Origin of the sequence: Anaeromyxobacter sp. SG66, from assembly GCF_022690805.1 — a bacterium.
In the GTDB taxonomy this organism is placed as follows: domain Bacteria; phylum Myxococcota; class Myxococcia; order Myxococcales; family Anaeromyxobacteraceae; genus Anaeromyxobacter; species Anaeromyxobacter soli.
The window spans coordinates 1-57671 of sequence record NZ_JALCZC010000020.1 but is presented as its reverse complement, the minus strand read 5'-3'; the positions used below and the strand labels follow the sequence as shown (position 1 = coordinate 57671).

46 protein-coding genes and 1 pseudogene (1 of these 47 running past the window's edge) are annotated in these 57671 nt (G+C 74.7%); 21 read left to right on the top strand and 26 right to left on the bottom strand.

Translation table 11 applies throughout. The features are described from left to right. Nucleotides 1-8 carry the 3' end of a hypothetical protein gene (locus MNZ39_RS08600; RefSeq protein WP_242337390.1) on the top strand. The gene continues 1552 nt to the left of window position 1, outside the view, so the window shows 8 of its 1560 coding nt (coding positions 1553-1560); the start codon falls outside the window, past its left edge; the stop codon is at nt 6-8. 38 nt (nt 9-46) lie between these two features. Here the strand turns inward: MNZ39_RS08600 and MNZ39_RS08595 are convergent, their stop codons facing one another. Beyond that, a complete protein-coding gene (locus MNZ39_RS08595; protein WP_242337388.1) occupies nt 47-1834 on the bottom strand; it encodes a glycoside hydrolase family 15 protein in 1788 nt (595 codons plus the stop codon). Between the two features lie 121 nt (nt 1835-1955). Here MNZ39_RS08595 and MNZ39_RS08590 point away from each other — a divergent pair, with 121 nt between their 5' ends. Next, nucleotides 1956-2768, top strand: a complete 813-nt coding sequence (locus MNZ39_RS08590; protein ID WP_242337386.1) for a cation transporter — start codon at nt 1956-1958, stop codon at nt 2766-2768. 45 nt (nt 2769-2813) lie between these two features. Here the strand turns inward: MNZ39_RS08590 and MNZ39_RS08585 are convergent, their stop codons facing one another. Continuing rightward, nucleotides 2814-3443, bottom strand: a complete 630-nt coding sequence (locus tag MNZ39_RS08585) for a hypothetical protein (protein WP_242337385.1) — start codon at nt 3441-3443, stop codon at nt 2814-2816. A 316-nt stretch (nt 3444-3759) separates the two neighbouring features. Between MNZ39_RS08585 and MNZ39_RS08580 the strand changes: the two genes are divergently transcribed. The 6 genes from MNZ39_RS08580 to MNZ39_RS08555 all read left to right on the top strand — a co-directional run bounded on the left by MNZ39_RS08580 (nt 3760) and on the right by MNZ39_RS08555 (nt 9814). Then, entirely contained in the window at nt 3760-4209 is a 450-nt protein-coding gene (locus MNZ39_RS08580) for a hypothetical protein (RefSeq protein WP_242337383.1), read from the top strand. Further along, the gene (locus MNZ39_RS08575) at nt 4206-4802 is read left to right on the top strand and encodes a hypothetical protein (RefSeq protein WP_242337381.1); all 597 of its coding nucleotides are present in this window, start codon (nt 4206-4208) and stop codon (nt 4800-4802) included. Before MNZ39_RS08580 ends, MNZ39_RS08575 begins: the two co-directional genes overlap by 4 nt. Nucleotide 4803: 1 nt before the next feature. After that, a complete protein-coding gene (locus tag MNZ39_RS08570; protein WP_242337379.1) occupies nt 4804-6198 on the top strand; it encodes a hypothetical protein in 1395 nt (464 codons plus the stop codon). Continuing rightward, a complete protein-coding gene (locus tag MNZ39_RS24890; protein WP_242337376.1) occupies nt 6198-7439 on the top strand; it encodes a PAS domain-containing sensor histidine kinase in 1242 nt (413 codons plus the stop codon). The genes MNZ39_RS08570 and MNZ39_RS24890 overlap by 1 nt, the downstream gene beginning before the upstream one ends. Before the next feature lie 9 nt (nt 7440-7448). After that, complete coding sequence (locus MNZ39_RS08560) at nt 7449-8789, top strand: sigma-54 dependent transcriptional regulator (RefSeq protein ID WP_242337374.1); 1341 nt, start codon at nt 7449-7451, stop codon at nt 8787-8789. 71 nt (nt 8790-8860) lie between these two features. Then, nucleotides 8861-9814: a ketopantoate reductase family protein gene (locus MNZ39_RS08555; RefSeq protein ID WP_242337372.1), complete on the top strand. Its 954-nt coding sequence runs from the start codon at nt 8861-8863 to the stop codon at nt 9812-9814. A gap of 20 nt (nt 9815-9834) precedes the next feature. On the opposite strand, the gene MNZ39_RS08550 is transcribed toward MNZ39_RS08555, so the two are convergent. Then, complete coding sequence (locus tag MNZ39_RS08550) at nt 9835-10836, bottom strand: DUF3187 family protein (RefSeq protein WP_242337371.1); 1002 nt, start codon at nt 10834-10836, stop codon at nt 9835-9837. Nucleotides 10837-10999: 163 nt separating this feature from the next. Between MNZ39_RS08550 and MNZ39_RS08545 the strand changes: the two genes are divergently transcribed. Further along, on the top strand, nt 11000-12469 hold the full coding sequence (locus tag MNZ39_RS08545) for a carboxypeptidase-like regulatory domain-containing protein (protein ID WP_242337369.1): 1470 nt from the start codon (nt 11000-11002) through the stop codon (nt 12467-12469). A gap of 44 nt (nt 12470-12513) precedes the next feature. Here MNZ39_RS08545 and MNZ39_RS08540 read toward each other — a convergent pair whose 3' ends face one another. After that, nucleotides 12514-13917, bottom strand: coding sequence for a HAMP domain-containing sensor histidine kinase (locus tag MNZ39_RS08540; protein ID WP_242337367.1), 1404 nt, complete (start codon nt 13915-13917; stop codon nt 12514-12516). A gap of 184 nt (nt 13918-14101) precedes the next feature. Continuing rightward, nucleotides 14102-15433, bottom strand: a complete 1332-nt coding sequence (nhaA, locus tag MNZ39_RS08535) for a Na+/H+ antiporter NhaA (RefSeq protein ID WP_242337366.1) — start codon at nt 15431-15433, stop codon at nt 14102-14104. 210 nt (nt 15434-15643) lie between these two features. On the opposite strand from nhaA, the gene MNZ39_RS08530 reads away from it, so the two are divergent. Next, a complete protein-coding gene (locus MNZ39_RS08530; protein WP_242337364.1) occupies nt 15644-17590 on the top strand; it encodes a chloride channel protein in 1947 nt (648 codons plus the stop codon). Nucleotides 17591-17597: 7 nt separating this feature from the next. Here the strand turns inward: MNZ39_RS08530 and otsB are convergent, their stop codons facing one another. From otsB to MNZ39_RS08515, 3 genes are all read right to left on the bottom strand, one after another. Then, nucleotides 17598-18398 (bottom strand): trehalose-phosphatase, encoded by an 801-nt coding sequence (gene otsB / locus MNZ39_RS08525; RefSeq protein WP_242337362.1) that lies wholly within the window; start codon nt 18396-18398, stop codon nt 17598-17600. Next, nucleotides 18395-20665 (bottom strand): trehalose-6-phosphate synthase, encoded by a 2271-nt coding sequence (locus tag MNZ39_RS08520; RefSeq protein WP_242337360.1) that lies wholly within the window; start codon nt 20663-20665, stop codon nt 18395-18397. The genes otsB and MNZ39_RS08520 overlap by 4 nt, the downstream gene beginning before the upstream one ends. Before the next feature lie 141 nt (nt 20666-20806). Beyond that, nucleotides 20807-21229 carry a response regulator gene (locus MNZ39_RS08515; RefSeq protein WP_242337358.1) on the bottom strand — a complete coding sequence of 141 codons (423 nt, stop codon included), beginning with the start codon at nt 21227-21229 and terminating at the stop codon, nt 20807-20809. A 142-nt stretch (nt 21230-21371) separates the two neighbouring features. On the opposite strand from MNZ39_RS08515, the gene MNZ39_RS08510 reads away from it, so the two are divergent. The 3 genes from MNZ39_RS08510 (at nt 21372) to MNZ39_RS08500 (ending at nt 28306) form a co-directional block, all read left to right on the top strand. After that, nucleotides 21372-26024, top strand: coding sequence for a GNAT family N-acetyltransferase (locus tag MNZ39_RS08510; protein ID WP_242337356.1), 4653 nt, complete (start codon nt 21372-21374; stop codon nt 26022-26024). 10 nt (nt 26025-26034) lie between these two features. Continuing rightward, nucleotides 26035-27165: a homocitrate synthase gene (lysS, locus tag MNZ39_RS08505; protein ID WP_242337354.1), complete on the top strand. Its 1131-nt coding sequence runs from the start codon at nt 26035-26037 to the stop codon at nt 27163-27165. Between the two features lie 295 nt (nt 27166-27460). Further along, nucleotides 27461-28306 (top strand): DMT family transporter, encoded by an 846-nt coding sequence (locus MNZ39_RS08500; RefSeq protein WP_242337353.1) that lies wholly within the window; start codon nt 27461-27463, stop codon nt 28304-28306. 72 nt (nt 28307-28378) lie between these two features. Here the strand turns inward: MNZ39_RS08500 and MNZ39_RS08495 are convergent, their stop codons facing one another. The 3 genes from MNZ39_RS08495 to MNZ39_RS08485 all read right to left on the bottom strand — a co-directional run bounded on the left by MNZ39_RS08495 (nt 28379) and on the right by MNZ39_RS08485 (nt 31188). Continuing rightward, nucleotides 28379-29548: a patatin-like phospholipase family protein gene (locus MNZ39_RS08495; RefSeq protein WP_242337351.1), complete on the bottom strand. Its 1170-nt coding sequence runs from the start codon at nt 29546-29548 to the stop codon at nt 28379-28381. Nucleotides 29549-29647: 99 nt separating this feature from the next. After that, a complete protein-coding gene (locus MNZ39_RS08490) occupies nt 29648-30037 on the bottom strand; it encodes an amino acid-binding protein (RefSeq protein WP_242337349.1) in 390 nt (129 codons plus the stop codon). A gap of 125 nt (nt 30038-30162) precedes the next feature. Further along, on the bottom strand, nt 30163-31188 hold the full coding sequence (locus MNZ39_RS08485; protein WP_242337348.1) for a D-cysteine desulfhydrase family protein: 1026 nt from the start codon (nt 31186-31188) through the stop codon (nt 30163-30165). Between the two features lie 307 nt (nt 31189-31495). On the opposite strand from MNZ39_RS08485, the gene MNZ39_RS08480 reads away from it, so the two are divergent. Together MNZ39_RS08480 and MNZ39_RS08475 are read left to right on the top strand one after the other, a co-directional pair. Further along, complete coding sequence (locus MNZ39_RS08480) at nt 31496-33082, top strand: WD40 repeat domain-containing protein (protein WP_242337346.1); 1587 nt, start codon at nt 31496-31498, stop codon at nt 33080-33082. A 115-nt stretch (nt 33083-33197) separates the two neighbouring features. Then, a complete protein-coding gene (locus MNZ39_RS08475) occupies nt 33198-34376 on the top strand; it encodes a methyl-accepting chemotaxis protein (RefSeq protein ID WP_242337344.1) in 1179 nt (392 codons plus the stop codon). Between the two features lie 24 nt (nt 34377-34400). Here MNZ39_RS08475 and MNZ39_RS08470 read toward each other — a convergent pair. Next, nucleotides 34401-34985 (bottom strand): annotated as a pseudogene (locus tag MNZ39_RS08470) (DsbA family protein); the annotation flags it as partial. A gap of 150 nt (nt 34986-35135) precedes the next feature. On the opposite strand from MNZ39_RS08470, the gene MNZ39_RS08465 reads away from it, so the two are divergent. Genes MNZ39_RS08465 through MNZ39_RS08455 form a run of 3 tightly spaced genes read left to right on the top strand, consistent with a single transcriptional unit; the run spans nt 35136 to nt 38804 of the window. Beyond that, entirely contained in the window at nt 35136-35753 is a 618-nt protein-coding gene (locus MNZ39_RS08465; protein ID WP_242337339.1) for a DTW domain-containing protein, read from the top strand. A gap of 9 nt (nt 35754-35762) precedes the next feature. Then, entirely contained in the window at nt 35763-37793 is a 2031-nt protein-coding gene (gene tgt / locus MNZ39_RS08460; protein WP_242337337.1) for a tRNA guanosine(34) transglycosylase Tgt, read from the top strand. Nucleotides 37794-37811: 18 nt separating this feature from the next. Beyond that, the gene (locus tag MNZ39_RS08455) at nt 37812-38804 is read left to right on the top strand and encodes a YheT family hydrolase (RefSeq protein WP_242337335.1); all 993 of its coding nucleotides are present in this window, start codon (nt 37812-37814) and stop codon (nt 38802-38804) included. Nucleotides 38805-38811: 7 nt separating this feature from the next. Here the strand turns inward: MNZ39_RS08455 and MNZ39_RS08450 are convergent, their stop codons facing one another. The 6 genes from MNZ39_RS08450 to MNZ39_RS08425 form a co-directional block, all read right to left on the bottom strand. Continuing rightward, nucleotides 38812-40002 carry an acyltransferase gene (locus MNZ39_RS08450; RefSeq protein ID WP_243336948.1) on the bottom strand — a complete coding sequence of 397 codons (1191 nt, stop codon included), beginning with the start codon at nt 40000-40002 and terminating at the stop codon, nt 38812-38814. Nucleotides 40003-40140: 138 nt separating this feature from the next. Continuing rightward, complete coding sequence (locus MNZ39_RS08445; RefSeq protein WP_242337331.1) at nt 40141-40443, bottom strand: c-type cytochrome; 303 nt, start codon at nt 40441-40443, stop codon at nt 40141-40143. A 24-nt stretch (nt 40444-40467) separates the two neighbouring features. Next, complete coding sequence (gene dsrP / locus MNZ39_RS08440) at nt 40468-41721, bottom strand: sulfate reduction electron transfer complex DsrMKJOP subunit DsrP (protein WP_242337329.1); 1254 nt, start codon at nt 41719-41721, stop codon at nt 40468-40470. Nucleotides 41722-41732: 11 nt separating this feature from the next. Continuing rightward, a complete protein-coding gene (locus tag MNZ39_RS08435) occupies nt 41733-42656 on the bottom strand; it encodes a 4Fe-4S dicluster domain-containing protein (protein WP_242337327.1) in 924 nt (307 codons plus the stop codon). Between the two features lie 2 nt (nt 42657-42658). Next, nucleotides 42659-43375, bottom strand: a complete 717-nt coding sequence (locus tag MNZ39_RS08430) for a hypothetical protein (protein ID WP_242337325.1) — start codon at nt 43373-43375, stop codon at nt 42659-42661. Between the two features lie 108 nt (nt 43376-43483). Beyond that, complete coding sequence (locus MNZ39_RS08425) at nt 43484-44740, bottom strand: TIGR04013 family B12-binding domain/radical SAM domain-containing protein (protein ID WP_242337323.1); 1257 nt, start codon at nt 44738-44740, stop codon at nt 43484-43486. A gap of 234 nt (nt 44741-44974) precedes the next feature. Between MNZ39_RS08425 and MNZ39_RS08420 the strand changes: the two genes are divergently transcribed. Then, nucleotides 44975-45223 (top strand): hypothetical protein, encoded by a 249-nt coding sequence (locus tag MNZ39_RS08420; protein WP_242337321.1) that lies wholly within the window; start codon nt 44975-44977, stop codon nt 45221-45223. 60 nt (nt 45224-45283) lie between these two features. On the opposite strand, the gene MNZ39_RS08415 is transcribed toward MNZ39_RS08420, so the two are convergent. Further along, complete coding sequence (locus MNZ39_RS08415) at nt 45284-45838, bottom strand: TIGR02265 family protein (protein WP_242337319.1); 555 nt, start codon at nt 45836-45838, stop codon at nt 45284-45286. Nucleotides 45839-46055: 217 nt separating this feature from the next. Beyond that, complete coding sequence (locus tag MNZ39_RS08410; protein ID WP_242337317.1) at nt 46056-47795, bottom strand: chloride channel protein; 1740 nt, start codon at nt 47793-47795, stop codon at nt 46056-46058. 224 nt (nt 47796-48019) lie between these two features. On the opposite strand from MNZ39_RS08410, the gene MNZ39_RS08405 reads away from it, so the two are divergent. Together MNZ39_RS08405 and MNZ39_RS08400 are read left to right on the top strand one after the other, a co-directional pair. Beyond that, complete coding sequence (locus MNZ39_RS08405) at nt 48020-48985, top strand: hypothetical protein (RefSeq protein ID WP_242337315.1); 966 nt, start codon at nt 48020-48022, stop codon at nt 48983-48985. A gap of 1 nt (nt 48986) precedes the next feature. Continuing rightward, the gene (locus MNZ39_RS08400) at nt 48987-49313 is read left to right on the top strand and encodes a hypothetical protein (protein ID WP_242337313.1); all 327 of its coding nucleotides are present in this window, start codon (nt 48987-48989) and stop codon (nt 49311-49313) included. 14 nt (nt 49314-49327) lie between these two features. Here the strand turns inward: MNZ39_RS08400 and MNZ39_RS08395 are convergent, their stop codons facing one another. The 6 genes from MNZ39_RS08395 to MNZ39_RS08370 form a co-directional block, all read right to left on the bottom strand. Beyond that, nucleotides 49328-50626, bottom strand: a complete 1299-nt coding sequence (locus MNZ39_RS08395) for an MFS transporter (RefSeq protein WP_242337311.1) — start codon at nt 50624-50626, stop codon at nt 49328-49330. Between the two features lie 149 nt (nt 50627-50775). After that, nucleotides 50776-53334: a M1 family metallopeptidase gene (locus MNZ39_RS08390; protein WP_242337309.1), complete on the bottom strand. Its 2559-nt coding sequence runs from the start codon at nt 53332-53334 to the stop codon at nt 50776-50778. 420 nt (nt 53335-53754) lie between these two features. Beyond that, entirely contained in the window at nt 53755-54969 is a 1215-nt protein-coding gene (locus tag MNZ39_RS24885; RefSeq protein WP_242337307.1) for a hybrid sensor histidine kinase/response regulator, read from the bottom strand. Further along, nucleotides 54966-55547 carry a chemotaxis protein CheB gene (locus MNZ39_RS08380; RefSeq protein ID WP_242337305.1) on the bottom strand — a complete coding sequence of 194 codons (582 nt, stop codon included), beginning with the start codon at nt 55545-55547 and terminating at the stop codon, nt 54966-54968. The genes MNZ39_RS24885 and MNZ39_RS08380 overlap by 4 nt, the downstream gene beginning before the upstream one ends. A 2-nt stretch (nt 55548-55549) precedes the next feature. Further along, nucleotides 55550-56368, bottom strand: a complete 819-nt coding sequence (locus MNZ39_RS08375) for a protein-glutamate O-methyltransferase CheR (protein ID WP_242337303.1) — start codon at nt 56366-56368, stop codon at nt 55550-55552. A gap of 7 nt (nt 56369-56375) precedes the next feature. Then, nucleotides 56376-57671 (bottom strand): response regulator (locus tag MNZ39_RS08370; RefSeq protein WP_242337301.1); only part of this gene is annotated, 1296 nt, incomplete at its 5' end.

The following is a 57671-nucleotide window of genomic DNA, read 5'->3' as shown; positions in this document are numbered from 1 at the left end:
GACCGTAGCGCGCCTCACGCGGGACCGCGAGCCCGGCGCGCACCGCTCAGCGCGACCGCCGGCTCGCGGGCCCGCACCCGCGGGCCAGCACCTCGGCGCTGCCGACGAGCGCCATGTGGCTGAACGCCTGCGGGTAGTTCCCGACGAGCCGCCGCGCGCCCGGGTCGTACTGCTCGCTGAGCAGCCCCACGTCGTTCGCGAGGCTGCTCACGCGCTCGAACAGGCGCACCGCCTCGTCCCGCCGCCCGGCGAGCGCGAGCGCGTCCACCATCCAGAACGAGCAGGCGAGGAAGATCCCCTCCCCCGGCGGCAGCCCGTCGGGCGTGGTCGCGGTGTCGTAGCGGCGCACGAGGCCGTCGTCCACGAGCTCGCGCCCGATCGCGTCGATGGTCCCGAGCACGCGCGGGTCCCGCGGGGGCAGGAACCCGACCACCGGGATGACGAGCAGGCTCGCGTCGAGGTCCTTCGCGCCGTAGCGCTGCACGAACGCGCCACGCTCGACGTCGTAGCCGCGCCGGCAGACCTCCTCGTGGATCTGCTTGCGCAGCGCCCGCCAGCGCTCGACCGGGGCCTCGAGCCCGAACCGGCGCACCGCCCGGATGGCGCGGTCGAACGCGACCCACGCCATCACCTTCGAGTGCGTGAACATCTGGCGCCCGGCGCGCACCTCCCAGATCCCCTCGTCCGGCTCGTCCCAGCGCCCCTCGAGCGCCTCGAGCAGCGCCCGCTGCATGCGCCACCCCTCGGGCCGCGGCGAGAGGCCGGCCTCCTCCGCCTGGAACAGGCTGTCCATCACCTCGCCGTAGACGTCGAGCTGGAGCTGGCGGTGCGCGGCGTTGCCGACCCGCACCGGTCGCGAGCCCTCGTACCCCGCGAGCCACGGCACCTCCCGCTCGTCGAGCCGCCGCTCCCCGGCGAGGCCGTACATGATCTGCAGCTTCTCCGGATCGCCCGCGACGGCGCGGAGGAGCCAGTCCCGCCACGCCGCCGCCTCCTCGCGATAGCCCGCGTCGACGAGCGCGGTGAGCGCGAGGGTGGCGTCGCGGATCCAGCAGTAGCGGTAGTCCCAGTTGCGCACGCCGCCGAGCCGCTCGGGCAGCGAGGTCGTGGCCGCCGCCACGAGGCCTCCCGTGGGCGCGTACGTGAGCGCCTTGAGCGTGACCAGGGACCGGATGACCTCGTCGCGCCACGGGCCCTCGTGCGTGCAGCGCGCGACCCAGCCCGCCCAGAACCGCTCGGTGTTCTCCAGCTGGACGAGCGGGTCGATCGGGCGCGGCGGCGCGCGGTGCGAGGGGAACCAGGTGAGCGCGAAGGGCACCCGCTGCCCCGCCTCGACCTCGAAGGTGCGCCGCGCGCAAGCGTCCTCGAGCTCGCACGCGAGCGGCGAGCGGAGCAGCACCGCGTCCGGTCCCGCCAGCGCCTCGACCCCGCCGTCGAGCCGGCGCAGCCAGGGGCGGCGCGCGCCGTACTCCATCCTGAGCCGCAGCTCGAAGTCGATCGCGACGCGCCCCTCGACGCCCTCGACGACGCGCACGAGGTCGGGCACGTCCGCGCGCGGCGGCATGCAGTCGACGAGGCGGACACGCCCGCCGTCCACCTCGAAGTCCGTCTCGAGCACGAGCGTGCCGGGGTGGTAGCGCCGCGTCACGCGGCGCGGCGCGAGGCTCGGCGCGATGCGCCAGCGCCCGTCGTCCGGACCACCGAGCAGCGCGGCGAAGCACGCATCCGAGTCGAACCGCGGCCAGCACAGCCAGTCCACCGAACCGTCGCGGCCGACGAGGGCGGCGCTCTGCATGTCCCCGACGAGCGCGTAGTCCTCGATCCGAAGCGCCATGCCCGGGTGCTAATCCAGGCGCCTGGCGGTCGCCTCTCCCGTCGCGGCGGCGAGCGGGTTCCCCCGCGGGCTGGCGGTGCGAAGGTGGCCATCACGGCGCGGACGCGGTAACGAACGGCCGATGGGCTCCCCTCACCCCGTGACGCTGCGCCGCACCCTGTTCTCGGTCCCGAAGATGGACTGTCCGTCCGAGGAGCGGCTCATCCGGATGGCGCTCGACGGTGCCGAGATCGGAGGGCTCCGCTTCGACCTCGCCGCGCGGGAGGTCGCCGTCGTGCACGGGGGCGACGCCTCCGCGCTCCTCGCCCGCCTCGTGCCGCTCGGGCTCGGCGCAGTGGTCCTTCGGAGCGAGGCGGCGGCAGCGAGCGCCGGCGCGGTGGACACGGACGCTCGGGAGGCGGGGACGCTCCGCGCGGTCCTCGCGATCAACGCCGCGATGTTCGCGGTGGAGCTCGTGTCCGGCTGGCTCGCGCAGTCGATGGGGCTCGTCGCAGACTCGCTCGACATGCTCGCCGACGCGGCGGTGTACGCGCTGGCGCTCTACGCCGTCGGGAAGCCCGCGGCGCTCAAGGTCCGGGCCGCGCACGTCTCCGGCTGGCTGCAGGCCGCGCTCGCGCTGGGGGCGCTCGGGGACGTCGTGCGGCGGCTCGCGGCGGGCAGCGCGCCCGAGGCCCCCGCCATGATGGGGATCTCGCTCCTCGCGCTCGCCGCCAACGTCTCCTCGCTCCTCCTCGTGTCGCGCCACCGCGACGGGGGCGCGCACATGAAGGCGAGCGTCATCTTCTCGACGAACGACGTGCTCGCGAACCTGGGCGTCATCCTCGCGGGCGCCCTCGTCGCGATCACCGGCTCCCGGCTGCCCGACCTCGCGGTCGGCGCTGCGGTCGCCGCCATGGTGCTCGTGGGCGGGATCCGGATCCTGCGGCTACGTTGAGAGGACGCCGGCCGCGCGGGGCGGCCGGCGTCCTCCGCCCGTCGCTCAGGGTGCCGCGGCGGGCTGCACGCCGGCGGTGCCGTCGCACGCGTACGGACATGCGGTGCCGTCGGCGCAGGCGCCCATCGCGTACGTCCCGTCGGGGTTCGCCAGGCAGGCGCCCGGCCCCGTGCCCTCGCCCAGCATCGCCTGGCAGCGCACGCGCTGCTGCTCGAGCCAGCCGCTCATCTGACAGAGGTGCTGCTGCATCTCCGCGTGGTTCGCGAGGGCGTCCCCGGCGCACGCTACCGCCTGGTGGCGGGCGAGCTCCGTCGTCATCGCCGCGACGCCGCAGGAGAGATCGGCGCCGCCGCTCTGCATGCCCATCCCGCCGGTCATGCCCATTCCGCTCGTCCCACCCATGTGCTGGCCGTCGCCCGCGAGCGCGCCGCTCATCTGGCGCATGCGCTCCAGCGCCGGGCCGGCGGCCGCGCCGTACCGCGCCTGCGCCGCCTGGCAGGCGTCGGTGGTGCTCGCCGTGGACGCCTCGGACTGGTAGGTCTGGACCGCCGTCGCGAGGTCCCCCCGCGCCGCCTGGTACGCCTGGACCTGCGTGTCCACTCCGCCGCTCTCCGCGCCGCCGCACGCGCTCGCCAGCGCGGCGACGATCCCGAACATCCAGCTCTTCGTCCTCACGTCTCTACCTCTTGCGAGCGAGGTACTCCGCGGAGAGGCGCTCGCCTCCGGCTCCGGGCCGCGGCGTGCTCCGGCGCGCCGCGACCCCTCTCCATCGCAGTCGGCGTGCCACCGCTGCCGCAGCCCCGAAACGGCTGCATTTCAGGCGGATGTGAGCGCGGCCGGGGCACGCGGCACCGTACCATCCGGTACGCTCGACCGTACTGCACGGGACACCGGCGGGGCGAATCCCCGGCGTCCGCGCCGGGTTGCGAGCGGCACGAAGCGTGCTTTTCGCATCGTTGCCGCCGCGGGCGGCTCCCAGGAGAATGAGTCCATGCGCCAAGCCCCCCTCGCCGCCCTCGCCCTCGCCGCCGCGCTCGGCCCTCTCGCCGCCTCCGCCGACGACGAGACGATGCGCGCCGCCCACGAGGCGGTCCGGGAGGCCCTGCTCGAGCGCGCGTCGCTTCCGGAGCGCCCGCCCTCGCTCCCCGACGGCGACCTGATGGCACCGGGTGCCCGCGCCGAGCGGGAGCGCCGCGAGGAGGCCTCGCGGGCCGCCCACGACCGCGCCGCCCGTCACGGCGAGCAGCAGCGCGCGCGCCACGTCGGTCGCGACCGCGACCACGGGGCCGACGCGGGCCACCGGAGCGGGATGCACCCGGGGGACTCGGCGGGTGACTGCCGCGACGCGGCCGGGGCGGTGCGCACGCGCGAGATGCACGGCGGGATGGAAGGCGGTCACATGGGCGGTGGCATGGACGGCGGCCACATGGGCGGGAGATGAGCGGAGTCGTCGTGCTGCAGGCCGCCGCCCTCGCAGTCCTGGTCGCCGCGAACGCGCCGGCGGGCGGCGCCGAGTCGCATCTCCTCGCCGGAGCGGCGCACTTCCGGGCCGAGCGCTACGACGCGGCGCTCGTCGAGTTCCGCGTCGCCGAGAAGCTCGGGGAGCCGGAGGCAGCCGGGTACGCGGGCGCGGCGCTCGTGAAGCTCGACCGCTTCGAGGAGGCGGTCGAGACGTTCGAGACCGCCGGCGACGGCGGCCTTCCGCTCCACGATTACTACCGCGCCCTGGCCTGCTACGGCGCCCGGCTCTACACCTGCGCCGACCGGCTCCTCGCGGGCCTCGGCGACCGCTCCGGCCCGCGCATCGCCGAGCAGGCGCGCGCCATCCGCGCCGAGCTCGCCCCCGCCCTCGCGGCGGCCCCCTCGGAGACGACCCTCGCCTGGTACCGCGCCCGCTGCCAGGCCCGCCGCGCGGAAGGCCGCGCTGCGCTCGCCGCGGCCTACTGCCGGGAGGCGGACGCGCTCGCGACGCGAGCCGGCACGACGCGAGCCGCGGACCCGGACGGCGACGTCACGCCGCGGAACGGAGGCTGAGGTGCTCGCTCCCCTCCTCTCGCTCGCGCTCGCCGCCATGGATCCCTGCGCGCCGGTCGAGCCGCTCCCGCCCGATCCGGCCGCCGCGCAGGCTTACCGCGCCGTCGGCGACTCCGAGCTCGCCGCGGGGGCGCGGGACAGCGCCGCGGCGGCGTACCGCGAGGCGCTCGCGCGCGATCCCGTCGACGCGGCCTCGCGCGCCGCGCTCGCGCGGCTCTGCGCCGCCCGCGGCGAGGACCCGTTCCAGGAGGGCCTCCGCAAGCTCGACGCGGAGGATCTCGCGGGCGCGGCGCGCGCGTTCGAGGCGGCGTTCGCCGCGGATGGCAGCGCCCCGGCCGCGCTCCTCGGCGGCATCGCCCGCTACGAGCTGGGCGACGACGCATCCGCCGAGCGGCTCCTGCGCGCGGCCGAGCGGGAGCCCGCGCACCGCGAGGAGGCGCGCTTCTACCTGGGGCTCGTCGCGCTGCGCGCCGGCGACGGGACGCGGGCCGCGTCGCTCCTCGAGGGCGCGGCGGCGAACCCGGCGCTCGCGAGCCCCGCCCTGGATCTCGCCCGCCTCGCCCGGAGAGATGGCCGGCTCGTCCTGTCGTTCCTCGCCGAGTCCGGCTGGGACTCGAACGTCAACCTGGGCCCGGGCGGCCCCGAAGGCGTCGCGCCCAGGTCCGACGGCACGGCGTCGCTCTCCGCCTCGGCCCTGTGGCGCCCGCGAGGCGCCCGCGGTCCGTACCTGCGCGCCGGCGGGCTCTGGCACGAGCTCGCCCGGCTCGACGCGTACGATCTGGGCGGGGTCGAGGCGGCCGCCGGCTGGCAGCTCCGCGCCGGAAACCGTGGCGCGGCCGCGGAGTACGAGTACGCGCACCGGGCCCTCGGCGGAGAGGACTACCTGGGCGCCCATCGGCTCCTCGCCTCGGGCTGGCTGCGCCGCGGCCGGGCGGCCGTGACCGGAAGCTACGCCGTGCGCTTCGAGTCTTACGCCGGCAACTGGTCGCCGTTCTCCGGAGTCCTGCAGCGGGCCGAGGCGCGCGCCTCGCTCGACGCGACCTCGCGGCTCCGGCTCGGCGTCGCGTACGCCGGCGCGCGGGACGCCGCGGACGAGCCCGTCCTCTCCTTCTGGGAGCACGGCCCGCGCGCCGAGGCGCGCGTCCTCCTCGGGCGCGCCCGGCTGGGGGTCGATCTCGGGCTCACCTTCCGGTCCTACGACGCGTTCGACGCCGCGCTCGGCGCCCGGCGCCGCGACACCTACCTCGACGGCGCGACGTTCCTTGAGGTGGATCTCGCCGACCGCTGGATCGCGCGGGCGGGCGTCGTCGGCCGGCACGCGCTGTCCAACGTCGACGCCCTCTCCTACGACCAGGTCGCGCCCTCGGTGGCGATCGGTTACACGCTGGGACGGTAGTGTCCCTCGCGCGCATTCCCCTCGCCGCGGCCGCCGTCGGCCTCGCCGTCGCGCTCACCGCGACGCTGTCCCTGCATCGCTCCGCGACTGGCGCGCTCGATCGGGTCCTCGAGGAGCGGCTCCGCGGCGCGGGCACCGCCGCGGCCGAGCTCCTCGCCGACGTCCCCCCGACCTCCCAGCGCCTGCGCGCCATCATGACGGCGAACGCGCTCGAGGGAGCGTACGTGCTCTCGCCGGAGCTCGTCGTGCTCGCCGACGCGACCGGGCCCGCGGGTGCGCGGGCGGACCTCTTGCGCGTGGACGCGGGTCGCGTCGCGCGCGCGCTCCGCGGCGAGGCCTCGATCGCGTTCGGGTACGCCGTCGGCGACCTGCCCGTCGCGACCGGCTACTTCCCGATCCGGGGACCGGACGCCCCCCGCGCGGTGCTGGCCCTCGAGGCGGGCGAGTCGTTCGCGCAGGCGCGGGCGGGGGTCCGGCGTGCGCTCCTCGTGGCGGTCGTCGTCTCGGTGCTCGGGGCGCTGAGCCTGGCCGCGCTCGGGATCCACTGGGCGCGCGGCGAGGCGCAGCGCCGCGTCGGCGCAGAGCGGGCCGCGCGCGGCGACGCCCTCGCGCGGATGGGGGCCATGGTCGCCCACGAGATCCGCAACCCGCTCGGCGTGATCCGCGGTGCGGTCGAGCTCGTCCGCGAGCGGACCGCGGGCGCGCTCGGCCCGCGCGACCGGGAGGCGCTGGAGGACGTGCTCGGCGAGGTCGAGCGGCTCCGGCGGCTCACCGACGACTTCCTCGACCTCGCGCGCGAGCCGTCGATCTCGCCCGCGGAGCTGGACGCGGCCGCGGTGGCGGACGAGGCCGCCCGCGGGCTCGCGCGCTCCCACCCGCGGGTGGAGGTCCGGCTCGCGGTCCCGCCGCTCCCCGTGCGCGCCGATCCCGCGCGCCTGCGGCAGGTGCTCTCGAACCTCCTCCAGAACGCCGCCGAGGCCGGCGCCAGGCGAATCGAGATCCGGGGGTCGGCCGTGGACGGCGCGGTGGTCCTCGAGGTGCGGGACGACGGGCGCGGGATCGATCCCGCGCTGCGCGCGCGGCTGTTCGAGCCGTTCGCGACGGGGCGCAAGGACGGCGCGGGGCTGGGGCTCGCCATCGCGCGCAGGATCGTGGAGCGGCACGGCGGCGAGCTGCGGCTCGTCGCGGGGCCCGGGCCGGGCGCTGCGTTCGAGGTGCGCCTGCCCCGGAGCACTGGATAGGAGCCTCTCATGGCGCGGATCCTGGTCGTGGACGACGAGCCGAAGCTCGGGAAGCTCGTCGCCGAGATGCTGGAGCTCGACGGACACGAGCTCGAGCGCGCCACCTCCGGGCGCGACGCGCTCGTCCGGCTCGCGGCCTCGCGCTTCGACCTCGTGGTCACGGACCTGCGCATGCCAGACGTGGACGGGCTCGCCGTGCTGCGCGCCGCGCGGGCCCTCCCGCAGCCGCCCGACGTGATCGTCATGACCGCCTACGCCTCCGCCGAGTCGGCGGTCGAGGCGATGAAGGCGGGCGCCGTCGACTACGTGACGAAGCCGTTCTCCATGGACGAGCTCCGGCTCCGCGTCCGCCGCCTCGTCTCGCAGCGCGGCGCCGAGGCGCGGGAGGCCCGGCTCGTCGCCCGGCTCACGCCCGAGCTCGTCGCGGAGAGCCCCGCCATGCGCGCGGCGCTGCAGGCGGCCCGCCAGGTCGCGGCGACGGACGCGACCGTGCTGCTCCTCGGCGAGAGCGGCACGGGCAAGTCGCAGCTCGCGCGGTTCATCCACTACCAGGGGCGCCGGGCCGCCGGCCCGCTCGTCGAGGTGCACTGCGCGGCGCTGCCGGAGACGCTCCTCGAGGGCGAGCTCTTCGGCCACGAGAAGGGGGCCTTCACCGGCGCGACCCAGCGCAAGGCCGGCCACCTCGCCGCCGCGGACCGCGGCACCCTGTTCCTGGACGAGATCGGCGAGATCACCCAGCCCACGCAGGTGAAGCTCCTGCGCTTCCTGCAGGATCGCCGCTTCGTGCCGCTCGGCGCGACCGAGGAGCGGACGGTGGACGTGCGGGTCGTGTCCGCGACGAACCGCGACCTCGCGGGCGCCGTCGCGGAGGGCGCCTTCCGCGAGGACCTGTTCTACCGCCTGAACGTGTTCGCCATCGCGGTGCCGCCGCTGCGGGACCGGCGCGAGGACGTGCTCCCCCTCGCGGAGCGCTTCCTGGCCGCCCGCGGCCTGCCGCCCGAGAAGCTCGGCCCGAGCGCGCGCGAGCGGCTCGTCCAGCACCGCTGGCCGGGGAACGTGCGCGAGCTCGAGAACGTCCTCGAGCGGGCCCCCCACCGCGGGGGCGCGCACGCCCCCGGGGGGGCGCACGGCCCCCCGGGGCCCGCGCAGCGCGCGCGCCGCGTGGGCGACCTGCTCGTCGAGGGCTTCAGCCTCGACGCGCTCGAGCGCGAGCTCCTCCACGCCGCGCTCGAGCGCGCGGGCGGGAACAAGACGCACGCCGCCCGGATGCTGGGCGTCACCCGGCGCCGCCTCTACTCGCTCCTCGCGAGCCACGAGGGCGAGGGCGGCCCGGAGTCCGACGTGCCGTGAGCGGCTGCCGGTGTCGGCGCCCGCTGCACGGCGAACGTGCGGGCGTGCGGCGGCTTTGCTAAACAGCCCGGATGCGCATCGTGGTCGTCGGAGCAGGGGGCGTGGGCGGGCTGCTCGGGGGGCTGCTCGCCCGCTCGGGCGTCGAGGTCGCCGTCGTCGCGCGCGGCGCGCACCTCGAGGCGATCCGGCGGGACGGGCTCGCGGTCGATTCGTCGCTCGGCGCGTTCACCGTGCGCGTCGCCGCGGACGCAGCGCCCGGTGCGCTCGGACCGGCCGACGCGGTGCTGGTGGCGGTGAAGGCGTGGCAGATCACGGAGGTCGCCCCCTCCCTCGCGCCGCTCGTCGCGCAGGGCGGCGTCGCCGTCCCGCTGCAGAACGGCGTGGAGGCGGCCGACCGGCTTGCGGAGGCGCTCGGCCCCGAGCACGTCGCGGGCGGGACCATCAACGTCCTCTCCTGGATCGCCGGCGCGGGGCGCGTGCAGCACGTCGGGCCACCCCCGCGCCTCGCCATGGGCGAGCGAGGCGCCCTCGCCGCGGCGCCCTCCCCGCGCCTCGAGGCCGTCGCCGCGGTCCTGAGGGCCGCGGGCGCGGAGGCGGCGGTCACCCCGGAGATCGAGACCGCCATCTGGGAGAAGTTCCTCTTCGTCGAGCCGCTCGGGGCGATCGGCGCCGTGACGCGCGCCCCCGTGGGCGTCCTCCGCGCCGTCCCCGAGACCCGCGCCCTCCTCGCCGCGGCGCAGGAGGAGATCGCCGCGCTCGCCCGCGCGCGGGGCGTGGCCCTCCCGCCGGACGCCGCCGCCCGGGCGCTCAAGCGCGTGGACGGGGTCCAGCCCGACGGGACGATCTCCATGCAGCGCGACGTCGGCGCGGCCCGTCCGTCGGAGCTCGAAGATCAGCCCGGGGCGGTGGTGCGCCTCGCCCGCGCCGCGGGCGTACCGGCGCCGGTCCACGAGGCGCTGCTCGCGGCGCTGCTCCCGCAGGAGCTCGCGGCGCGCGGGCGGATCGAGCCGTTCACGCGGACCTGACGGCGACGCCGCGGCGGGCTTCACGGCCGCGACCGGAGCCCGACGAGGAGCGTGAGGTCGGCCCCACGGTACGGGCTGAAGACGTTCTCCGCGATCCCCGCCTGCAGCTCGACGCGGCGGGCGAGCGCGAACGTCGCTCCCCCGAGCACGTAAGCCGTCGCGCGGTCGACCTGGCCGAGGCCGGAGCCGGCGAGCGGCGAGAGATGGCCGCTCGCCTGGACCTGGAGCGCCACGCGTTCCCCGAGGCCCAGCGTCCAGCCCAGGTTCGCCGCGCCGTAGGGTCGCGTCGTCACGTTCACCTCCGGAAGGCGAGCGGTGGGAACCCCGAGGTCGAGCTGGAGTCGCACCGCGCTCGCGGTCCAGCGGAAGCCCGCGAGCACGCTGGCGCCGAGATCGAGCTCCTCGCTCCCGTAGGGCAGCCTTCCCGTGGGGAGCTTGAGCGCGCCGCGCACGGAGAGCGCTCCGCGTCCCAGGTTCGCGACGCTCACCTTGAGCCCGGCCCAGACGTCTCCCACGCCGGCGCCCGGGCCGTCCCGCGAGACCTCGCCGCCCCCACGGCGCGCGAGCTCGAAGCGGGCGACGTTCCGGGGACGGCCTCTTCGCTGCGGGTTCGACGCGTGGAACAGGCGCTCCGCGAGCTCGATGGCCCGGTCGAGAAAGCCGCCGGAGTCCACCACGAAGGGCACCGCGAGCTGCGCCTCGACCCCGCGCGCGATCCCTCGGCGCAGGAACAGCGTGGGCTGCGCCGCCTCGACGTGGACGTCGAGGGTGAACCGCTCGTTCTCCGCGACGAGGAGGCTGTTGGCGTATAGCAGGCGCAGCTCGAGCGCGAGCCGCCGGGCCGCGAGCGTCTCCGGCGCCTCGAAGGGGAGCTGGAGGAACAGCCGCGCCAGCGGCGCCGGCTCCTGCCACGCGAGGGGCGGCGGAGCCACGGCGGCTGCGCCCGCGGGGGCGTCCACCGCGCCGGCGCGGACGGCCCCGCAGATCGGCGCGAGCGCCATGATCGCGGCGAGCGCTCTCACACCGGTACGTCTTCCCTCCCGATCAGCGGAGCGCCAGCGCCGGCGAGCGTCGCGCCCGCGGGGATCGCTCGCGCACATGGCGGCACATCGCCGCTCATCGCCGCATGGCCGGCAGCCGGCCGTGCGCGCGACGGGCCGCCCGTGTCGTTGTAAGAAGGGACGCATGAAGCCCGAATCCTGGAGGAACTCCGTGCTCCGCAGACCTCAGCGCCTCACCCCGCTCGCCCTCGCCGCGGCGCTCGCCGCGACGCTCGCCTGCGGCGGCTCCGACAAGAAGTCCTCGTGTGACGTGGCCAAGCAGACCGGCTGCGCCTCCGGCCAGGTGTGCGAGGTGCTCGAGGGCGGGACGAGCCTCTGCACGCAGCCGCTCGTCATCCGCGGCAACGTGTTCGACCTCGGCACCGCCGCGGGCATCGAGAGCGCCCGCGTGGTCGCGCTCGACGCGAACCGCTCGCCCATCAGCACCGTCGCGATCACCGACGCCGCGGGCGACTTCAGCATCCAGGTCGCGAACGCCCGGTCGAAGGACGGCAAGCCGGTCGCGCGCGACGTCTTCCTCCGCGCCGACGCGGCGGGATACGCGACGTTCCCGTCGGGCATCCGCGAGGCGCTGCCCGTCAACACCGCCGCGGCCGCTCTCGTGGACGGGCGCTACGAGCTCGCCGACCCGCAGACCACCGACGTGGGCCTGCTCGAGCTCCCCTCCGCCGGCACCGGGACGATCTCCGGCACGGCCGCGGTCCCGGCGAACCAGCCGGGCGTGCTCGTGGTCGCGGAGCCCGCCGCGGGCGGACCCGGGTCGAGCGCGCTCGCCGACCGCAACGGCGACTACGCGATCTTCAACCTCGCCCCCGGCGACTACACGGTCCAGGCGTACGCGCGCGGCGCGGTCCACGCTCCCCGGACCGCGACGGTGGCCGCGGATGCGGTGACCGACGTGGATCTCTCCCTCGTCTCCGGGGCGGCGGGTGCGAAGGTCACCGGGCAGGTCAGCCTCGTGAACCGCGGCGCCGGCACGGGCACGTCCGTGGTCCTCGTCGTCGAGTCCACCTTCGACCCTGCCCTCCTCCGCGGCGAGACGCCCCCTGGCCTGCGCGCTCCCGGGCCGAGCACGGCGCCGAACCTCGACGGCGCCTTCGAGATCGCGGGCGTCCCGCCCGGCCGCTACGTCGCGCTCGCGGCGTTCGAGAACGACTTCCTCGTGCGCGACCCGGACGTCTGCCAGGGTGGGACCGAGCTCGTGCACTTCGACGTGACCGGCGCGCAGCCGGTGTCGCTCGAGACCTTCAAGATCACGGGCTCGCTCGACGTCATCTCTCCCGGCGCGGACGGCCCGGAGCTCCTCACCACGGCCAGCCCGATCATCTTCTCCTGGGTGGACGACAGCTCGGAGACGGCCTACGAGATCACCGTGGTGGACGCCTTCGGCAACGAGGTGCTCCCCCCCACGCGGATCCCCGGCGTGAGCGGAGGGACGCCGACGTTCACGTATCCCGGCACGCTCGCTCCCGGCTACTACCAGTTCAAGGTGAAGTCGGTGAAGGGCCTCTGCACCCCGCCCGGCGCCTCGAGCCCGGTCACCCAGTACATCTCGCAGACCGAGGACCTGAAGGGCGTCTTCATCGTGCCCTGACGGTCCTCCTCGGCGATCGATCCCCGGCCGCGTCCGCCGTCGCCTCAGGGCGCCGCGGGCGCGGCCGACTCGTTCTCGGAGGCGAGCCGCGGCGCGTCGTGCGCGAGGGGCAGCCGGACGGTGAAGATCGTGCCCGTCCCCTCCAGGCTCGCGACGGCGACGGAGCCGGCGTGCGCCTCGACGAGCCGCCGGACCACGTAGAGCCCGAGCCCCGTGCCCGCCACCGCCGACCGCAGGCTGCCGGTCCGCCGGAACGGCTCGAAGATCGTCGCCCGGTCGCGCTCCGAGATCCCGATCCCCTGGTCCGCCACCTGGATCACGGCCTCGCCGGACGCCACGCGCAGGGTGGCCCGCACCTCGCCCCCGGCGGGCGAGTACTTGATCGCGTTCGAGAGCAGGTTCGCGAGCACCTGCTCGATCCGGAGCGGATCGCAGTAGACGGGCACGGGGTGATCGGGGACCTCGGACACGAGCCGGTGGCCCGGCGAGGTGCCCTCGAAGAGCTCGAGCGCGGCGCGCACGAGCTCACGCAGGTCCACCCGCTCCACGCGCATCTCGACCTCGCCCGCCTCGATGCGCGCCGTGTCGAGGAGGTCGTTCAGCATCCGCTCGAGCTTCGTCGCCTGCCGGCGCACCACCTCGAACGCGCGCCGCATGCGCACCTCCGGCGGCAACGGACCGCCGGGCGGCACCGCCGCCGCGGTGAGCTTCAGGGCGGAGATGGGGTTGCGCAGGTCGTGCGCGACGCTCGCGAGGAACGCCGCCTGTCCCTGACGCTGCCGCGCGAGCGCGTCCGCCATCCGGTTGAAGTCGCGCGCCATCCGAGCGACCTCCTCCGGTCCCACCTCGCGCGCCCGCACCAGCGGGTCTCCCCCGCCGAAGCGCGCGAGCGCGTCGGAGAGCTCCAGCACCGGCCGGAGCGCCCGCGTCTTCAGCCACCACCCCAGCACCCCCGACGCGAGCACCAGGGTGAGCGCGAGGGAGATCCCGGCGACGTTCGCGATCCGCTGCCAGCGGGCGGCGCTCGCGCGCGCCGCCCGGGCGTGCGCGATGTTCACGTCGACGAGCGCCCCCACCGCGGCGTAGGCCCGCTCCAGCCGCTCCTCGATGCCAGGCGCGCCCATCCGGCTCGCGAGGAGGTACTCCCCGACCGCGTCGACCGCCTCGTGCGCCGCGGCGTGCTCCTCCTGGGTCGCGAGCAGCCGGTCGGCGTCGACGAGGTGCGAGGCGAGCCGCCGCTCGTGATCCATGCGCACGAGCGCATCGCGCGAGCGCGCGTGCACGAGCAGATCGATCGCCGCCTCCTCGGCCTCGCGCACGCTCTCGGCAGACGCGAGGATCGCGCCGTTCGCGCCCTGCAGCGCCGCCGTGATGACGCCGAAGGCGCCGGCCGCAAGGACCCCGAGGCTGGCGAAACCGGCCAGTACGGCGATGAGGCTCGCCTGCAAGCTCGTCTTCGTACGAAGGCTCCTCGTGCAGGGATAGGGATCGACCTTCCACAGCGTGAAGCGCGCTCGTCCGTTCTGGTGGGGGGTCGGACTCTCGGCCGCATCCGCGCGCGGGGCTCGGTGCAGGGCGGGGTCCCTCCTCCCGCTGCGGCGGTGGCGCGCGGCCCCACAGGACCGCCGCCCGTCACGCGGGCCTCACCTCCGCGGTGGCGCGGAGCACCAGCGCGCCGGCCACGCCGGAGGCGAGCGAGCCTGCGAGGACCCCGAGCTTCGCCTGGGCGAGCAGGGCCGGATCGGACGCGTAGGCGAGGTCCGCGATGAAGATCGAGACGGTGAAGCCGATGCCTGCGACGATCGCGACGCCGAGGAGCTTGGCGTAGGAGGCGCCGCCGGGCATCGGCGCGAGGCCGAGCCGCACCGCGCCCGCCGCGAAGGCGAAGATCCCGACCTGCTTGCCGACGAACAGCGCGGCGGCCGTCCCGACGGCGACGTCGCCGAGCGGCTCGATGCCTCCCCCGCCGCCGAGCGCCACGCCCGAGTTCGCGAGCGCGAAGAGCGGCATCACGCCGAACGCCACCCATGGGTGGAGCGCGTGCTCGAACCGCGCGAGGGGCGCCTCCAGGTCCTCGATCGAGTCCTCGATCCGCAGCAGCGCCTCGGAGTCGAGCTCCTCGTCGCCCGAGGTCCCGAGGAGCCCGCGGACGTGCTCCCCGAGCCCGGCGAGCACCTCGCGCGGACCGCGGCGAGGCCTCGCGGGGATGGCGAGACCCAGCACGACCCCCGCGATGGTCGCGTGGATCCCGGCGTGGTGGAGCGCCCACCAGAGGAGCACGCCTCCTGCCGCCCAGGGCGCCCAGCTCCGCACGAACGCGCGCGACATCGCCCACAGGCCGGCGGCCACCGCCGCAGCCAGGACGAGCCAGCGCGCGTCGAGCCCGTGCCCGTAGAACAGCGCGATGACGAGGATGCCCCCGATGTCGTCGAAGATCGCGAGCGCCGTCAGGAAGACGACGAGCCCGTGCGGCACCCGGCGGCCGAGGAGCGCCAGCACGCCGATGCTGAAGGCGATGTCCGTCGCCATCGGGATGCCCCAGCCGCGCGCGCCGGGCCCGCCCGCGTTGAACGCGAGGAACACGGCGGCGGGGACGAGCATCCCGCCCACGGCCGCGACGGCCGGGAGCGCCGCCTGGGCCGGCCGGCGCAGCTCGCCGACCGCGAGCTCGCGCTTGATCTCCATGCCCACCACGAAGAAGAAGACCGTCATGAGCCCGTCGTTCACGAGCTCCAGCAGCGTGAACCGCGCGACGGCGCCGCCCACGCCCAGCGCGAGCTCGGTCTCGAGCACGCCCTGGTAGAGCTCGGCGCCTCCGAAATTCACCCACGCGAGCGCGCCGAGGGCCGCGGCGAGGAGCACGATCCCGCTCGCGGCCTCCAGGCGGAAGAAGGCCAGGAACGGCCGCACGACCGCGCCGAAGAGCGGCGCGAGCGGGGTGCGCGCAGGGACTCGATCGTTCATCCAGGCTCCGGCTCCGCGCGGGCGGGGCGAGAGACGAGCATGCACGCCCGCCCGCTCCCCGTCGACGTGAATCGGCCTCGCGTCCGTTGCGGCACCAACGGTCGCGCCGCGGGGCGTCGGCGAGCCCGAACAAGATGATCATCGAGGCCGGCCGCGGCCCGGCCGGGATGCGGCTTTACGTGCGGGCATCGCGGAGTATCCTCTCGCGCCATGTCCGACCCCCCGTCGCGTCCCCCACCCTGGCGTGCGCTGGCGCGCGCGCTGTCCCGCTGGGTGGACGCCGCGGGCTCGACCGGGCGGGCGCTCCAGGGCGGCCTGTCGCTGCTCGTCCCGGAGGCGCCGCTCGAGCTGCGCATCGCGGGGCGCGTGCTCCTCCACGCCGCCGTGGTCGGCCTGCTCGCGGGGGTGGTCGGCGCCGCCTTCTTCGCCGCGCTCGAGCTCGGCCAGCGCGTCCTCCTGCACGGCCTCGCCGGCTTCGAGCCGGCGCGCGCTCGAGGGGAGGTGGTCGTCGCAGCCGCGAAGACCGCGGCGTTCCGGCCCTGGCTCCTCGCGCTCCTGCCCGCCGCGGGCGGCCTCGTGAGCGGGCTCCTCACGAGCGCGTTCGCCCCGGAGGCGGCCGGCGGCGGCGGCGACGCGACGATCGAGGGGTACCACCGCGGCGGCCTGTTCCGCTGGCGGGTCGTGCCGGTGAAGTTCGCCGCGGCCTTCGCCGCGCTGTCGTCCGGCGGGTCCGGCGGGCGCGAGGGCCCGACGATGCAGATCGGCGCGGCCATCGGCTCGGTCGCGGCGCGGCTCCTCCCCACCAGCCGCCGGGAGCGGCGCGTCCTCTTCGTGGCCGGCATCGCCGCGGGCATCGCGGCCGTGTTCCGCACCCCGCTCGGCGCCGCCCTGCTCGCGACGGAGATGCTGTACCGGGACGACTTCGAGGCCGACGCGCTGGTGCCGTCGATCCTCGCGAGCGTCATCTCCTACTCGGTCGTGATCGCCGCGTTCGGCGAGACGACCCTCCTCGGCCTGTCGCTGCGGTTTCCGTTCTCGCCACGCCAGCTTCCGCTCTTCGCGGTCCTCGCGGTCTTCGTCTCGCTCGCCGCGGTGGGCTTCGTGCGCATGCTCCGGGCGGTGCAGGCCCTCTCGCGCAGGACGCCCGGCCCCCGCTGGCTGCGCCCCGCCCTGGGCGGTCTCGGGGCCGGCGTGCTCGGCGCCGGGATCGCCGTCGCGCTGGGAGCCTGGCTCGGCCCGGAGGCCCGGGGATTCGGCGTGATGGGCGGCGGGTACGGGACCGCGCAGGTCGCGATGGACGGCGCGCCGTGGTTCCCCGCCGGGTGGCAGCTCGTGGCGCTCCTGCTCGCCATGGCGGCGGCCAAGGCGATCGCGTCCGCCCTCACCATCGGGTTCGGCGCGGCGGTCGGTGACTTCGCCCCCTCCCTCGTCGTGGGCGCGCTGGTCGGCGCCGCGTTCGGGTACGCCGCCCGGGCGGCGTTCGGCGATCCCGGGATCGAGCCGGCGGCGTTCGCGCTCGTCGGGATGGGCGCGTTCTACGGGGGCGTCGCGCACGTGCCGCTCTCCGCGCTCGTGCTCGTCGCGGAGCTCGCCGGGAGCTACGACCTGCTCGTCCCGATGATGCTGACGGTCGGGATCTCGTACGTGGCGCTCAGGCGCTGGTCGCTCTACCCCGCCCAGCCGCGGAGCCGCGCCACGGCGACCGGCGGCGCGAGCGACGTGCTGCGACAGGCGCTGGCGCGGCCCGCGGCCGAGCTGCTCGTGCTGCCCGACCTGCCGGACTTCCCCGAGGAGGCCCCGCTCTCCGCCGTGGCGGCGGCGAGCGCCGGCACGAGCCAGCGGGTCGCGCTCGTCCGCGGGGCCGACGGACGCCCGCGGGGCCTCGTCGATCTCGCCCTCCTCGGCGCGCTCGATCCCGCCGAGCTCGGCTGGACGCGCGCGGCCGACGCGATGGTGCCCTTCGCCGCGCTCTCGCCCTCGGCGTCGTGGCGCGACGCCATCGCGGCGCTGCACCGGCACGGCCTGCCGCAGCTCCCCATCGTCCAGGCGGGCGCCGTGCTCGGCTGGGTGGGGGAGCGCGAGCTCGCGCGCGCAGCCCTCGAGCTGGAGCTCGGAGCGACGCCCCCGCTCGCGCCCGCCTCGGGCGAGCCCGGCTAGGGCGGAGCTACCGCTCTGGCTGGACCGCGCGCGCGAGCGACTCCGCCCGCGACTCCCGCCCGTCGAGGCGGCTGCGCTCCTCCACGAGGAGGCGGAGGAGATCGTCGATCGCCTCCTGGCTGGCGAGCCGGTACGCCGCGGCGCTCGCCTCGCTCGCGCCGATCACCACGCCGACGACTCCGGGCGCCCGGAACGCGTCCTCGTCGGTGGCGTCGTCGCCGACGTACAGGGCGGTCCGGCAGCCGCTCCGCTCGAGGAGCTCCGCGATGGCGTCCCCCTTCGTCGGCGCGTCCGCCGGGACCGCGTTCACGACCGCGTGGCCGCCGAAGACGCGCGCCCCCGGGAGCGCGGCGGCCGCCTCGCGGATCGCGAGCTCGGCGGCGGCCGGCTCCGCCGCGCGCCGGTAGTGGATCGCGATCGAGAGCCCCTTGTCCTCGATCTCGACGCCCGGGAGGTCGCCGAGGCGCGCCGTGAGCGCCGCGCGCCAGCCGAGCACCGTCCCGCGCGGGGACCGGTCCACCGGCCCGAACCCCGCCTCCGCGCCGTGGTTCCCGACCCACGCCACGAGGGGCACGCCCTCGAGCCGGGGGGCGAGATCCGCGCGGGAGCGCCCCGAGACCACGACGCACGGGTAGAGCAGCGCCGCGACGCGCAGGAGCGCGCGCGTGTCGGGCCGCATCAGGGCGCGGCCGGGCTCGTCCACGATGGGGGCGAGCGTGCCGTCGAAGTCGAACGCGAGGAGCGCCCGGTCGTGCGCGATCGCGGCGATGGCCTGCCGCGAGGGCGCGGCGAGCAGGTCGGGGATCATGGCTTCACCTCGTGGACGCTGCGCAGGCCCAGGTTGAGCCGGGTGGAGAGGCGGTCCCGCTGGCGGAGGCGCGCCGCGTCCACGAGCATGCGCCCCGCCCATCGGTACACGTTGAAGTCGGCCACGAACGCGCGCATCGCGCGCATGCGGGCCGCCTGCTCGTCGGGAGGCATGGCGATGGCCGTCGCGAGCGCCGCGCTCGCCTCCTCGATGTCGTACGGGTTCACGAGGAGCGCCTCGGTGAGCTCGCGCGCCGCGCCGGTGAAGCGCGAGAGCACGAGCACGCCGCGCTCGTCGTCCCGGGCCGCCACGAACTCCTTGGCGACGAGGTTCATGCCGTCGTGCAGCGAGGAGACGTAGCAGACGTCGGCGGCGCGGAGGTACCGGAAGATGGTGGGCGGCTCGTGGTGCGCGCGCAGGAGCGCGATCGGCCGCCACGCACCCTCCGCGAAGCGGGCGTTCACGCGGCTGGCGATCGCGTCGACCCGCTCGGAGAGCTCGCGGTACTTGTCGATGAGCGTGCGGCTCGGCGCGGAGAGCTGGACGAACGTGAAGCGGCCGCGCAGGTGCGGGAAGCGCTCGAGGAGCCGCTCCACCGCGAGCAGCCGCTCCTCGATGCCCTTCGTGTAGTCGAGCCGATCCACCCCGACGCCGAGCTTCGCGTCGGGCGGGAGCCCCAGCTCCGCGAGCACCTGCCGCCGGCACTCCGAGGGCGGCGGCGCCTCCGCGGCCCAGCGGTTCGGCCAGTCGATCGAGATCGGGTAGGCGCGCACGAGCGACTCGCGGCCGCCGAGCACGACCGACTGCCGCTCGCGGTCGAGGCGCGCCTCGAGGAAGCGGTCCACCCCGTCGAAGAAGTTGTTGCAGTGGAGCTGGGTGTGGAAGCCGACGACGCTCGAGCCGAGCATGCCGTCGAGCAGCTCGTTCGCCCACGGGCAGATCCCGAAGCGCTCGGCGTTCGGCCAGGGGACGTGCCAGAAGCTGATGATGGTGGCGCGCGGCAGCCGCTCGCGGATCATCCGGGGCGCGAGGGCGAAGTGGTAGTCCTGCACGAGGACGATCGGGTCGGGCCCGTCCACCTCCTCGCAGACGGCCTCGGCGAAGCGGCGGTTCACGCGCTGGTACTCGCGCCAGTCCTGCGCGCGGAACACCGGTCGCGTATGCGCCACGTGGCAGAGCGGCCAGAGGCCCTCGTTCGCGAAGCCGTAATAGTAGCCGCGCTCCTCCTCCGGCGTGAGCCACACCCGGCGGATCGCGTAGGACTCCTCGCCCGGCGGGACGCGCACCCGGTCGTGGCCGTCCACCGCGGCGCGGTCGGCGGTGCCGCTCCCGTGCGCGACCCACACGCCCGAGCAGGCGCGCATCACCGGCTCGAGCGCGGTCACGAGGCCGCTCGCCGGGTGCAGCACGCGCATGCTCCCGTCCGCCGCGCGGTCGTGGATGTAGGGCTCGCGGTTCGCCAGCGTGACGATCCCCTCGCCGTGGAGCGTCTCCGTCAGCGTCCGGTGGAGCCGCTCGGCCGACCAGCGCCCGCCGGTGCCGTGGCCCTGCTCCGCGGCGAGGTCCGACACGAGCTGGCGGACGTCGGACAGCAGCGGCTGGAACTCCTTGCGCGGGGAGCGGACGCCGGCGCCCGGGACGGAGCGCCCGAGGGTGAGGACCCGGCGCAGCTCCTCGTTCCACGTCCGCCACGACAGGCGCCGCACGAACACGGTGAGGATCGAGGCGAGGATCGCGACGATCGCGAACGCGCCGGCGGTGTAGCGGCGCAGCGCGGCCTCGCGGCGCGCGACGAAGCTGAGGTCGTGGACGAGCGCGACGTGGGCGAGGACCGCCCCGTCGTCGTCGAGGAGAGGCTGGACGGTGAAGTGGACGAGCCCGCCCTCCGCGTCCTCGACCCGGTCGAGCTCGAGCCGCTCCCCCTCGGCCGGGACCCCGAACCGCTCGCCGAGCGCGTCGCACTCGTACGCGCTCGGGCCGACCCCCGTGCGCGCCACGGTCCGCATCCCGCGCCCGCACACCGACGCCGCCATGATGCGGTCGTCGCGGGCGATCTCGGCGAGCACCGCCCCCACCCGCCGCCGATCGCCCGACGCGAGGTGCGTGGCGAGCGCCTCGCGGGCGCCAGCCACCACGAGGTGCGCGCGCAGGCCGACGTCCTTCTCGTACCAGGCCCGGGCCGTCCCGTTCAGGAGCGCAGCGGCCGCCCAGGCGAGCCCCGCCAGGACGACCACCAGCGGGAGGAGGACCCGAACGAAGGCTCGCACCCGGGCATAGTGCGATCGACTCGTTTGTGTTGCAACCGGCCCCGCGGGCCCACGAGCGGACGGCTCCGCGCGGCGCACCCCGCCGGTGGCGCGCCCGCCACGCAGACGGGTCGCGTCCGCGGCTCTGCAGGGTGGCAGGGATCAGTTCCGGGCGGCCTGCCCGGCGGCCATGCGCTGGGCGCGGCCCGGCTCGACGGCCTGCGGCGGGCAGAACGCCCGCACGACCGACACCAGCCGCTCGAGGTCGAACGGCTTCTCGAGGTGACCGTCCGCGCCGGGCGGGCGCTCCTTCACCGCCGCGCTCATCGTCACGACCGCGAGCGAGCGGAGCCGCGCGTCGGCGCGGATGCGCCCGAGCAGCGCCACCCCGTCGAGCCGCGGGAGGAAGAGGTCGAGCAGCACCAGCGTGGGCCGGAGCCCAGCGTCGTGCAGGATCTCCCAGCCGTCCTCGCCGTCGACGGCCACCTCGACCCGCGCTCCGAGGAGCTCGAGCAGGTCCGCGAGCGCCTCGCGGATTCCGGGATCGTCCTCGACGAGGAGGACCGATGTGCGGCTCAGCGGCATCTCGCCCGAAATCTCCGCCCTCACCCCGGTTTCGGCTACCCCACCCGTCACCCCACGGTCGCGCGACGCCGAACGGTCGCACCGGCGCCGCCCCCCTGCCTCCTGCATCGACAGGGGCCGGGGAGCATGGTTTTCTCCCGCCATGTTCCAGGTGAGGCAAGACTCGCCGTATCCGGCCCTCCTCGCAGCCTGGAGCGCGCCCGGCGCGCCCGAGCCCCAGCTGCTCGACTCGACCCGCGAGGCGCTCGCGTCGGTCCGCCCGGACGACCTCCCGGCCGTCCGCCCGCTCGCCGAGCGCCTGGTGGCCCGGCTCGGGGACCCTGCCACGGCGCGGGCCGCGCGCCGCTCGCTCCACGCGCTCCTCGACGGCGTGCGCCGCCGCTTCTTCACGGGCTCGCTCGCGCCCGAGGCGATCGAGCCGTGGCTCGAGGTCGTCCTGCCGGTGCTCACGGCGACGGACTACACGCTCGGCGAGCTCCTCCGCGCTCGCGAGGAGTCGGATCCGAAGACGGTCGCGTTCCGCGTGATCGGCGACGATCCGGCCGAGCTGACCGTCGCCGAGGTGGCGCGCCGGACGCGCGCGATCGCGCGCGGGATCCTCGCGCTCGTGGACGACGAGCCGGGCGCGAAGGTCGCCATCCTCTCCGAGAACTCGCTCGAGGCGGCGCTCTGCGACCTCGCCTGCCTCACGAACGGCATCGTCGACCTGCCGCTGCCCGCGAACGCCGTCGCCGAGCAGATCGTCTACATGCTGAAGCACTCGGGCGCGCGCGTGCTGCTCGCGTCCGACGAGGAGCAGGTCGCGAAGGTCCTGCCCTCCCTGCCGGCCCTGCCCGAGCTCCGGGAGATCGTGGTCTTCTCCCGGACCGCGGCCGAGCGGAACGGGCTGCTCACGCTCGAGCAGATGGTCGGTCAGGGGGCGGAGTTCGACGACGGAGAGCGCGCCGCGCGCGCCGCCCGCGTGCGCGCCCGCGACGTGGCGACGGTGATGTACACCTCCGGCACCACCGGCAAGCCGAAGGGCATCCTCTTCACGCACGAGAACATCGTCTCGAAGCGCTTCTGCCGGGCCTTCGCGCTGCGCGAGGTGAACGAGGGCGACGTCTTCCTCTGCTACCTGCCGCTCTACCACACGTTCGGGCGGTGGCTGGAGATGACGGGCACGCTGTTCTGGGGCGCGACGTACGTGTTCGCGCGCTCCACGGCGCAGGCGACGCTGCTCGAGGACTTCCGGCGGGTGAAGCCCACGGTCTTCATCTCGGTGCCCAAGAAGTGGATGGAGCTCCAGGACGCGGCGGTCTGGGAGGCGGCGTCGGACGATCCCGACGACATCGCCGCCCACCTGCGCGGGATCACCGGGGGCCGCCTGCGCTACGGGCTCTCCGCGGCGGGCTACCTCGATCCCGGCGTGTTCCGCGCCTTCCACCGGGCCGGCACGGAGCTCTGCTCCGGCTACGGCATGACGGAGGCGACGGGCGGGATCACCATGACGCCGCCCGGCGAGTACGCCGACGACTCCATCGGCCTGCCGCTCCCCGGGATCGAGTGCCGCCGCGCCGACGACGGCGAGCTCCTCGTCCGCGGCCCGTACGTGTCGCCCGGCTACTACGATCCCGGCCCCGAGGATCACGGCGCCGACGCGGAGGGCTGGTTCCACACCGGCGACCTCGTCTCCATCGACCCGGCCGGCCACTACCGGATCACCGGCCGCAAGAAGGAGATCTACAAGAACCGCCAGGGCCAGACGATCGCGCCGCAGCGGGTGGAGAACCTGTTCCGGGACTTCGAGGCGGTCGCCCAGGCGTTCCTGGTCGGCGATCACCGCGAGTACAACACGCTCCTCGTGTGGCCGAACCACGCCTCGTCGGCGGTCCAGGATCGCTCGCCCGAGGAGCTGCGCGAGCTCCTGTCGTCGCTCGTCGCGAGCGCGAACCGCTTCCTCGCGCCGTTCGAGCGCGTCGTGACGTTCCAGGTCCTCCCCCGTGCGCTCGACCTCGAGCACGGCGAGCTCACGCACAAGCACACCTTCAAGCGCGAGGTCGTCGAGAAGTCCTGGAAGGACCTCATCGACAAGATGTACGAGCAGAAGCACCTCGCGCTCGCGCTCGACGGCAGCTTCCTGCGCATCCCGAACTGGGTCCTGCGCGAGATCGGCGTGCTGCAGCACGAGGTCTCCCTCGACGGCGACCTGCTGCGCGCGCGGGACCGCGCGCTGCGCGTCGGCCCCGCGCCCGAGGCGCCCGGCGCCACGCTCATCGGCGATCTCGCCTACACCTCCGAGGGCACCGTCATCGACCTCGGCGCGCTCCTCGCCCGCCCCGCCCTGTGGCTCGGCAACGAGGCGCTGCGGCGCTTCCTGGGGGACGAGGCCTTCGTGTCGCTCGTGTCCCGGCGCCGCAAGGGGACCTCCGATCTCCGCCTCGACGCGCGCGTGTGGCCGGCCCCCGAGCCGGAGCGGCTGAAGCCCATGCTCGACGTGGTGGACCGGGCAGAGGTGAGCTTCTGGTCGATCCACGTGGCCGGCGAGCTGCTCCGCGCGGAGCGCCCCGAGGCCCGCCGCGCCATCAGCCACCTGCACATCGGGCTCGCCGTCTCGGAGAGCGAGCACGCCGGGCTCTGCCGCGCGCTCCTCCGGCGCGCCGCGGACGCGCCGGACGAGGACGTCCGCCGGCGCGCGTTCCGAGTGCTCCTCCCGAACGAGGAGCCCGCGGAGACGCTCGGCACGCTCCGCCTCTTCCTCGACCGGATGGGCGCGCTGGCGCTCCGCGACGAGGACCTCGCCGACCTCGGCGAGCGCGGCCTCACCGACGCCCAGGTCCAGGCGCTCCTCGCGCACCTCTCCTCGGACAAGGTGCGCTTCGAGCTCGCGGATCCCTCCGACCGGCGCCAGCTCGTCGGGACGATGCGGCTCCTCACCGCGACGGCGATCGCCCACCCGCAGTACTTCGCCAAGGTCCGCATCCCCCTCGCGCGCCTCACCCTCCACGAGGACGCGGAGATCTCGGCGCGCGCGGGCGAGGAGCTCGATCGCCTGCGGCGCGGCTTCTCGAACTGGGTCGGCCCGAACCTCCGGCTCGCCATCGATCCGCAGACGGGCTCCGAGTACGGCTGGAAGGACGTGCTCGTCTTCGACGAGGGCGTCCCGGCGGAGGGGCGGACCCACCTCCTGCAGGCGCTCGCGGACGCGACCATCGTCCGCGCGTCCGTGTTCGTCCTCGGCAAGGGGGTGCTCATCTCCCTCGCGGACATCCCGCCCGGCGGCGCGGCCGTGTCGCTCCTCGGCCGCCAGCACGGGAAGAGCGTCTACCGGCTCTCGATCCACACCCGCGCGAAGGAGATCTTCGACGTCGCCATCAACGTCGCGGAGGACATGAACTTCTACGAGCTGAAGCAGGAGGTCTCGTGGCTCCTCGCCGCGGGCGCCCCGCCGCCGCTCGTCGAGCAGTTCGCCGGCTACTTCGCGGAGTGGGGCATCTTCACCGAGGAGTTCATCCCCGGCGCCGACGTGGAGCGCCAGGCCGCGCGGCTCCTGCGCCAGGGCGAGGCGGCGCGCCTCAAGCTGCTCTGGCCGTTCCTCGTGTGGACCGCGCTCGAGCTGCACGTGCGGTTCTGGGGCCGGACCGGCCGGCGGCTCGCCCTGCGCGAGCCCTCCCCCGCCGCGTTCATCGTGCCCTCGCACGACTACCAGACCGGCGCGCGGCTCGTGTCCATCTCGGATCGCTCGGCGTGCAGGACCTTCGACGAGCTCATCGAGCGGTTCGAGCGCTCGTTCATCCAGCGCATCGAGGCGCAGCGGCCGGACCTCCAGGGCCAGATCGACGACCGGGTCCTGCTCTCCGCGGTGGTCGAGGCGCTCGGCTACGAGCGCGGGGTCGCGCTCCTCGAGGACGCGGCGCAGAAGTCACGGCGCGCCGTCGCCATCGAGACCTTCCTCGAGCGGCTCCGCGAGAACGGCTTCACCCCGCAGCGCGTCTTCTTCGCGGCGCGCCGCTACCGGCGCTGGCTCGCCGCGACGCCGGGGGCGACGGTGGAGGCGAAGGGCAAGATGCTCGGCGAGCTGTGGGGCACCTACCGCCTCTCCGAGGTCGAGGCCTCCTGGCCGGACACCCGCCTGCGCTTCTTCCGCAAGACGGTGTTCGAGGACGCCCGGCCGGAGCTCTGCGCGGCGCTCGATCGCCTGATGCACCGCGCCCGCGGGCTGCCCGCCGACGGGCTCGACCTCGAGGAGCAGGTGGCCGCGGTGCGCTCCGCCGTGCGCCCGACGGCCGAGGAGGATTACTTCCTCGCCCGGATGACCTACCGCTACCTCGCACCCACCGACGAAGTGGCGCTCATCTCGATGCCGTCCGGCGGCCACTACGTCACCGAGGTGGTCGTCGCGCTCACCGACGAGGAGGGCAACCGCTTCGCGGTCCGCGGGCCGATCTCGCCGCGCGAGGTGGCCCGCCTCCTCCACATGTTCCACGAGGCGAACCTGCAGGTGACGTTCACCACCGAGCACGAGTTCCTCGTGGCCCTCGACGCGAAGGACACGCCCATCGCCGGCCTCTTCTACCGGCAGGTGAGCGCGGACCGGATCCACATGGAGAAGATCGTCGTCGCGCGGCGGCACCGCGGCAAGGGCGTGTCGGACGGCCTCATGCGCGAGTTCGTCCGGCGGCTCCGCGCGCGGGGCGTGAAGCGGCTCGAGACGGGCTACTTCCAGCCCGAGTACCTCCGCCGCTACGGCTTCCGCACCGACCCGACCTCCGGCGGGCTCGTGTGCGACCTCGACCACGAGGGGATCCGCTTCTAGGGCGACCACCATGGCCAAGACCACCTGGAAGCTCATCGACACGACCCTCCGCGAGGGCGAGCAGTTCGCGAAGGCCGCGTTCCGCACCGAGGACAAGCTCGAGATCGCGCGCGCCCTCGACACCTTCGGCGTGGAGTACATCGAGGTCACGACCCCGGCCGCCTCGCCCCAGTCGCAGCGCGACCTCGCGCAGATCGTGAAGCTCGGCCTCGCCGCCAAGATCATCACCCACACGCGCTGCATCCTCGACGACGTGATGGCAGCGATGGACACCGGCGTCCGGGGCGTGGGCCTGTTCTTCGCGACGAGCCGCATCCTGCGCGAGGCCTCGCACGCGAAGTCGCTCCAGCAGATCATCGACGCGATGGGCCCGCCCATCGAGGCGGCGCTCTCCGCCGGGCTGGAGGTCCGCTTCTCCGCGGAGGACGCCTTCCGCTCGGACGTCCAGGACCTCCTGGCGGTGTACCGCGCCGCCGAGAAGCTCGGCGTCCACCGGGTCGGCATCGCGGACACGGTGGGCATCGCCACGCCGCGCCAGGTCTACGCGCTCGTGCGCGAGGTCCGGAGCACGGTGAGGTGCGACATCGGCTACCACGGCCACAACGACACCGGCTGCGCGATCGCCAACTCCTACGAGGCGATCTCGGCCGGGGCGACGCACGTGGACGTGTCCGTGCTCGGCATCGGCGAGCGGAACGGCATCACGCCGCTCGGCGGTCTCGTCGCGCGCATGTTCTCGCTCGAGCCGCAGGTCGTCGCCGAGCGCTACCGGGTCGGCCAGCTCCGGGAGCTGGAGCGGCTCGTGGCCCGGGTCACGGGGATCGAGATCCCCTTCAACAACTTCGTCACCGGCGAGACCGCCTACTCGCACAAGGCGGGCATGCACCTCAAGGCCCAGATGACGAACCCGGGCGCCTACGAGATCATCCCGCCGGAGGCGTTCGGCCTCACCCGCCGCCTCATCGTGGGGAGCCGCCTCACCGGCCGCCACGCCATCGCCTACCGCGCCCGCGAGATGGGCATCACCTTCGGCGAGTCCGAGCTGAAGGCGATCACGCGTCGGATCAAGGAGCTCGCCGACGCGGGCGAGCTCTCCGAGGCGCAGATCGACGAGGTGCTCCGCGACTGGGTGACCGCTTGAACGACAGGTGATTCGCGGTCACCTTCGGTGACGCGAATCACGCTGTCGTTCAGCGGATGTTCGAACGGGGGCTGCGCCCCCGCCCCGCCGACGGCCGAGCCGTCGTCGGGGCCCCACCCCTGCTCGCCGGGTCCCTTGCGCCACCGCGCGCGGCTACGCCGCTATCGCGGGTGGCGCCCCGGCGGGCTCGCTACGCTCGCCTGGTCGCGACTCGCGATCGGCCCGTGCCCGGCACGCAGCCACGACGGCGTAACCTGCGCGCGCCGGCCGGCGCGTGCGCTACACTGCGCGCCCCGTGCTCACGAGCCGCCTCCTCATCCTCGCCGCCGCGGTGCTCTGGTCCACGGCCGGCGCCGCCATCAAGACGAGCGGCCTCGACGGCTGGCAGCTCTCCGGCGGCCGCTCGCTCGTCGCCGGCCTCTTCCTCCTCGCCGCCGTGCGCGAGGCGCGGCGGCGCCCCACCCTGCGCGTCCTCCTCGTCTCCGTCGCCTACGCCTTCACGGTGGTGCTGTTCGTCGTCGCGACGAAGCTCACCACCGCCGCGAACGCGATCTTCATCCAGGACGCGGCGCCGCTCTTCGTGCTCTTCCTGTCACCGCTGCTCCTGCGCGAGCTCCCCACCCGAGGCGAGCTCCTCGCGGTGCCGATCTACGCGCTCGGCCTCGGGATGTTCTTCCTCGACGAGCTCTCGGGCGGGCAGCTCGCGGGGAACCTCATCGCCGTCGGCTCGGGGATCGCGTTCGCCTTCTCGATCGTCGGGCTGCGGCTCCTCAGGGACGAGGGGCCCGCGGCCCTCGTCTACGGGAACTTCCTCGCCGCGCTCGTGGCGCTGCCGGTGGGGCTCGGCGGCCCCGCGCCGACGCCGCTCGACCTCGGCCTCGTCCTCTACCTCGGCATCTTCCAGCTCGGCCTCGCGTACCTCTGCTTCTCGCGCGGCCTCCTGCACACGCCCGCGGTCGAGGCGTCGCTGCTCATGCTGCTCGAGCCGGTGCTGAACCCGATCTGGACCTTCCTCGCCGCCGGCGAGCGCCCCGGCCCGTGGGCGATCGCGGGCGGCGCGGTGGTGCTCGCGGCGACCGCCTGGCGGACCGTCGCCCCCGTCGTGGCGGCGCGCGCCGCGGCCTGGGGATCGAGAGGCTGAGCGGACCTTGGCCGGGAGCGTGAACCGTGAGCGGCCCGGCGCGTCGGAAGCGTCGCCCGCGCGAGCGGTCCTCTACCCCCGCGCCCGCTCCCGCTGCGGGGCCCCGAGGAAGAACTCCTGCAGCTCGTCCCGGCGCGTCATCGTGTCGACGTACCCGAGGTCCATCACGCGCTTCAGGTAGATCGGCTCGAACGCGAGATACGAGAGCAGGTCCTCGCCCGCGTGACCCGTCGCGCCGATCCCCTTCAGCAGATACCGCAGCATCGCCGGGAACCGATCGTACTCGTCGGCCGCGAGCTTGCCGAGGTCCTGCGACGGGCGGAGGACGAGGGCCGGCACCGGCCTGAGGTCGACGTCCTGGTGGTTCAGCTTCTCGCGCGGGATGAGCGCGAGGGTCTTGTTGATCCGCTGCAGGCGCTCGAGGTCGGAGTCGAGCGAGTCGAGGAACACCGCGTTCAGCAGCACGCCGGCGATCTCGGAGAGCGGGAGCTGCTCGTCCCTGTCCTTCGCCTGGCGCTTCAAGGTCTCCCCGGGCGGCCGCAGGTACCGCACGCTGATGGCGAGGATCCGCTCGGCCCCGAGGTGGATGGCCGGGCTCATCGGGTGGCTCATCCGCACGCAGCCGTCCCCGTAGTACGTGCCCTCGACGCGGATGGGCGGGAAGAACACCGGGATCGCCGCCGAGGCCATCACGTGGTCCAGGGTGAGGCGGGCGCGGATCCCGAGCCGCGTCGAGCGGAGCCACGGCTTGATATCCGCCGCGCCCTCGAAGAACGTGACGCCGGCGCCGGTGTGGTAGTTCGTCGCGGAGACCGCGAAGGCGCGCAGCCGCCCGGTGCGGAGGTGCCGGCGCATCCGGCCCATCGGCACCTGGCTCTCGAGCAGCCGGCGGAGCGGGGCGGGATCGAGCAGGTAGTTGATGCCGGACTTGCCGATGAGGCCGCCCGCGGACAGATCGCGGAGCCAGCGGCTCCCGATGCTCGCGAGCCGCAGGGTGCCCGTCCGGTAGACGCGGTCGGGCGTGAGGGATTCCCAGGTCGCGCGCAGGCGGTGGGTCGCACGGGCGAAGTCCTCGGCCCCCGTGGAGATGACGAAGGAGTTGATGGCCCCCGCGCTGATCCCCGCGATGATGTCGAACGGCAGCGGGCCCGGGCCGAGCACGTCGGAGAGGGCGCGAAGCGCCCCGACCTGATACGCGGCGCGGGCGCCTCCGCCCGTCAGCACGAGGCCCGTGTGGCCCACGGACCAAAGGTAGCGCCGCCTACGCAGCGCGGCATCCTGTCTGCGTGGGATGCCGCGTCACGTCGGCCCGGTGCGGCGTCCCGATCCGGGCCTGGGATGTCAGCGGAGGGCCTTCAGCGCCGCTTTCACGTCGGGGACGGCGAGGTAGAGGTTCATGCTCCGGGCGCTGCCGGCGGCCCCGACGTAGGCGTACTGCACGTTGATTCCCGCCGCGCCCAGGCGGTCCGCCACCTTCCCGACCGAGTCGGGCCGGTCGGGGACCGTGACCTCGACCACCTCGTCCTCCGTGCTCTCCCAGCCGTGCGCCGTGAGGATCCGCCTCGCGGCCGCCGGCCTGTCGACCACGAGGCGGACGAAGCCGCGTCCGTCCATCGAGGCCGCCATGAACGCCCGGATCGTGACGCCCTTCTCGCCGAGAGCGTCGGCGAGCTTGCCGAGGGTTCCGGGCCGGTCCTCCACCCACGCCGAGATCTGCTTCGCCCTGGGCATGCGCGCCTCCTGGCCGCCGCGAGCTTGCGCGGTGAACGGAGCACACATAATCCGGCGCGCCCGGACGTCCAGCGTCCGAGCGTGCAGCCCCCGTCGGCCCGCCGCTCGCTCGCGGCGTGCGCCGCTCACCCGGTGGTACCGAGCCGCTCCGCGAACGGGAACAGGCCGAAGGCCCCGCCGGTGTGCAGGAACACGACGCGTGACGCCGGGAGCCCACCGGGCTCGGAGGCGCGGCGCGCGACGCCGAGCATGGCCTTGGCGGTGTAGACCGGGTCGAGGAGGACGCCGTCCACCCGCGCAGCGCGGCGGATGACCTGAAGCCCCTCGTCGGTCGCCTGCGCGTATCCCGGCCCGATGAAGCCGTCGTCCACGGCGATCTCGTCCTCGGGGACGCCCGGCAGCTCCGGCCAGCGCCGCCGGGCGTCGGCGCAGAGCCCGGCGATGGCGGCGCGGAAGTAGGCGGCGTCGTTGCAGACCGCGAACCCGAGCGGCCGCGCCTCGCGCCAGCCCGCGACGCGGACGCCGAGCTCCAGCCCCGCGCCCGTTCCGCCCGAGCCCGCCGCGTAGGCGATCGTCACGGGCCCCGTGCGCCAGGCCTCGGGGAGCTGCGCGCGGAGCTCCGCCACGGCGGCCACGTAGCCGAGGCTGCCGAGCGCGCTCGAGCCGCCCTCGGGGATGACATAGGGTCGCCGGCCGGCGGCGCGGAGCTCGGCGGCCACCGCCTCCATCACCTCCGCGCGCCGCCGGTACTCGTCGTGCGAGACCCAGCGGAGCTCGGCTCCGGCCAGCCGGTCGAGGAGCGCGTTCGCCTCGAGCGCCGGCGGCCGCGACGGATCGGGGACGCGGAGCAGGAGCACCGCGGCGAGCCCGCGCCTCGCAGCGGCGAACGCCGTCGCCCGGCAGTGGTTCGACTGGACGCCGCCGCAGGTCACGAGCGTGTCGGCCCGGGCCGCCTCGGCCTCCGCGATCAGGAACTCGAGCTTCCGCGCCTTGTTGCCCGAGAGCTCGAGCCCCGTGAGGTCGTCGCGCTTGTAGAGGAGGTCGAGGCCGAGCTCCGCGCCGAGGCGCGGCGAGCGCTCGAGCGGCGTCGGGAGGCGCGCCAGGACCACGCGCGGCGCGAGGTGCACGGTGGGTGGGGTCGGCGGGGTCATGGCGGGCGAGCCTAGCACCGCGTCCCGATCCGCGGTCACGCCTGGCCCGGGGACGCGCCCGCCCGGCCGCCTGCACCGCGAGCGCCATGCAGGGGGGCGCGCGCGCGAGCGATCCGGCGTCCGCCCGTGGACGCGCCGACCCGTCCACGACCTTGCCGCCCCGGCCCAAAGCCGTTCCACGCGCGCGCAACGGCGTTGCCGCGCGCGCACGCCAGTCTGGCCGGTTCGGCGTGGCCCGCGGCTCGCAACTCGCTCGAGCGGCACTCGTGCGCCCTCCGGTCAGCCGGCGCGGGCGCGGGGAGAACGGATGACGAGACGGGGGTGGGTGGGGCTCGGCGCGGTCCTCTGCGTCCTGGCCGTGGCGTGCGGCGGCTCGGGCTCGAGCGACAAGGCGCCGTCGGGCGGGACCGGCGACGACGGCGGCGGGGGCGGCGGGACCACGCCGACGCCCCCGCCCGTGACCCCACCTCCGCCGGAGCAGCCGCCCGGCTTCCAGTTCGGGACGCAGGGTCCGTGGCCCGTCGCGAACGCGATCTACGGCGCGAAGGACGGGATCGAGGAGACGCCCGTGGTCGCGATGACCACCGACGAGGCGCAGAACCGCTGGGTGGCCACGCCGCGCGCGCTCTACCTGCTGCGCCCGGGCGAGACGACCTTCCGCCGCTTCGACGAGGTGGACGGCCTGCACCTCGGCGCGATCACCGGACGGACGCCGGGCCCGGTCGGCTGGGCGAAGTACTGCGACAAGGCGCCGATCCCCGACGACCGCCCGTGCAACGGCGACCTCGTGTGGGGCGGCGCGGCGTCGGAGGGGATCAAGGCCATCGTGGGCGGCGGCAAGAACGAGGTATTCATCGGCTACGACGGCGACCAGACGCGCGGCGCGGACGGCGAGCCGATCCCGTGCCTGGACGCGGACGATCCCGTCGGCTGGAAGGGCTTCGACTACTGCGACCCGCTCCGCCACAGCGGGAAGGTGGACTGGGTGCGCCTCGCGGAGGACGGCACGCTGCAGGTGGTGCGGTTCGACCTCCTGTCGAACCGCTACGGCGCGAAGTACTGGCACGACCGGACGATCAGCCGGCTCGCGTACGATCACTTCGTCCACCCGGGCACGCTCTACACCGGCGCGAACCACGGCGTGTCGATCCTCTTCCCGGCGAAGTACCGGGAGCCGGCGCCCGGCGAGTGGTTCGACATCGCGTACTCCGAGTACATGGGCGACCACCAGCACGCGCGCGTCTGCTACCACGAGGTCTGCGGCCCCGACGGCGAGAGCGCGAGCATGCGCGTCGGCGAGTGGCTCGGGCTCGCCATCGACGCGGAGGGGCGCCTCTGGCACGCCGGCAAGTGGACGGCGGGCCGGATCACCTGGGTCGACGACGCGTACGAGTGGCACCATCGCTACGGCGCCGCCTTCGACGCCGCGTTCGGCGACCCGTGGATGGACGGGGCGCGGACGAGCCCGCCGGTGTTCGACGTGACGGAGTCGGGCGACCCGGTGTACCTGACGGCCGTGTCGGCGTGCCCCGACGGGCGGGTCTGGTTCTCGAGCCGTGGGCCGACCACCGGCAACGCGGCGGCCCGCAAGGACGCGGTCGCGGTGTGGGACGGGAAGCGCTTCGCCTATCTCACCGCGTCCCAGGTCGGCCTCGGCGAGGCCGGGGTCCGGGATCTGGCGTGCCTCCCGGACGGACGGCTCGCGATCGCGGGCTACACGACCGGCCTCTCCGTCTACGACCCGGCCACCGGGACCTCCAGGCCCATCCGCGCCGCCTCGGGGCTCATCCCCAGCGACCGCGTGAGCGCGCTCGAGGTGGACCGCATGGTCGTACCGCCCGCGCTCCACGTGGCGACGGCGTCGGGCGCCGCGGTGCTCCGGACGCTCCCGTAGCCGCGCCGGCCGGTGCGTGCGGGCGGCACCTACCCGCCCGCACCGGTCGCCGAGTGGCCCACCCGCGGGAATCCGCGGTAGAACGGCGCAAACGCTCTCGAGCGGAGGCTCGTCCGTGCGCCTTTCCATGCGGCTCAAGATCGCGGGGCTGGTCGGCGTCGCGACGGGGGTCACCGCGATCCTCGACACCGTCGTCTTCCACGTCCTGCACGAGGAAGCCTCCGCGGCCGTCCTCGCGCGCGGGCTCGGCCTGGCCATCGCCATCTCCCTCACCGCCGCGGCGATCTCCTACCAGGTCGCGCGGCGCCTGACCCGGCCGCTCGAGCGGCTGCGCGACACGGCGGCGGCCATCGCGGCCGGCGACCTGGCCAGGCAGATCGACGTCGACGCGACCGCCGAGACCGCGGACCTCGCCGCGAGCTTCGGCGCGATGATCGAGGGGCTCCAGGCCACCATCGCCGAGCTGCGCGAGGCGGCGCTGACCCTGGACGGCCGCTCGAGCGACATCCTCGGCTCCGTCACCCGCCAGGCGGCCATGGCCGCGCAGCAGGCGGCCGCCATCAACGAGACCTCGACCACCGCGTCCGAGATCGCCCAGACCTCCAAGCAGGCGACGCAGCACGCCGACTCGGTCATCGAGATGACGCGTCGCTCCGACGATCTCTCGCAGGAGGGGCTCCAGACCGTCGAGGAGGCGGTGAAGGCGAGCGCGAGCCTCGGCGAGCAGGTCAACCGGATCGCCTCCAGCATGAGCGGGCTGAGCGAGCGCACGCTGCAGGTCGGCGAGATCATCTCCTCGGTGAAGGACCTCGCGGAGCAGTCGAACCTGCTGGCGCTGAACGCGTCCATCGAGGCGTCGAAGGCGGGCGAGCACGGGCGCGGGTTCGCGGTCGTCGCCATGGAGATGCGCAACCTCGCCGAGCAGTCGCGCCAGGCCGCCGTGCAGATCCGCGCGATCCTCCAGGAGATCCAGCGGAGCGCCCGCGACGCGGCCTCGGCGACCGACGAGGGCGCGAAGCGCGCGTCCGCGGCCATGGGGCTCGCGCGGAGCGCCGGCGAGGCCATCGAGGGGCTCGCGATGGTGATCCGCGAGTCGGCCGTCGCCGCCCGGCAGATCGCCAACAACACCCGGCAGCAGACCATCGGGGTGGACCAGATGGTCGCCGCGATCTCCGAGCTCTCGCAGGCGATCAACGAGAGCGCCGAGGGCACGCGGACGATCGAGCAGGGCACCGCCGCGCTGTCCGAGATCTCGAAGCAGCTCGCCTCGGCGGTGCAGCGCTACAGGGTCTAGGCTCCCCGAACCGCGGGCGCCCGCTCACCGCTCCGCGCGGCGCCGCGCGCCCGCGCGCCGCGCGGCCTCCGCCAGCACCTCGTACGGCTGGCAGCCCACGATCCGCGCCACCGGCCGCGCACCGGGCCCGGCGGAGAAGTCGAACGTCGGGACGCCGCCGACCCCGGCCTCCCGGGCGGCGCGCCGCGCCGCGTCCACGCACGCGAGCGCCCCCGGCTCGTCCGCCGCCGCGAGCGCGGCGGCCGGATCGAGCCCCACCGCGCGCGCGACGTCCGCGAGCTCCTCGTCGCGGTCGAGGTCCCGGCCCTCGCGCCAGTACGCGTCGAAGGCGGCGGCCCGGAAGGCCTCGAGCTTCCCGGCCTCGCGCGCGTACTGCGCCGCGGCGAGAGCGCGGCGGGTGCTCACGAGCCGGTCGGGCGCGCGCAGGTCGCGGAGGCCGAAGCCCGCGGCGAAGCTCTTCACGTACTCCAGCACGGCGGCGGGGTCCGCCAGATGGGCCACGAGCGGGAGGCCGCCACGCGGCGTGCCCGGGTGCAGCTCGTAGCCGACCCAGTCCACCTCGATGTCGTACTCCGCCTGCAGCCTGACCAGGCTGCTCCGCTCCGCGACGAAGCAGAACGGTCAGACGAAGTCGGAGAACAGCCGCACGATGGCGCCCATGGTACAGGGCTCTAACGAGGGCGGCCGCTCCGCTCCACTCCCGGCGCGGGTACGGGCGGCGCGGCGCGCGGCCCCGCGCCGTGATAGATCCGGCAGCCCGTGCCACGCCCTCTCCAGCGCTGTCCGCGCTGCCGCTTCCCGCCCGAGTTCTGCCTCTGCCCCGCCATCCCGAGGCTCGCGGCGCCGTTCCGCCTCGTCGTGGTCCGGCACGCCAGCGAGCGCGAGCGGATGTCCAACACGGCGCGCTGGGCGGCCCTCGCGCTCGACGGAGCGGAGATCCTGGAGCACGCCCTCCCCGGCGTCCCGCTCGACGAGACGCTGCTCCGCGCCCCGGGCGCGGTCGCGCTCTTCCCCTCGCCGCGCCCGGAGGACGCGGCCGCGCCGGCCACGCCGCCGCCGATCCTGGTCGTCCCGGACGGCACCTGGACACAGGCTCGCCGGATGATGCAGCGCCTCCCCGCGCTCCAGCGGCTCCCGCGCCTGTCGCTCCCGGGGCCGCCTGCCGGGCTGCGACTCCGGCGGCCGCCGTGGCCGGACGGGATGTCGACGCTCGAGGCGATCGCCGGCGCGCTCGCGGCGTTCGGCGCGGGCGACGCGTCGGCGCGGCTCCTCGCGCTGCACGACGCGGGCGTCGAGCGCGTGCTCCGGCTCAAGGGGACGTGGGACGCCGACTCCGCCGCCGCGATCGCGCGTCGCCGCGCGACCGAGGTCTCCTAGAGGATCCCGATGCCCTTCGCCTACCAGCCCGGCCCGAGGGACGCCGCGACCCGCGCGCGCCGCGGCGCGTTCACGACGCCCCACGGCCGCGTCGAGACGCCGGCGTTCATGTCCGTCGGCACGCGCGCGAGCGTGACCGGCATGACGCCCGAGGAGCTCCACGCGCTCGGCGCCGAGATCATCCTCGGGAACACCTACCACCTGCTGCTCCGCCCCGGACCGGAGCTCGTCCGCGACATGGGCGGGCTCCACCGCTTCATGCGCTGGTCCGGGCCCATCCTCACCGACTCCGGCGGGTTCCAGATCTTCTCGCTCTCGCACGACCGCGTGATCTCCGAGGAGGGCGCCCGCTTCCGCAGCTACGTGGACTGCAGCGCGCAGCTCCTCTCGCCGGAGCGCTCGATCGAGGTCCAGACCGCCCTCGGCTCGGACGTGATGATGGTGCTCGACGTGTGCCTCCCGTCGACCGCGGAGCCCTCCGCGATCCGCGAGGCCATGGGCCGGACCCACCGCTGGGCGCTCCGCAGCCTCGCCGCCCGGACCAACCCGGAGCAGGCGCTCTTCGCCATCGTGCAGGGCGGGCTCGTCCCGGAGCTCCGCGCCGAGTCGGCGCGCTTCCTCACGCAGCACGCCTTCGACGGGTTCGCCATCGGGGGCCTCGCGGTGGGCGACACGCGCGCCGAGCGCTTCGACGTCGTGGGCCGGACCGCCGAGCTCCTCCCCGACGAGCGCCCGCGCTACCTCATGGGCGTCGGCACCCCGCCGGACATCCTCGAGGCCATCGGTCACGGCGTCGACATGTTCGACTGCGTGCTGCCGACCACGATGGCCTGGCAGGGCACCGCGTTCACCTCCACCGGGCGCGTGCGCCTCACCCGCGGGGAGCACCGCACGAGCCAGGCGCCGCTCGACGCCGCGTGCGGGTGCTCGACCTGCGGGGGCTACACGCGCGGCTACCTGCACCACCTCGTGAAGTGCCGGGAGCCGCTCGGGCCGCGGCTCCTCTCCGTCCACAACCTGCACCACTACCTCGACCTCATGCGCGAGGCGCGCGCCGCCATCGAGGCCGGGAGCTACGCCGCGTTCGCGAAGGCGAAGCTCGACGAGCTCGACCGGCACGAGCACGACGCCTCGCGGCGTCCTCCGGGGAGGAAGACGACCGTGAGCCCGACCCAGGCCGGAGACACGACGGGGGCCGCGGCCGCGGTCGAGGGCGCGACCGGGACCGCCGCCCCGCGCTTCGAGATCGTCACCACCTCCCTCGGCGCGGCCGCGGTCCGCGATGCCCGCGCGGGCGAGGTCATGCACCCCGTCATCGGTCCGGACGTGGAGTCCGAGCGGCTGTACGTGGCCCAGTCCCGGCTGCGCGAGCGGCTCGCCGCGCCCGGCCCCCGGCTCGTGCTGCTGGACGTGGGCCTCGGCGCGGCCTCCAACGCGCTCGCCGCGCTGCGCGCCGCCGAGACGCTCGCCGCCCCGGGCCGCGGCCTCGAGATCGTGAGCTTCGAGCAGGACCTCGGCGCGCTCGCGCTCGCGACCTCCGAGGACGGCGCCGCGCGGCTCGGGCTCGACCCGGACTCGCTCTCCGCCGCCCGCGCGCTCCTCTCGAGCGGCCGCCACGAGTCGCCGCGCGTCGTCTGGCGACTCGTCCAGGGCGACCTGCTCGCGACGCTCCCGCGCGAGGAGGTGCGCGCCGACGTCGTCTTCTGGGATCCCTTCTCGCCGAAGGCGAACCCGTCGCTCTGGACCTGGGCGGCCTTCACGGCCGCGCGCGCCCGCTGCGGCGACGCGGCCACGCTCTACACGTACAGCACCGCCACCGCGACCCGCGCCGCGCTCCTGCTCGCAGGCTTCCACGTGGGCCAGGGCGATCCCAGCGGCCCGAAGGAGCAGACCACCGCCGCCGCCACGGATCCGGCGCTCCTCGCGCGTCCGCTCGACGCGCGCTGGCTCGCGCGGCTCGAGCGCTCCAGCGCGCCGTTCCCCGACGACGCCCCGCCGGACGCCCTCGAGCGGATCCGCGCGCATCCGCAGTTCAGGTGAGGGCAGGCGCGATCACCCATGTCCCCGCCCCCCTCGCCCTACGCCCCGGCCCGCTGGCTGCGCGGCGGCCACGCGATGACGATCTTCGCGAGCCTCGCCCGCGTGTACCCGCGCCCGCGGGCCCGCCGCGAGCGGTGGGAGCTGCCGGACGGCGACTTCGTGGACGTCGATCGCTACGCCGCGAGCGGCGACGCGGCCCGGCCGGTGCTCGTCGTGTGCCACGGCCTCGAGGGCTCGTCCCGCGCGCCGTACGTCCGCGGCCTCGTCGCCGTCGCGCTCGCGCGCGGGCTCGACGCGCTGGCCTTGAACTTCCGCGGCTGCTCCGGGGAGCAGAACCGACTTCCGCGCTTCTACCACTCGGGCGACACGGGAGATCTGCACGAGGTCGTGGCCCGGCTCGCCGCGGAGCGGCCCGGGCGGCCCATCGTGCTCGCCGGGTTCTCGCTCGGCGGCAACGTCGTCGTGAAGTACGTCGGCGAGCGCGGCGACGGTCTCTTCCCGGAGGTCCGCGCCGCCGCCGGCATCTCGGTCCCCTTCGACCTCCTCCGCTCGGCGCGGGCGCTCGACGCCGCGGGGTTCTGGAACCGCGTCTACCGCGAGCGGTTCCTGCGCCGCCTGCGCGAGAAGGCGCTCGCGAAGGCGCGGCGGTTCCCGGAGGCGATCGACGCGGCGCGCGTGCGGGCGGCGGCCACGTTCGCCGAGTACGACGCGGCCCTCACCGCTCCGCTGCACGGGTTCGCGTCCGCGGAGGACTACTGGACGCGCTGCTCGTCCGCGCGCTTCCTCGCCGGGGTCCGCCGGCCGCTGCTCGCCATCGCGGCGATGGACGACCCCATCGTCCCGGGCGACGCGCTCCCCCTCGCGGAGGCCCGCGCGAACCCGCTCGTCACGCTCGAGGCCACGCCGGCCGGCGGACACGTCGCGTTCGTGTCGGGCTCGCCGTTCTGGCCGGACTTCTGGGCGGAGCGGCGCGCGATCGAGTTCCTCGCGGCGGCCGCGCTCGGCGCGTGAGGCGCGGCTACTCGCCGCCCTCGGCCTCGGTCCGGCCGCCGCTCTCGAGGCGGAGGCGGACGCGCTCCCAGCCGGTCGCGGCCGCCGCGACGAGGCCGCTCCGGACGCGCTGGAAGGCGACGTGCACCGCGAAGCTCCCGAGGAGCACCGACGCGGCGACGAGGAGCGCGCTCCCGAGCCCGAGCTGGGGCCCGATCCGGTTCGTGAGACCGGTGAAGGTCGACCAGCCGTAGACCACCGGGACGTGGATCGCGTAGACCCCGAGCGACGCGCGCCCGACCGGCGCGAGCCGCGCGGCCCACGCCGCCGGCACGGTGGAGAGGGCCGCGAGCACGAGCAACACGGCGCCGCTCCGGAACGTGAACAGGAGCGGGTGCCCCATCGGCATCTCGCCCACCCCGGTCCCGATGGTGCCCGCGACGAGCACCGCCCCCACGAGCGCCATCCCGGCGGCGCTGCGACCACCGCCCGTGCCGGCGAGGAGCCCGACGAGCGCGCCCACGAAGAAGTAGGCCGCCCAGGGGAACAGCGGGAAGGGCGAGGTCCCTCCCGCCGCCTGCCGGAGCGCGAGCGCCGGCAGCGACCGCGGCAGCTCGGCGACGCCCGGCACGACCGGCGCCGGCGCGAGCATGCCGAGCGCGATGCAGAGGAGGCCGAGCGCGCCGATCGCCCACGCGTGCTCGCGACGCGACCACGGCAGCGCGAGGACGAGCGAGGCGGCGAGGAGCGCGAGGGCGATCGTGTGGAGCGCGTCGAACGACAGGAAGTGCGCCCACACGTCGAGCTCGCCCGCCGCGAGCCGCTCGACGCCCCAGCCCGGCCACCGGAGCGCGTAGCCGATGGCGAGCAGGAGGAGGACGCGGCCGATCCGGCCGCGCGGGATGTCGAGGCCACGCGCGCGCCCGCGCGAGATCGCGACGGTGACGGCCCAGCCCGAGACCATGAGGAACAGGGGCGCCGTGAACCCGCGCGCCTTCCAGTACAGCTCCACGCCCGTGGTGGCCCGCACGGCGGGCGCGAGCAGCGCGTCGAGGGTGTGGCCGAACACCATCGCCAGCACCCCGAGGGCGCGGGCGGCGTCCAGCGCCGCGATCCGGCCCCGGGGCGGCTGCGGCGCGCTCGTCGCGGGTACGGCACGCAGCGGTGGCGCGACGGCGGAGGGACGGCGCGACTCTGTCGGCTGATGGGTCGCCTGCAACGGAGCGGCTCGCGGAAACGGGCGGGCGCCGGGCCACTCGGCTCCGGCGCCTCGCGCGCGAAACCTATAACACGGACCCGTCCGCCGCGCTCCCCGTCCGGGCCGCCCAGAGGACGGCCCGGACGGTCGGTTCCTTCCCTACTTCAGCCCGCCCTTCACGTACTTCGCGACGGCCTGGATCTCGGCCTCCGTCATCTTGCCCTTGAACGCCGTCATCTTGCCCTTGCCGTTCTCGATCGTCTTCGCGATGTCGGCCTCGCTGGTCGTCAGCGTGGTGAGGTCCTTCGCGCCGAGCTTCTGGGCCATCGGCGTGTTGCCCTTGCCGTCCTTGCCGTGGCAGGCGGCGCAGCGCTTGGCGAAGATCTCGGCGGGGGCGACGCCCTCGGCGCGAGCGACGGCGGCGGCGGCGAGGACGACGAGGGCGACGGCGATGCGCTTCATGGTGCTTCCTCCCTTGTGCGTGGTTCAGTGCGCCGGGAACCCGGCGCCGCTCGGACCCGGCGCGGCCACCCGCTCCGGCGCCCGGAAGGTTCCGACGAGGATGGGCGCCGCGATCTTCACGAGCGCCGTGAAGACGAGGAACCCGACCCCGAACACGCCCGCCGCGATGGCCCATTCCGTCGCGGTCGGGGTGTACTCGTAAATTTCGCCCAGCGTGTCGGGCGTGAACCCCGGGATGATGAGGCCCATCCCCTTCTCGATGTAGACGCCCGCCCAGATGAGCAGGCAGCCGAGGTTCAGCGTGACGTAGTTCCTCCGGGTGCGCGGGATGAGGAACAGCACGAACGCGGCGACGCTGCAGGTGAGCGACAGCCACGCGTACGGCACCAGGGCCCGGTGACCGTCGAGGCCGCCCCAGAAGTACTGCGTGTACCGGAGGTGCTCGGTCGCCGAGTAGTACTCCTTGAACAGCTCGGCGCCGAGCAGGAACAGGTTCAGGAACATCGCGTAGCTCATGAGCTCCGCGATCTTCCAGATCGCCTCGTCCTTGATCGGGAACCGGTTCGTGCGGCGCAGGATCTGGAACAGGATGATCATGACCGCGGGGCCGGAGCAGAAGGCGGACGCGATGAAGCGCGGCGCGAGGATGGAGGCGTTCCAGTACGGGCGCGCGGCCATGCCGTTGTAGAGGAACGCGGTCACGGTGTGCGTCGAGATGGACACCGGGATCGAGAGCAAGACGAGCGGCAGGAAGATCCGCCTGTCGTAGTGCTCGCCGCGGTACGTCTTGAAGAGCAGGTAGAGGACGAGCGCGACGTTCAGGAGCAGGTACGTGTTGAGGACGAGCGCGTCCCAGGCGAGGAGCGAGCGCGGCCAGTTCGGCGTGCCGAGGAGCGGCATGACGTGGAGGAACCGGTCCGGCCGGCCCATGTCCACGAGGATGAACAGGAGGCACATGGTGAGCGCGCTGATGGCGAGCAGCTCGCCGAGCACCACCACCTCCTTGATCGGCTTCCACTGGTAGACGTAGGCCGGGACGACGAGCAGCACCGCCGCGGCCGCGACGCCCACGAGGAAGGTGAAGTTGCCGATGTAGAACGCCCACGAGACCTGATCGCGCATGTTCGTCGCGATGAGCCCCGTGCGCACCTGGTGGACGTAGGCGATCGCGCCGACCGCCACGAGCGCGAGGAGCGCCGCCACCCAGGCCTTGTACGCGCGCCCGCCGGTGACCAGGAGGCGCGCGCTCCCCTTCACGAACTCCGCCGCTCCGCTCATCGCCCGCCTCGCTAGGTCGCGTAGAAGTAGTAGAACTGCGGGTGCGTCGCGAGCTCCTCCTTGAAGACGAACACCCGCTTCGTCTCCATGACCCGGCGGATCTCGCTCTCCGGATCGAGGAGGTTGCCGAACTTGCGCGCGCCCACGGGGCAGACCTCGACGCAGGCCGGGTAGCGCCCCTCGCGCGTGCGCTGGATGCAGAAGGTGCACTTCTCGACCACGCCCTTCGGACGCGGGCGGTTGCCGAGGTAGTGCTGGTGCGGGTTCAGCTCGTCCGCGGGCAGGGTCGGCGTCGCCCAGTTGAAGTGGCGCGCGCCGTACGGGCAGGCCGACATGCAGCAGCGGCACCCGATGCACCAGTCGTAGTCGATGACGACGATGCCGTCCTTCTCCTTCCACGTCGCCTGCGTCGGGCACGCCTTCACGCAGGGCGGGTTCCGGCACTGCTGGCACTGAACGGGCATGTAGAACTTGCCCGGCCGCGGCACCGCGTCCGCCTCGTAGTAGTGGTTCGCGTGGGCGAGATCGACGCCGTGCTCCTTGTCCATCTCCATCACCCGGATCCACTGGATCTGCGGACTCTGCCGCGACGGGTTGTTCTCCGCCACGCACGCGTAGACGCAGCGGCGGCAGCCGACGCAGCGCGAGAGGTCGAGGCCGTAGCCGAACTCGACGCCGGGCCGCGGGCCGGTGGCGGACACCGTGGTCTTCTTGCCGAAGCGCTCGAGGTTCTTCCGCTCCACCTTCGCGAGCACGTGGCGGAGCTCGTCCGGCGAGAGCTCCTTGAAGTGGCCGCGCAGGAAGTCCTCCATCTCCACGCCGCAGGAGGAGAGCGCCGCGACGGCGGCGCCGGCGGCGGCGGTGCGCATGAAGGCGCGGCGCGACGGGTCGGCGGGCGCGTCCGCCACGACGGGCAGGCTCTTCCGCTCGGACATGGCTACCTCCCGCCCGCGGCGGTGGTGGAGGCCTTCGGCGCCACGGGGCGGCGCATCTCCTCGGGACGGAGCGGCCGCGGCTCGGGGCGCAGCATCTCCAGCGTGGGCGCGGTGGTCTTCTTCCCGTCCACCTCGATCTCCTTCACGCCCTTGAAGCCCGGCGTGTGCGGGTTGTGGCAGTTCACGCAGAGGAAATAGGTCTTCTGGCCGTCCCACTGGCCGACGCGCTTGCCGTGCACGCCCGCGCGCCAGTCGCGGTACTTGTCGCCGTGGCACTGGCCGCAGAGCCGGTACGACTCCGTGAACGGCACCGTCTCGCCGCTCGCGAGCTTCAGCACGTCCCGGTTCTGCGCGTCGTGGCAGTCGAGGCACCAGCGCGCGTTGGAATCGTGGTCGAACACCTTCTGGATGTCCTCGTGGAACGTGAGCTCGCGGCGGGTGCGATCGCCCGGATCGACGTGGCACCCGCTGCACGGGAAGATCCCCTCGGAGAACGGAGGCGGCTCCGCCTGGATCAGCGGAGGCGTCCTCGGCCCCTCCGCCGTCTCCCGCGCCTTCGCGCCGTTCGCCGGCTCGGGGCTGGGCTCGCTCTTCGTACTCTTCGTCGGTCCCGCCGGGCTCGCGGCAGGGTTACCGCCCGCGGCGTGCGCGGGCGGCGGTGACGCGAGCGCGGCGGCGACGATCGCCAGGATCGTCAGGGCATGGGTGTCGAGGCGCATGGAGTCTCCCGCTCTCGGGGGAACGTACTCCGCGACTTGATCTGTCGTTTGATCTAGGTCAATTCGATGCTCGCTCGCTTGGGGCGTGAGCGCCCACTGACGCCGCGTCTACGCACCCTTGCGCGGCAACCGGAGCGCCCGCTCCTCCTGCCGCCGCCATTGACCGTGCGCCGCCCCGGAGGCCGCGAGCCGCTCGAGGATGGCCCCGCTCGCGGCGTCGATGCGTCCTGGCGGCTCGCGCGCCCAGGGGGTGCCGGGCAAGGGCATGAACGCGTGCGCGTGCACGCGCGCTCCCTCGGCTGCGAGCCGGAACATGGCCTGACGCGTCGCGACGCGGTCCTCCTCGGTCTCGCCCGGCAGGCCGAAGATGAAGTCCACCGACGGCAGGAACCCGGCCTCCAGGGCGAGCCGGGCCGCGCGCGCCACGCTGCCCGCGTCGTGCCCGCGCTGCATCGCCGAGAGCAGCCGATCCGAGCCCGACTGGCCGCCGATGACGACCGTCCGGTTGTCGCAGTAGCGGCGCAGCAGCGCGAGCGCCTCGGCGGAGACGTGCTCGGGGCGGAGCTCCGACGGAAACGAGCCGACGAAGAGCCGCCGCGCTGGTCCGATCGCCTCGCGCGCGGTGGCGAGCAACGCCTCCAGCGCGGCGAGATCGCAGCCGCCGTCGTCCGAGCCCCACGAGAGCGCCGACGGCGTGAGCACGCGCAGGTCCCGAGCGTCGACGCGCGCGAGGGCGCGAGCCCAGCGGCGGATGGAGTCGAGCGAGCGGTGGCGGAAGCGGGCGCGGAAGAGGAACGGCGTGTGACAGAACCGGCACGCCCAGATGCAGCCGCGGGTGATCTCGAGCGGCCCGATCCGGCCGGCGCGCGGCGCGAAGGGCGGCACCTCGTCCAGATCCACGGGCGGTGCGCGGCCGCTCCTGCGCACGCCGCCGCCGTCGAGCCAGGCGAGCCCGGGCCCTCCGCGCGGATCCTCCCCCACCGCGACGCGCGCGAGCAGCGCGGGCAGGGTCTCCTCCCCTTCCCCGATGGCCACGAGGTCGAACCCCGCCGCGAGCGTGCCCGCAGGATCCGCGCTCGCGTGCGGCCCGCCCGCGACGTGCAGCACGCGTGGGTCGGGAACCGCGGCTCGCACGCGGGCGAGCTCCGCGGTCACCTCGTCGAAGCTCGCCGTGTAGAAGGACCAGGCGACCACCGGCCTGCGCCCTTCGTTCGACGCCGTCCGCGCGGCTTCGATCACGGCCTCGGGCGAGGTCGCGACGACGGCGGGGACGTCCGTGGTGGCGGGATTCGTCTCGACCGCGCCGAGGAGCACGTTGAGCGCGTGGCGGGCGGTCCTGCGGTAGTGGAGGACGAGAGTGGTCACCGCCCAGCGAGCGTGCTCCGGGTCGCGGTGGTGGGCAAGGGGCGGCCGGACGGGCTTGGTGGACGGAGTCGGTCTTGGTCAGGGTCGGGTCGGGGTCGAGGCCGAGGTCGGGTCGCGCTCGCGGCCCGTTCGCGCGGCTCGCTTCCGCTGCACCGCGACGACACGCATCGTGAACGACCCACCTCGCCGACGATCGCGAGCGCCGAGGTTCGGCGGCGGTTACGGAACGCTCCCATGCCGACCCGCTCCATCGACGTGCTGCGACCGCGCCGGCCACCGGCGTGGAGTCCCGCGGAGGGCCCGGCGGCGGCCCCCCAGCAGCGGCTTCCCCGCCCGTCGATCGTCCGGGCCGATGGGAGCACCGCGCGCGGCTCCGGCGCGCTGTGGGCTCCGAGCCAGGGCCCCTGCCGCCCGGAGACCGGGGGCGCGGGCGGCGAGCCCAGCGGCCACAACATCCCCATCCGGAAGGACTGCTGGGACTAGGACGATCGAGGCACGGTGGCGACCAGGTCGTCGCCGCGATCGCTGCGCGTCTCGATCGGCCTACCGCCACTCGCAGCGGAACTCGCAGCAGTCCGCCTTCCGCGCGCGGCAGCGCGTCTCCACCACGCTGACGCCGAGACCACCGCAGATCTCGATCGCGCGCTGGAGCCACCCGACGGTCGTCAGGCAGTCCTCGGCGACCACCTCTTCCTCGCCGCAGGTGCGGATCAGCGCCGCGCGCTCTCCGGTCGCCTCGTGGACGCGGTGTCCGGAGGAGTGCTGCGCCGCGTACATGCGAGGCACGTCCGCGAGGAACCGCTGGGGATCACCGTCGCGCACGAACGCTCGCTGGACCCCCGCCGCTCCCAGGTTCGTCGAGGCGCTGAACCGGCCCATGTCCAGGAACAGCCGCGTCCGGTCTCCGTTCGCGAGGATCGCCGCGGCGGTCATCTCCAGGCGGAGCAGGAGGTCCGCCGGATACCAGCCGCTCTGGAGGACGATCCCGCGGAGCGCCTCCTGATCCGCCTTCGAGAGGTGCCGCACCACGCGCCCCGACTTCTCCTCTCCCTGGGCCTCCAGGTACTTCAGGCGCGCGAGGAGAAGGGTCCCCTTCACCTTCCCCGTCGCTCGCGCGCCAGTCTGGGGCGATACGGCAGAAGCGCTGGGGCTGTCGGGCATGGATGTCGGCCTCCGCGGCGATCGACCGCACGCGCCACTTCGCCTTCCCCGCGCGCCGGTGTCAATCTCCTCCACTCTCGGTGCTTGCGCCTACACACACCCACGGCATACCCGGGCGGGATGAACGTGAGCCCATGCGTCGGGAGGTCCCCGGCTAGAACGTCCCCTGCGCGAGCAGGTCTCGCATCGCGACGGTGCCGACGAGCCTCCGCCGATCGTCGACCACCGGCAGCCGGTCGAGGTCGGTCTCCCCGAAGCGCTCCGCCACCTCCGCCAGGCTCATCGTGGTCGTGATCGGGACCACGTCCCGGTTCACCACGTCGGCCGCCACGATCATCCCCAGGTGGGCGTGATCGGAGATGGTGCCCTTCAGGGCGTCGAGCTGGATGACGCCGAGGAGCTCGTTGTCGACGGTGGTCACGTAGAGATCGTGCCCCGGAGGCAGGGAGAGGAGCTTCTTCAGCATCTGGTCGAACGGCAGCGTCGGCTCGACGCGCACGGCGTCGGGCACGACCAGCGCGGCCACGGGGGTGCGGCGGAGCCAGTCCGGGCGGGGCAGCTCGGGGAGCCGCACGCCGCGCCGGCGAAGCGGCGCGGTGTAGAGCGAGTCGGGCTCGATGGCCCGGCTCGTCGCGGCGGCGATCGCGGCCGAGAGCATGAGCGGGAGGATGACGCCGTAGTCGCCCGTCATCTCGAAGATGATGAGCACCGACGACACCGCCGCGTGCGTCGTGCCGGCGAGCACGCCCGCCATCCCGACGAGGGCGAGCGCGCCGGGAGGCGCGAGCCCCGGGAAGACGAGCGCGAGGAGCTCGCCCGCCGCGCCGCCGATGGCGGCCCCGTAGAAGAGCGACGGCGTGAAGAGTCCACCGGGGACGCCGGAGCCGGTGCACAGCGCGCTCGCCGCGAGCTTCAGCAAGGGGAAGATCAGCAGCGCCTTGAGCTGCACGGTGCCGAGCAGCATCGCGTGCACGCTGTCGAACCCGTTGCCGAGCACGGGCGCCCAGCGCACGGACATGAGCCCGACGACGAAGAGCCCGAACACCGGGAGGAGCGGCTTCATCCAGCGCGGGAACCGCTCGAACGTGACCTCCACCCACCCCATCACCCGGACGAAGATCACCGAGGCGAGGCCGAGGAAGGGCGCGAGGACGAGGCCGGGGACGAGCTCGCGCGGGTGGAGCAGCTCGTACTCCGGGATGATGTAAGTCATGTGCGCGCCGGGCAGGATGCGCGAGACCGCGGTCGCGACCACGCACGACACGACGATGGGCCCGAGCAGCTCGAGCGCGAACGAGCCGAGGAGCACCTCGAGCCCGAAGAGCGCGCCCCCGATCGGCGTGTCGTAGGCGGCCGCGATGCCCGACGCGGCGCCGCACGCGACGAGGACCCGCGTCTGCCGCTCGTCGAGCCTGAGCCGCGACGCGAGCCAGGATCCCGACGACGCCCCGGCCTGCACGAGCGCGCCCTCCCGGCCGAGGGACGCGCCCATGCCGACGGCGATGATCGAGAGCAGCCCCCGCGCCATGGTCGGCCCGAGCGCGAGCTGGCGATCGCGGTGCCAGATCGCCTCGATGATGCGCGCGGTGCCGTGGCCGCCCATCGGCCGCCGCCAGAACAGATAGACGACCGTGACGAGCGCGCCGGCGAGGGTGGGCACGAGGACGCGCTGGAGCGGCGGCGCCGCCTCGACCGCGGCGATGAACCGATCCGCGTCCGGCCAGGCGAGCCCCTGGACGAGTCGCAGGACGTAGAGCAGCGCGCCCGCGCCCAGCCCGGAGAGCAACCCCGTCGCGATGACGAGCACCCAGAAGCGCTGCGCGGCTCCGGGCAGGACGCGGAGGAAGTCGCGCAGCGACCGGAAGAACAGCGGCGGTGCGCCCCCCGCCGGCACTCGCGCGCCGAGGGGCGTTCCGCCCTGCGCGGCGCCCGTCCCGCGAACTGTTCCCGTCCCAGCCAAGCGTGCGCGCGCCGTCCGTGTCCCAAGCTCCGCACGATCCAGGCACGTCGGCAACGGCTGCGGTGGCGCACCGGCGTCGCACACGCCCCCGCCGGACCGCCACGCCGCTCGCCGCGAGGGCTCTACCGCCCGCCGGGATGGGGCGCAAGCTTCCGGGAGTGGATCCGGCGAAGGAGGTCGTCTCGGAGCCCGGCGCACGCACCGCGCGGGAGTTCACCCGCCGTGCCCACGCGCTCGCGAAGCTGCACGCCGTCCTCGCCGTGGGCGCCCTCGCCGGCGAGGTGCTCCTCCTGGTGCGCGGCAGGGTGCTCGTCACGCTCGCGCAGCGGTCGAACGTCGAGACCCTCACCCTCGCGTTCTTCGCCGTCTTCTTCGCCTACGTCGGCTTCCTCGGGGCGCGCGGCGTCCCGGGCGCGCTCCGCGTCCTGCGCTACGCCCTGCTCGCCAGGACGCGGGGCCGCGACCACGCAGAGCGCGCGAAGCACGAGGCGCTCGGCCCGCCCCGGGGCGAGAGCCCCCTCGCGGCGCTGAGCGTCCTCGTCGAGCGGGAGGACGCTCCCGGGCGCCCGTTCGAGCTGGCGGTGGAGGACGCGGCCGGCTCCATGGGGCGGCTCCACGTGGACGGCGCGCGGGTGCAGCACGCGCCGCACCGCCGCGACGGCTCGAACAACCTCATCGCCTACCTCGCGCACCAGGTGCAGGACGTGGCGGGCAGGCGCCAGGGGCGCGTGGTCGACGTGGTGGAGTGGGGCACGCTCGACGACGAGTCCACGCACCAGTTCCTCGCGCTCGCCGAGTTCGGGCGGAACCTCGGCGTCGCGCTCGGCAAGGAGGGGCTGTGGCCTCGCGTCACCCTCACCGCGGAGGACTGCGCCGAGCTCGAGCGCCGTCTCGCCGCGATCTGCCCTGCCCTTCGCGACGAGGGGTTCCTTCCGCACTGGGAGTACGAAGCGGAGCACAAGCTCCCCATCGTGCCCGAGCCGCTCGGGCTCGCGAGCCTCGGGCGGAGCGAGCGGCGTGCGGATCCGCTCCCGTCCCTCACCGCGCTCGCCCTGGTCGTCGCGACGGCGACGTCGATCCTCGCCGCCCTCATCCTCTATCCGCCCTGGGTCCCGGGGAAGTGACGTGAAGCGCGCGCTCGCCCTCGTCGTCGCCGCGGTCGCCGGAGCCCTCGCGGTCCGGGCGTGCGCCGGCCCGCGGCCGTCGGTCGCCGCGACCTGGCTGGAGCAGCGGTCGGACGGGTGGATCGCCGCCGCGCGGATCCGGAACGCCGGCGGCGACGGCGAGATCCAGGTCACGTTCCGGCTCCGCGATCGGGTGACCGGACGGACGATCCCCGCCGAGGGCACGGCGCAGGTGCGCCGCGGCGAGGAGGTCGAGGTGCGCGCCGCCGTGCCCGCGCCGCCCGGCGACTGGTCGGTCGAGGCGGAGTCGGAGTACCCGCCGCAGTGACGCGACGGGGGCCGCTACGTCGGCGTGCCCGGCTCGGGCACCGTCGCAGGGGCGCCCCGCCGCCGGACCACCGCCACCATGACGAGCAGCACCGCGATGCCCGTGAACGTGAGCACCACGTCCATGGCGAGCGAGCCGTGCGAGCCGCGCAGGCTCGCCGGGAAGAGCGGCGCGCTCGCCGCCCAGCCGTCGAGCCAGGTGACGTAGCTGATGGCGAGGTTCGAGGCCGAGTTGAAGAGCGCGTACTTCGTGGTCGTCGCGGCCGTGTGGCCGATGAGCTCGAGCACCATGCCCGCCCAGGTCGCGAAGGCGATCCCGTTCGCGAACGAGTACGCGAGCGTGCCCCACGCGTACGTCGCCGGCGTGAGCGGCGCGAGCAGCATGGCGAGCGCGGAGAGCGCGGTGATCCCGCCGGCCACGGCATAGGCGAGCCGGCGGCTCATCCGATCCGCGAGGTAGCCGCCCACGAGCGAGCCCGCCGCGCTGGTGATGCCGCCGCCGAGCCCGTTGACGAGCTCCACCACGCGGGCCGACGCGCCGAAGTCGGGCGCCATGCCGGCGAAGAGGTTCGTGAGGGCGCCGCAGCCGACGGGGACGAGGCAGATGACGAGCCCGGTGAACCCCGCGCGGCTGCGCACCGTCCGGCCGAGGTCCTTCGTCATCTCCCACAGGTGCAGCCCGAGCGCGCGCGCCACGCTCCCCGCCCGCGCCACCGCCGCGTCCACCCGGCGGGGCTCGACGATCCGGAGCGCGAGCGAGGCGCTCGCGACGACGACGAGCGCGAGCACGATCCCCCCCGCCCGCGGCGAGACGTGCTCGGACACCCACAGCGCCAGGGCGCCGAGGAGGCCCGTACCGCCCACGTTCGAGGCCATCGAGAACCCGCCCGCCTTGCCCTTGTCCTCGAAGCGGGTGGTGATGGCCATGAGCGCGTTGTTGGCCGCGTGGCCGGTCGTCGCCGTCGCCTGCGCGAGCATGATGAGCGTCGTGTAGAGGCCGAGGTTCCGGAGCGGATCGGGGACGAGCGAGGCGGCCACGAGCAGCGCCGCGGTCGCCGTCGTCATGGCGAGGTACCAGGCGCGCTTCAGCGACCCGATGTCGAGCACCGGGATCCAGAGGATCTTGAACGCGTGCGGGGCGAACACCGCCGCGCTGATCGCGCCGACCCGGTCGAGCGGCACCCCGCCCTGCCGCAGCCAGAACGGCATCGCGATCATCGCGTAGCCGACCGCCGCGCCGAACGGGAGGTCCAGGAACAGGAACAGCCAGGGGGGCGTCGGGCGGGCGGGCGGAGCCGCGGGCGTCGAGGTCACGCGGGGGAGTCTAAACGGCCGACCCTGATTCGCGAACAGGCGAGCGAAGCGAACCCGCCGGGGCGACGCCGCGGAGGCGGCGAAGCCGCTCGCGGCAGCGCACGGGCCCCGGCGAGCGGGGCGGGGGACGCAGTCCCCCGTTCGAACGTTTATCGCGCCTCGAGCCAGGCGCCGACCGCGGCCTGGGTCCGCTCGCGCAGCGCCACGTCCTGGCGGAGCCGCTCGAGCGTCTGGGCGATGGCCTGGCGCGCCTCGCCGAGCGGATGGGCCGCGAGGAACGCCTCCGCCTCCTCGAGCTCGCCGCGCTCGACGAGCGCGCCCATGGCCTCGACGACGCGCCGGAGCAGCATCGGCGCTCCCTTCACCCGTCCGTGCAGCTCCTCCCAGTCCGCCCGCAGCCTGTCCCAGAACGGGCGCCGCGCGGTGCGGTTCGCGAGGAGCGCCGCGACGAACGAGGCGACGTCCTGCAGCGGGACCTCGTCCGTGAAGACGAGGTCCACTCCCCGCGCCGCGAGCGCAGGCTCCTCGAAGGACGCGAGCGCGAGGAGCCAGCGGCGCCGGAAGGCGGGGTCGGTCTCCTTGGCGAAGAGCCCGCGGAACGCCTCGAAGCGCGCGAGGTCGCCGCCGCGCGCCGCCATCGCCACGGCGGCGTCGTGCAGGTTCGGCTCGAGCGCCCCGCGGTCGCCGCCGATCCAGCGGTCGAGCCGCGCCGCCGCCTCGTGGGTCACGCCCGCGCTCCGGGCCACGAGCCCGAGGGCGCGCACCGCGGCGGCGCGCCGGAGGCGCACCTCGTCACCCTCGCTCGGCGCCGCGCCCCAGCCGCACGCGGCGAGGCGCGGCCCGAACAGCGTCACGACGAGCGCCGCGAAGCGGAGCCGGTCGCCGTCGCCGAGGAGGCGGTACTCGATGGCGGACAGGCGCGCGACGAGCTCGTCGAGGACCGCGTGATCCTCCTCGCCGCCGAAGCGCGTCACGAGATCGAGGAACGCCCCGATCTCCCGCTCGCCGCTCCGCACGAGCGCCCACTCGTCGGAGACGAGCTGGATGCGCTCCGCGGGCGCGAGCCCGGCGAGGTTCTGCCCCAGGGCCTCGAGCCCCGCGGCGTCGTAGGCGACCCGGTAGAACCCCGTCGCGCCGGCGTTGGCGCAGACGAAGGCGGGCGCGTCGGCCCCCGCGAGCTCCACCTCCGCGCGCCGCTCGCGCAGGAGGACGCGCTGCTCCGTCACCCGATCGCCGTCGCCGTGGCGGAGGACGAGCGGCACCGGCCAGACCGTGTCTTCCCCACCCGCGGCGCTCCCCTCCGAGAAGAACCGCCGCTGCTCGAGCGTGAGCACGCGCCCCTCGCGGCGGACGTGCACGAGCGGGAACCCGGGCTGGCCGATCCAGGCGTTCGCGAGCTCGACCACCGGCTCGCGCGAGGCCTCGGCGAGCGCGCCCCACAGGTCGTCGGCGACGGCGTTCCCCTTCGCGTGGCGGCGCATGTAGAGCCGGATCCCGTCCCGGAACCGCTCCGCGCCGAGGTAGCCCTCGATCATGCGGAGCACCGCCCCGCCCTTCTCGTAGGTGATGAGGTCGAACGCCTCGCCTGCCGCGTTCACGTCGCGGATCTCGGCGTGGATGGGGTGCGTGGAGCGCAGGGCGTCGAGGTGCATCGCCGCCGCCTTGCCCTGGTCGAACTCGAGCCAGACGCGCCAGGCGGGGTTCCACTGATCCACGACCTTGAACGCCATCCAGGTGGCGAACGCCTCGTTGAGCCAGAGGTCGTCCCACCACGTCATGGTGACATAGTTGCCGAACCACTGGTGCGCGAGCTCGTGGGTGACCACCTCGGCCACCCGCTTCTTCTGGGCGAGCGACGCGGTCCCCGGATCGAGGAGGAGGGCGACCTCGCGGAAGGTGATGAGCCCCGCGTTCTCCATCGCCCCGGCCTCGAACTCGGGGAGCCCGACCTGATCGACCTTGCCGAACGCGTACGGCACGCCGAAGTAGTCCTCGAGGCGAGGCAGCACCTCGACGGCGACGGCCTGGCCGAAGCCGGTGAGCGGGAGCTTCTCGGGCGAGGCCCAGGTGCGGACCGGCACGCCGCGGACGTTCACGGATGGGAAGGACTGCACCCCGCCGACGACGAGCGCGACGAGGTAGGTCGGCAAGGGCGGGGTCTCGGCGAAGACCACCCGCCGGCGGCCCCCGGGGAGCACCTCCTCGCCCTCGGGTGCGCCGTTCGAGAGCACGACCGCGCCCGCGGGCGCCTCGATCGTGAGCCGCCACGTCGCCTTGAAGCCCGGCTCGTCGAACGAGGGGAACACGCGCCGGGCGTCCGCCGCCTCGAACTGCGTCGCGCAGAGGGCGGGGGCCGCGAGGTAGAGCCCGCGGAGCCCCGGGCTCATGCGCCCGGTCCAGGCGAGCTCGAGCGTGCCCGGCCCGCCCTGCACCGGCTCCGCGAAGCGCAGGACGACGGTCTCGCTCGCGGGCGCCGGCGTGACCGACGCGACGAGGACGCGGCCGCCGGCGTGGAGCGCGGCGCGTGTCACGTCGAGCTCGGCGGCGTGCAGGACGATCTCGTCCACCCCCCTCGAGGACGAGAGCTCGATCCGCTCGCTGCCCGAGAAGCGCTTTCCGTCGAGATCGACGGACAAAGTGGCCTCGTAGCGGAGCGGACGGAGATGGGGCGGGAGCCGGAAGGTGCGGTCGTCGGTGGGGTGTGGCATCGGTCGGTCCTCGAGCGCGCGCGCGGCGCACGCGCAAGGCGTAACCGATGACGGCCGCGTTCCCCACGACTTTCGGCAGGGCACGTGACGTGGCGCAGCTGGATACCCGCGCGGGCGCGCGCCGACCCGCCGGGGCCGGGACGGAGCCGGCTCTACGCGGACACGGCCCCGGAGCTCCGCCATCCTCGCGGCGCTAAACGACAGTTCGTGATTCGCGATCACCTTTGGTGACGCGAATCACGCTGTCGTTCAGCCATGTTCGAACGGGGGCTGCGCCCCCGCCCCGCCGAGCGAAGCTCGTCGGGGCCCCACCCCTGCCCGCCGGGTCCCGTGCGCCGCCGCGAGCGGCTTCGCCGCTTCCGCGGCGTCGCCCCGGCGGGCTCGCGTCGCTCGCCTGGTCCTCGAATCATGATCGGCCGTTTAGATGCCCGCCCCGTCCTTCGGGGCGGCCGGCGCGGCCAGCCCGTCGGCCTCGTCCGGCTCCCTGCGCGGCCCCGTCTCCACGCGCGCCTCGCGCGACTGCGCGGGCTCGAGGCGCGGCAGGCGGACGGCGAAGGTCGTCCCGGTGCCGGGAGAGGAGACCACACCCACGTCGCCCCCGTGCGCCTCCACGAGGCTCCGCACGATGAAGAGCCCCAGCCCGAGCCCGCCGCGCCTGCCGCGGCGCGCGCCGGAGCGGAACGGGTCGAAGATCGACGGGAGCAGCTCGCGCGGGATCGCGCCGGCGTTGCGGACGCGCAGCTCCACCGTGCGCGGGTCCCCGCCGTCCACCTCGACCCGCACCGGCCGATCCTCGCCGTGCTGCAGCGCGTTCGCGACGAGGTTCGACACCACGCGCCCGAGCCGGTCGACGTCCCACTCGCCGGAGTCGTCGCCGCGCACCTCGACGACCGTCCGCTCCGGGTGCTCGCCCTCGAGCTCGCCCACGATGCGCCGGGCGATCTCCCCGAGCCGCGCGGCTCGCCGCTCCAGGCGGATCCCGCCGCTGACGCGCAGGCGGGTGAAGTCGAGCAGCTCCTCGATCATCCGCGCCATCCGGCGCCCGGAGAACAGGATCCGCTGGGCGGTCCTCACGGTGGGCTCGCTCTCGGCGCGGCGCTGGATGAGCTCGGCCGAGGTGAGGATGGAGGAGAGCGGGTTCCGCAGGTCGTGCGCGAGGATCCCGGCGAAGGTCTCGTTCATGCGCAGCTGCTCGCGGAGCTGCGCCACGAGCCCGTCTCGCTCCTCGAGCCGGGCGGCGAGCTCGCGCCGCTGCCGCGCGAGCTGCAGGAAGACGTCCACCTTGGAGCGGACGACGTGCGGATCGAGCGGCTTGTGCAGGAAGTCCACCGCCCCGGCCTCGTACCCCTGGAACACGCGCCCCGGCTCCCGGGCCGCCGCGGTCACGAAGATGACCGGCACCCCGCGCGCGTGCCGCGTGCCGCGCATCAGCTCGGCGAGCTCGAAGCCGTCCATCTCGGGCATGTGCACGTCGAGCACCGCGAGCGCGTACTCGTGGCGCAGGACGAGCTCGAGCGCGTCCTCGCCGGAGCGGGCGCAGTGGATCTCGAGCCCGTCCCTCGCGAGCAGCGCCTGGAGCGCGACGAGGTTCTCCTCTCGATCGTCGACGAGGAGGATCTTCTCCGGGCCGCTCACCGCCTCACCCCCGTCCGTCCCAGGGCGGCGAGGTGGACGCGGAGCTCCGCGGGCGAGAGCACGAGCTCTGGGTCCGCGGCGCGGAGGGCCGCCTCGGGCATGAGCGGCGACGACGCCGTCGCCGGGTCCTGGACGATCGCCAGCCCGCCGGCGCGACGCACGGCGGCGAGGCCCGCGGCGCCGTCGCTGCTCGCGCCGGAGAGCACCACCGCGACGACGCCGTCCGCGAAGGCGTCGGCCGCCGACTCGAGGAGCGGATCGATGGCCGGCCGGGAGTGATGCACGGGAGCGTCGACGGACAGCGCGAGCGTACCGTCCCCCTCGAGGAGCAGATGATAGTCGGGCGGCGCGAGGTACACCGTACCCGGGCACGCGCGCGCCTTGTCCTCCGCCTCGACGACCGGGAGCGCGCTCCGGGTGCCGAGGACCTCCGCCAGGAGGCTCGGCTGCCCCGCGGGCAGGTGGACGACGACGACCACGGGCAGCGGGTAACCCGGCGGCAGCGCGGGGAGGATCTCGAGGAGCGTCTCGATCGCCCCGGCGGATCCGCCGATGACCACGATGCGCGGCTCGGCCACGTTCACGCCCTCCGGTAGATCCGCTCTCCCCGATCGAAGTCGGTGAAGCGCCCGGCCTGGGCGGAGAAGCGGACGGTCTCGCGCGCGCCGAGGCCGAGGAACCCCATGGGGCAGAGCGCGTCGGCGAAGAGGCGCAGCGCCCGGTCCTGCAGCCCGCGGTCGAAGTAGATGAGCACGTTCCGGCACGAGACCATCTGCACCTCGGCGAAGACCTCGTCGGTCGCGAGGCTGTGGTCGGCGAACACGACGCGCGCGCGGAGCGAGCGGTCGAACGCGGCGCCGCCGTAGCCGGTCACGTAGTGATCGGACAGCGAGCCCTTCCCGCCCGCGCGCTGGTAGTTCTCGCTGAACGCGGGCATGCGCTCGAGCGCGAACACGCCCGCCTCCGCCTGCGCGAGCGCCGGCGGGTGGATGTCCGTGGCGTAGATGATCGTCCGCTCGAGGAGCCCCTCCTCCCGCAACAGGATCGCGTACGAGTAGACCTCCTCCCCGGTCGCGCAGCCCGCGATCCAGAGCTTCACCGACGGATACGTGGCGAGGACCGGCACCACCCGCTCCCGCACCGCCCGGAAGTACGAGGGGTCGCGGAAGAGATCGCTCACCTGGATCGTGAGGTCCTCGAGGAGCTGCGGGAAAACGGTGGGCTCGTGGAGCACGCGCTCCTGCAGGGCGGACAGCGTCCGGCAGCCGAGGCGGTGGGCGGCGCGCACGAGGCGGCGCTTCATCGAGGCCCGGCCGTAGCGGCGGAAGTCGTACTGGTACTTCTCGAAGATCGCCTCGAGGAGGAGCTGGATCTCCAGATCGACGTCTTGCGAGGCCAAAGGTCTCCTAGCGCGGCATCCAGACCCGCATGAGCGAGAGGAGCTTCTCGAGGTCGATGGGCTTCGAGACGTAGTCGTTCGCCCCGGCGTCGAGGCAGCGCTGGCGATCGTCCGCCATCGCGCGGGCGGTGAGCGCGATGATGGGCAGCTTCGCGAGCCGCGGATCGGCGCGGATGCGCCGCATCGCCTCGTATCCGTCCATCTCCGGCATCATGATGTCCATCAGCACGAGGTCCGTGCGGGGAGTGCGCGCGAGCACCTCCAGCGCCTCGCGCCCGTTCCGCGCGATGTCCACCGTCGCGCCGCGCGCCTCGAGGAGCGCCGCGAGCGCGAACACGTTGCGGACGTCGTCCTCCACCACCAGCACCCGGCGGCCCTCGAAGGCGGCCTCGCGGCTGCGCGCCACCTGGAGCATGCGGCGCCGCTCCGGCGGGAGCTCGGACTCGACCTGGTGGAGGAACAGCGTGACCTCGTCGAGGAGCCGCTCGGGTGAGCGCGCCCCCTTCACGATGATGGACCGCGAGTAGCGCCGCAGCCGCTGCTCCTCGTCCGGCTCGAGCGAGCGGCCGGTGTAGACGATGACGGGCGGGAACGGCGTCCGCTCGCTCGCGGCCATCCGCTCGAGGAGGTCGAAGCCCGAGCCGTCCGGGAGCGCGAGGTCCATCACCACGCAGTCGAAGGTCTGGCTCCCGAGCTTCGAGAGCGCGTCCACCACGGTCGAGGCGCCGACGGTCTCGACGTCGCGCCCCGAGAGCAGCCGGGACAGGCTCTCCTGCTGGACGGGGTCGTCCTCCACCAGGAGGATGCGCCGCACCCCGGCGCGGAGACGCTGCTCGAGGGTCTCGAACGCCCCGAGGAGCTCCTCGCGCTTCACCGGCTTCAGGACGTACCCGACCGCGCCCATCTCCAGCGCGGCGTGGGTGTAGTCCTCGACCGACATCACGTGGACCGGGACGTGGCGGGTGCGCGGGTCGCGCTTCAGCTGATCGAGCACGGCGAGCCCGGAGAGGTCCGGCAGCCCCACGTCGAGCACGATCGCCTCGGGGGGCTCCGCGAACGCCCGCTCGAGCCCCGCGGCCGCCGTCGTGGCGAGCTCGCAGGCGAAGCTGCGCTCCCGCGCGAGCCCGCAGAGCACCTCGGCGAAGGCCGGGTCGTCCTCGATCACCAGCACACGGCGCGCGCCGGTGAGCTTCGCAGGCGCCGCCTCCGGGGAGGCGTCGGGCGGCGCCTTCGCGAGGGCGGCGGGCGCGGTCGCGCGCAGGGCCGGCGGCGGCCGGCTCGCGGCCGGCGCGGGCTCGGCGGG

Coding starts and splice junctions, on each gene's coding strand:
- MNZ39_RS08580 (WP_242337383.1), top strand. CDS start 3,760: ATGCGCCAAGCCCCCCTCGCCGCCCTCGCCCTCGCCGCCGCGCTCGGC.
- tgt (WP_242337337.1), top strand. CDS start 35,763: ATGCCCTTCGCCTACCAGCCCGGCCCGAGGGACGCCGCGACCCGCGCG.
- MNZ39_RS08420 (WP_242337321.1), top strand. CDS start 44,975: ATGCCGACCCGCTCCATCGACGTGCTGCGACCGCGCCGGCCACCGGCG.
- MNZ39_RS08455 (WP_242337335.1), top strand. CDS start 37,812: ATGTCCCCGCCCCCCTCGCCCTACGCCCCGGCCCGCTGGCTGCGCGGC.
- MNZ39_RS08430 (WP_242337325.1), bottom strand. CDS start 43,375: ATGCGCCTCGACACCCATGCCCTGACGATCCTGGCGATCGTCGCCGCC.
- MNZ39_RS08575 (WP_242337381.1), top strand. CDS start 4,206: ATGAGCGGAGTCGTCGTGCTGCAGGCCGCCGCCCTCGCAGTCCTGGTC.
- MNZ39_RS08545 (WP_242337369.1), top strand. CDS start 11,000: ATGAAGCCCGAATCCTGGAGGAACTCCGTGCTCCGCAGACCTCAGCGC.
- MNZ39_RS08530 (WP_242337364.1), top strand. CDS start 15,644: ATGTCCGACCCCCCGTCGCGTCCCCCACCCTGGCGTGCGCTGGCGCGC.
- nhaA (WP_242337366.1), bottom strand. CDS start 15,433: ATGAACGATCGAGTCCCTGCGCGCACCCCGCTCGCGCCGCTCTTCGGC.
- MNZ39_RS08560 (WP_242337374.1), top strand. CDS start 7,449: ATGGCGCGGATCCTGGTCGTGGACGACGAGCCGAAGCTCGGGAAGCTC.
- MNZ39_RS08555 (WP_242337372.1), top strand. CDS start 8,861: ATGCGCATCGTGGTCGTCGGAGCAGGGGGCGTGGGCGGGCTGCTCGGG.
- otsB (WP_242337362.1), bottom strand. CDS start 18,398: ATGATCCCCGACCTGCTCGCCGCGCCCTCGCGGCAGGCCATCGCCGCG.
- MNZ39_RS08435 (WP_242337327.1), bottom strand. CDS start 42,656: ATGTCCGAGCGGAAGAGCCTGCCCGTCGTGGCGGACGCGCCCGCCGAC.
- MNZ39_RS08595 (WP_242337388.1), bottom strand. CDS start 1,834: ATGGCGCTTCGGATCGAGGACTACGCGCTCGTCGGGGACATGCAGAGC.
- MNZ39_RS08515 (WP_242337358.1), bottom strand. CDS start 21,229: ATGCCGCTGAGCCGCACATCGGTCCTCCTCGTCGAGGACGATCCCGGA.
- MNZ39_RS08485 (WP_242337348.1), bottom strand. CDS start 31,188: ATGACCCCGCCGACCCCACCCACCGTGCACCTCGCGCCGCGCGTGGTC.
- dsrP (WP_242337329.1), bottom strand. CDS start 41,721: ATGAGCGGAGCGGCGGAGTTCGTGAAGGGGAGCGCGCGCCTCCTGGTC.
- MNZ39_RS08480 (WP_242337346.1), top strand. CDS start 31,496: ATGACGAGACGGGGGTGGGTGGGGCTCGGCGCGGTCCTCTGCGTCCTG.
- MNZ39_RS08590 (WP_242337386.1), top strand. CDS start 1,956: ATGGGCTCCCCTCACCCCGTGACGCTGCGCCGCACCCTGTTCTCGGTC.
- MNZ39_RS08510 (WP_242337356.1), top strand. CDS start 21,372: ATGTTCCAGGTGAGGCAAGACTCGCCGTATCCGGCCCTCCTCGCAGCC.
- MNZ39_RS08390 (WP_242337309.1), bottom strand. CDS start 53,334: ATGCCACACCCCACCGACGACCGCACCTTCCGGCTCCCGCCCCATCTC.
- MNZ39_RS08490 (WP_242337349.1), bottom strand. CDS start 30,037: ATGCCCAGGGCGAAGCAGATCTCGGCGTGGGTGGAGGACCGGCCCGGA.
- lysS (WP_242337354.1), top strand. CDS start 26,035: ATGGCCAAGACCACCTGGAAGCTCATCGACACGACCCTCCGCGAGGGC.
- MNZ39_RS08445 (WP_242337331.1), bottom strand. CDS start 40,443: ATGAAGCGCATCGCCGTCGCCCTCGTCGTCCTCGCCGCCGCCGCCGTC.